The 41698-nt window shown below is 40.3% G+C and carries 41 protein-coding genes, 2 tRNA genes and 1 other RNA gene; 9 read left to right on the top strand and 35 right to left on the bottom strand.

Annotation, left to right across the window (positions count from 1 at the left end; translation table 11 throughout):
* From tuf to MKL62_RS02345, 5 genes are all read right to left on the bottom strand, one after another.
* The gene (tuf, locus tag MKL62_RS02365; RefSeq protein ID WP_001029610.1) at positions 1-1191 is read right to left on the bottom strand and encodes an elongation factor Tu; all 1191 of its coding nucleotides are present in this window, start codon (positions 1189-1191) and stop codon (positions 1-3) included.
* 94 nt (positions 1192-1285) lie between these two features.
* Positions 1286-3424 carry an elongation factor G gene (gene fusA / locus MKL62_RS02360; protein WP_000113824.1) on the bottom strand — a complete coding sequence of 713 codons (2139 nt, stop codon included), beginning with the start codon at positions 3422-3424 and terminating at the stop codon, positions 1286-1288.
* A gap of 178 nt (positions 3425-3602) precedes the next feature.
* On the bottom strand, positions 3603-4073 hold the full coding sequence (gene rpsG, locus MKL62_RS02355; protein ID WP_001138055.1) for a 30S ribosomal protein S7: 471 nt from the start codon (positions 4071-4073) through the stop codon (positions 3603-3605).
* Between the two features lie 159 nt (positions 4074-4232).
* Entirely contained in the window at positions 4233-4607 is a 375-nt protein-coding gene (gene rpsL, locus MKL62_RS02350) for a 30S ribosomal protein S12 (protein ID WP_000246374.1), read from the bottom strand.
* A 200-nt stretch (positions 4608-4807) separates the two neighbouring features.
* Complete coding sequence (locus MKL62_RS02345; protein ID WP_000160012.1) at positions 4808-6133, bottom strand: EcsC family protein; 1326 nt, start codon at positions 6131-6133, stop codon at positions 4808-4810.
* Between the two features lie 296 nt (positions 6134-6429).
* Here MKL62_RS02345 and MKL62_RS02340 point away from each other — a divergent pair, with 296 nt between their 5' ends.
* The 6 genes from MKL62_RS02340 to MKL62_RS02315 all read left to right on the top strand — a co-directional run bounded on the left by MKL62_RS02340 (position 6430) and on the right by MKL62_RS02315 (position 12843).
* Positions 6430-7659, top strand: coding sequence for a beta-ketoacyl-ACP synthase II (locus tag MKL62_RS02340; RefSeq protein WP_000832709.1), 1230 nt, complete (start codon positions 6430-6432; stop codon positions 7657-7659).
* 18 nt (positions 7660-7677) lie between these two features.
* Positions 7678-8130: a protoporphyrinogen oxidase HemJ gene (gene hemJ, locus MKL62_RS02335; protein WP_000339888.1), complete on the top strand. Its 453-nt coding sequence runs from the start codon at positions 7678-7680 to the stop codon at positions 8128-8130.
* Between the two features lie 170 nt (positions 8131-8300).
* Entirely contained in the window at positions 8301-9161 is an 861-nt protein-coding gene (locus MKL62_RS02330) for a pirin family protein (protein WP_000838088.1), read from the top strand.
* A 90-nt stretch (positions 9162-9251) separates the two neighbouring features.
* Entirely contained in the window at positions 9252-9812 is a 561-nt protein-coding gene (locus MKL62_RS02325) for a hypothetical protein (protein ID WP_001048354.1), read from the top strand.
* 384 nt (positions 9813-10196) lie between these two features.
* Complete coding sequence (locus MKL62_RS02320) at positions 10197-11822, top strand: NAD+ synthase (RefSeq protein ID WP_000834616.1); 1626 nt, start codon at positions 10197-10199, stop codon at positions 11820-11822.
* Positions 11815-12843 (top strand): hypothetical protein, encoded by a 1029-nt coding sequence (locus tag MKL62_RS02315; RefSeq protein ID WP_005129456.1) that lies wholly within the window; start codon positions 11815-11817, stop codon positions 12841-12843. Before MKL62_RS02320 ends, MKL62_RS02315 begins: the two co-directional genes overlap by 8 nt.
* A 43-nt stretch (positions 12844-12886) precedes the next feature.
* Here the strand turns inward: MKL62_RS02315 and MKL62_RS02310 are convergent.
* From MKL62_RS02310 to MKL62_RS02280, 7 genes are all read right to left on the bottom strand, one after another.
* Positions 12887-12963: transfer RNA gene (locus MKL62_RS02310), tRNA-Met, on the bottom strand.
* Between the two features lie 157 nt (positions 12964-13120).
* A complete protein-coding gene (gene cntB, locus MKL62_RS02305) occupies positions 13121-14077 on the bottom strand; it encodes a carnitine monooxygenase, reductase subunit CntB (protein ID WP_000146428.1) in 957 nt (318 codons plus the stop codon).
* A 47-nt stretch (positions 14078-14124) separates the two neighbouring features.
* Complete coding sequence (locus MKL62_RS02300; RefSeq protein WP_005129457.1) at positions 14125-15576, bottom strand: NAD-dependent succinate-semialdehyde dehydrogenase; 1452 nt, start codon at positions 15574-15576, stop codon at positions 14125-14127.
* A gap of 64 nt (positions 15577-15640) precedes the next feature.
* Positions 15641-16756, bottom strand: coding sequence for a carnitine monooxygenase subunit alpha (gene cntA / locus MKL62_RS02295; RefSeq protein ID WP_001277084.1), 1116 nt, complete (start codon positions 16754-16756; stop codon positions 15641-15643).
* 42 nt (positions 16757-16798) lie between these two features.
* Positions 16799-17773 (bottom strand): alpha/beta hydrolase, encoded by a 975-nt coding sequence (locus tag MKL62_RS02290; protein ID WP_005129459.1) that lies wholly within the window; start codon positions 17771-17773, stop codon positions 16799-16801.
* Positions 17774-17784: 11 nt separating this feature from the next.
* Entirely contained in the window at positions 17785-19437 is a 1653-nt protein-coding gene (locus MKL62_RS02285; protein WP_086222352.1) for a BCCT family carnitine transporter, read from the bottom strand.
* Between the two features lie 20 nt (positions 19438-19457).
* Complete coding sequence (locus MKL62_RS02280; protein WP_005129460.1) at positions 19458-20570, bottom strand: tartrate dehydrogenase; 1113 nt, start codon at positions 20568-20570, stop codon at positions 19458-19460.
* 103 nt (positions 20571-20673) lie between these two features.
* Here MKL62_RS02280 and MKL62_RS02275 point away from each other — a divergent pair, with 103 nt between their 5' ends.
* Positions 20674-21654, top strand: coding sequence for a LysR family transcriptional regulator (locus MKL62_RS02275; protein WP_001061606.1), 981 nt, complete (start codon positions 20674-20676; stop codon positions 21652-21654).
* Positions 21655-21706: 52 nt separating this feature from the next.
* Here the strand turns inward: MKL62_RS02275 and MKL62_RS02270 are convergent, their stop codons facing one another.
* The 5 genes from MKL62_RS02270 to coaD form a co-directional block, all read right to left on the bottom strand.
* Positions 21707-22891, bottom strand: a complete 1185-nt coding sequence (locus MKL62_RS02270) for a porin (protein ID WP_005129461.1) — start codon at positions 22889-22891, stop codon at positions 21707-21709.
* A 149-nt stretch (positions 22892-23040) separates the two neighbouring features.
* Positions 23041-23117, bottom strand: a tRNA-Met gene (locus tag MKL62_RS02265).
* A 64-nt stretch (positions 23118-23181) separates the two neighbouring features.
* Positions 23182-23536, bottom strand: an RNA gene (gene rnpB / locus MKL62_RS02260) — RNase P RNA component class A.
* A gap of 27 nt (positions 23537-23563) precedes the next feature.
* Positions 23564-23827 (bottom strand): YfhL family 4Fe-4S dicluster ferredoxin, encoded by a 264-nt coding sequence (locus tag MKL62_RS02255; protein ID WP_001979799.1) that lies wholly within the window; start codon positions 23825-23827, stop codon positions 23564-23566.
* 1 nt (position 23828) lies between these two features.
* The gene (gene coaD / locus MKL62_RS02250) at positions 23829-24320 is read right to left on the bottom strand and encodes a pantetheine-phosphate adenylyltransferase (protein WP_000047853.1); all 492 of its coding nucleotides are present in this window, start codon (positions 24318-24320) and stop codon (positions 23829-23831) included.
* Positions 24321-24641: 321 nt separating this feature from the next.
* Here coaD and MKL62_RS02245 point away from each other — a divergent pair, with 321 nt between their 5' ends.
* Positions 24642-25856 carry a tyrosine-type recombinase/integrase gene (locus tag MKL62_RS02245; protein WP_096877472.1) on the top strand — a complete coding sequence of 405 codons (1215 nt, stop codon included), beginning with the start codon at positions 24642-24644 and terminating at the stop codon, positions 25854-25856.
* On the opposite strand, the gene MKL62_RS02240 is transcribed toward MKL62_RS02245, so the two are convergent.
* The 18 genes from MKL62_RS02240 to MKL62_RS02155 form a co-directional block, all read right to left on the bottom strand.
* Positions 25853-26047 carry a hypothetical protein gene (locus tag MKL62_RS02240; protein ID WP_000084537.1) on the bottom strand — a complete coding sequence of 65 codons (195 nt, stop codon included), beginning with the start codon at positions 26045-26047 and terminating at the stop codon, positions 25853-25855. The genes MKL62_RS02245 and MKL62_RS02240 overlap by 4 nt on opposite strands.
* A gap of 124 nt (positions 26048-26171) precedes the next feature.
* Positions 26172-26726: a lysozyme gene (locus tag MKL62_RS02235; RefSeq protein ID WP_270899749.1), complete on the bottom strand. Its 555-nt coding sequence runs from the start codon at positions 26724-26726 to the stop codon at positions 26172-26174.
* Positions 26716-26934 carry a hypothetical protein gene (locus MKL62_RS02230; RefSeq protein WP_001083663.1) on the bottom strand — a complete coding sequence of 73 codons (219 nt, stop codon included), beginning with the start codon at positions 26932-26934 and terminating at the stop codon, positions 26716-26718. The genes MKL62_RS02235 and MKL62_RS02230 overlap by 11 nt, the downstream gene beginning before the upstream one ends.
* The gene (locus MKL62_RS02225) at positions 26931-27287 is read right to left on the bottom strand and encodes a hypothetical protein (protein ID WP_000138206.1); all 357 of its coding nucleotides are present in this window, start codon (positions 27285-27287) and stop codon (positions 26931-26933) included. Before MKL62_RS02225 ends, MKL62_RS02230 begins: the two co-directional genes overlap by 4 nt.
* Positions 27288-27362: 75 nt before the next feature.
* Positions 27363-29624, bottom strand: a complete 2262-nt coding sequence (locus tag MKL62_RS02220; RefSeq protein ID WP_270899748.1) for a putative phage tail protein — start codon at positions 29622-29624, stop codon at positions 27363-27365.
* Between the two features lie 58 nt (positions 29625-29682).
* Positions 29683-31902 (bottom strand): hypothetical protein, encoded by a 2220-nt coding sequence (locus tag MKL62_RS02215; RefSeq protein ID WP_270899747.1) that lies wholly within the window; start codon positions 31900-31902, stop codon positions 29683-29685.
* 1 nt (position 31903) lies between these two features.
* Entirely contained in the window at positions 31904-32530 is a 627-nt protein-coding gene (locus tag MKL62_RS02210) for a glycoside hydrolase family 24 protein (RefSeq protein ID WP_270899746.1), read from the bottom strand.
* A gap of 149 nt (positions 32531-32679) precedes the next feature.
* On the bottom strand, positions 32680-32838 hold the full coding sequence (locus MKL62_RS02205; RefSeq protein WP_004888418.1) for a hypothetical protein: 159 nt from the start codon (positions 32836-32838) through the stop codon (positions 32680-32682).
* A 142-nt stretch (positions 32839-32980) separates the two neighbouring features.
* The gene (locus MKL62_RS02200) at positions 32981-33232 is read right to left on the bottom strand and encodes a kynureninase (protein WP_125510146.1); all 252 of its coding nucleotides are present in this window, start codon (positions 33230-33232) and stop codon (positions 32981-32983) included.
* Between the two features lie 37 nt (positions 33233-33269).
* Positions 33270-34589: a hypothetical protein gene (locus MKL62_RS02195; RefSeq protein ID WP_270899745.1), complete on the bottom strand. Its 1320-nt coding sequence runs from the start codon at positions 34587-34589 to the stop codon at positions 33270-33272.
* A 10-nt stretch (positions 34590-34599) separates the two neighbouring features.
* Complete coding sequence (locus MKL62_RS02190; protein ID WP_223028455.1) at positions 34600-35250, bottom strand: P22-gp17 family phage DNA ejection protein; 651 nt, start codon at positions 35248-35250, stop codon at positions 34600-34602.
* The gene (locus MKL62_RS02185; protein ID WP_086249678.1) at positions 35247-35693 is read right to left on the bottom strand and encodes a GNAT family N-acetyltransferase; all 447 of its coding nucleotides are present in this window, start codon (positions 35691-35693) and stop codon (positions 35247-35249) included. The genes MKL62_RS02190 and MKL62_RS02185 overlap by 4 nt, the downstream gene beginning before the upstream one ends.
* Positions 35690-36022, bottom strand: a complete 333-nt coding sequence (locus tag MKL62_RS02180) for a hypothetical protein (protein WP_050676828.1) — start codon at positions 36020-36022, stop codon at positions 35690-35692. The genes MKL62_RS02185 and MKL62_RS02180 overlap by 4 nt, the downstream gene beginning before the upstream one ends.
* The gene (locus MKL62_RS02175; protein ID WP_270899744.1) at positions 36009-36407 is read right to left on the bottom strand and encodes a hypothetical protein; all 399 of its coding nucleotides are present in this window, start codon (positions 36405-36407) and stop codon (positions 36009-36011) included. Before MKL62_RS02175 ends, MKL62_RS02180 begins: the two co-directional genes overlap by 14 nt.
* Before the next feature lie 2 nt (positions 36408-36409).
* Complete coding sequence (locus MKL62_RS02170; RefSeq protein WP_270899743.1) at positions 36410-37825, bottom strand: packaged DNA stabilization protein; 1416 nt, start codon at positions 37823-37825, stop codon at positions 36410-36412.
* Entirely contained in the window at positions 37788-38423 is a 636-nt protein-coding gene (locus MKL62_RS02165) for a hypothetical protein (protein ID WP_270899742.1), read from the bottom strand. The genes MKL62_RS02170 and MKL62_RS02165 overlap by 38 nt, the downstream gene beginning before the upstream one ends.
* A gap of 3 nt (positions 38424-38426) precedes the next feature.
* The gene (locus tag MKL62_RS02160) at positions 38427-38915 is read right to left on the bottom strand and encodes a hypothetical protein (RefSeq protein WP_270899741.1); all 489 of its coding nucleotides are present in this window, start codon (positions 38913-38915) and stop codon (positions 38427-38429) included.
* Positions 38916-38954: 39 nt separating this feature from the next.
* The gene (locus tag MKL62_RS02155; protein WP_250176160.1) at positions 38955-40187 is read right to left on the bottom strand and encodes a P22 phage major capsid protein family protein; all 1233 of its coding nucleotides are present in this window, start codon (positions 40185-40187) and stop codon (positions 38955-38957) included.
* 268 nt (positions 40188-40455) lie between these two features.
* On the opposite strand from MKL62_RS02155, the gene MKL62_RS02150 reads away from it, so the two are divergent.
* Positions 40456-41664 carry an IS256-like element ISAba26 family transposase gene (locus MKL62_RS02150; protein ID WP_000343018.1) on the top strand — a complete coding sequence of 403 codons (1209 nt, stop codon included), beginning with the start codon at positions 40456-40458 and terminating at the stop codon, positions 41662-41664.
* Positions 41665-41698: the final 34 nt, after the last annotated feature.

Below are 41698 nucleotides of genomic sequence, written 5' to 3'. Positions count from 1 at the left end.
TTATGCAGTTACTTTAGCAACAACACCAGCACCTACAGTACGACCACCTTCACGGATCGCAAAACGTAGACCTGGGTCCATTGCGATTGGGTGGATTAATTCTACTGACATTTCAACGTTGTCACCTGGCATTACCATTTCAACGCCTTCTTTCAACTGGATCGCACCAGTTACGTCAGTTGTACGGAAGTAGAACTGTGGACGGTAACCATTTAAGAATGGAGTGTGACGACCACCTTCTTCTTTAGAAAGTACGTATACTTCTGCGTCGAATTTAGTGTGCGGCTTGATTGTACCTGGTTTAGCAAGTACTTGACCACGTTGTACTTCTTCACGCTTAGTACCACGAAGTAAGATACCACAGTTCTCACCTGCACGGCCTTCGTCAAGAAGTTTACGGAACATTTCTACGCCAGTTACAGTTGTTTTAACTGTATCTTTAATACCAACGATCTCTACTTCTTCACCAACTTTGATGATACCAGCTTCAACACGGCCTGTTACTACTGTACCACGACCAGAAATTGAGAATACGTCTTCGATTGGCATCAAGAATGCTTTGTCGATTGCACGCTCTGGCTCTGGGATGTAAGAGTCAAGTGCTGCTACAAGAGCAAGAACTGATTCTTCACCGTAAGGACCAGCTTCACCGTTAAGCGCTGCAAGAGCTGAACCACGGATTACTGGAGTGTCATCACCTGGGAAGTCATAAGTAGAAAGAAGTTCACGTACTTCCATTTCTACTAATTCAAGTAATTCTTCGTCATCAACAAGGTCGCATTTGTTTAAGAATACGATGATGTAAGGTACACCTACCTGACGAGAAAGAAGGATGTGCTCACGAGTTTGTGGCATTGGACCGTCAGTTGCAGCACATACAAGGATCGCGCCGTCCATCTGAGCAGCACCAGTGATCATGTTTTTAACGTAGTCGGCGTGGCCTGGGCAGTCAACGTGTGCGTAGTGACGAGTTGGAGAATCGTATTCTACGTGTGATGTATTAATTGTAATACCACGTGCTTTTTCTTCAGGTGCTGAGTCGATTTGTGAGTAATCTTTCGCTTCACCGCCGTAAGTTTTTGCACAAATTGTTGCAATCGCAGCAGTTAAAGTTGTTTTACCATGGTCAACGTGACCGATTGTACCCACGTTTACGTGTGGTTTATTACGTTCAAACTTGGCTTTAGCCATGATGATCTTCCTTTATTAACTACTCATGGAGGGTCGCTCCATGAGCACTTGGTTTTTAACTAAGAATTAGTTAGGGCTTATAGTAATCGAAAGATTACTCGTCGTCACCTTTTTTACCGCCAGCTTGGAATTTAGCGATGATGCCTTCAGCCACGTTACGTGGAGTTTCAGCATATTTAGCAAATTCCATTGAGTATGTCGCACGACCTTGAGACATAGAACGCATTTGAGTCGCGTAACCAAACATCTCAGCAAGTGGAACTTCTGCTTTAATTGCTTTTGTTCCACCAGGAAGATCGTCCATACCTTGAACCATACCACGACGACGGTTTAAGTCACCCATGATATCGCCCATGTAGTCTTCTGGAGTCTCAACTTCAACTTTCATGATAGGTTCAAGAAGAACAGGATCTGCTTTCATGAAACCATCACGGAATGCGTAAGAACCAGCCATTTTGAACGACAATTCGTCAGAGTCGACATCGTGGTAAGAACCGTCAAAAAGAACAGCTTTAACGCCTACAACTGGGTAACCAGCCAAGACACCATTCTTCATACGTTCTTGAATACCTTTGTCAACTGCACCGAAGAATTCTTTAGGTACTACACCACCCACAACTTCTTCAGCGAATTCGTATTCTTTACCAGCAGCTTCAACGTCAAGCGGTTCTAAACGAACATATACGTGACCGAATTTACCTTTACCACCTGTTTGACGTACGAATTTACCTTCTTGCTCAACAGTTTTCTTAATCGTTTCACGATAAGCAACCATTGGTTTACCGATATTCGCTTCAACACCGAATTCACGCTTCATACGGTCAACGATGATGTCAAGGTGAAGCTCACCCATACCAGCAATAATTGTCTGACCAGATTCTTCATCAGTGTGAACACGGAATGAAGGGTCTTCTTTAGCCAAACGGCCTAAAGCGATAGACATTTTTTCTTGGTCAGCTTTAGTTTTTGGTTCAACCGCTAACTGAATTACTGGATCTGGGAATTCCATACGTTCAAGTGTAATGATGTTTTTCTCATCACATAATGTATCACCAGTAGTAACGTCTTTAAGACCTACACACGCTGCGATATCACCTGCACGGATTTCATCAATATCTTGACGTTCGTTTGCGTGCATTTGCACGATACGACCGATACGTTCACGCTTAGATTTAACTGGGTTATAAACAGCATCACCTTGTTTAAGAACACCAGAGTAAACACGTACGAATGTTAAGTTACCTACGAATTTGTCGTTCATGATTTTGAACGCAAGCGCAGAGAACGGAGCTTCGTCAGATGCTTCACGAGACGCTTTAGTTTCGTCTTTATCGTCAAGGATACCTTCGATCGCTTTAACTTCTGTAGGTGATGGTAAGAATTCAATTACAGCGTCCAACATACGTTGAACACCTTTGTTCTTGAATGCAGAACCACAAAGCATTACTTGGATTTCAGAAGCTAATGTACGAGCACGTAAACCTGCGATGATGTCTTCTTTAGAAAGATCACCCTCTTCAAGGTATTTGTCCATTAACTCTTCAGAAGCTTCAGCAGCAGCTTCAACCATGTTTGTACGCCATTCTTGAGCAGTATCAACTAGGTCAGCTGGAATCTCGCCGTATTCAAACTTCATACCTTGAGAAGCTTCATCCCAGATAATTGCCTTCATTTCGATAAGGTCAACTACACCAGTGAATGTGTCTTCAGCACCGATTGGCACAACGATTGGCACAGGATTCGCACCAAGACGTGTTTTCATTTGTTCAACAACACGGAAGAAGTTTGCACCAGTACGGTCCATCTTGTTCACGAATGCTAAACGAGGCACTTTATATTTGTTAGCCTGACGCCATACAGTTTCAGACTGAGGCTGTACACCACCAACTGCACAGTAAACCATGCAAGCACCGTCAAGAACACGCATAGAACGCTCAACTTCGATTGTGAAGTCAACGTGTCCCGGTGTATCAATTACGTTGATACGGTGTTGTGGGAATTGGTTACCCATACCAGACCAGAAACAAGTTGTTGCAGCAGAGGTAATTGTAATACCACGCTCTTGCTCTTGTTCCATCCAGTCCATTGTTGCTGCACCGTCGTGTACTTCACCAATTTTGTGAGATACACCTGTGTAGAACAAAATACGTTCAGTTGTAGTTGTTTTACCTGCGTCGATGTGCGCAGAGATACCGATGTTACGGTAACGAGTAATTGGGGTTTGGCGAGCCATGATGTCTACATTCCTAAATGTTATCTTTAAAACAGGGCGCACCAATTAAATTGATGCGCACGAATACTCAAGCGGGGCAACTTAAATACCCGCAAAGCCCCCACTTTGGTAGAGAGCAATGTTGAATCTAGCTACTGTATGCATGAGTATTCTCCTGATTAGGGACTGTTTTATCCGCTTAGAAACGGTAGTGAGAGAAGGCTTTGTTAGCTTCTGCCATACGGTGCACGTCTTCACGTTTTTTGATCGCAGCACCTTTGCCTTCAGCTGCATCAAGCAACTCGCCAGCAAGACGTAAAGCCATAGTTTTTTCAGAACGCTTAGCAGCAGCATCTACTAACCAACGCATTGCTAAGGCAGTACGACGGGATGGGCGTACTTCCATAGGTACTTGATAAGTAGCACCACCAACACGGCGTGCTTTTACTTCGACCATAGGACGAACTTTTTCAAGAGTAGTCTCGAAAAATTCAACTGGGTCTACTTTGTTTTTTTCTTGAACGCGTTCTAAAGCACCGTAAACGATACTTTCAGCAATAGATTTTTTACCATCTTGCATTACGTGGTTCATGAATTTAGCGATTGTTTGGCTGCTAAATTTAGGATCTGGAAGGATCTCACGAGCAGCGACTACGCGACGTCTTGGCATTTTAATACACCTAATAATATGACACTTCAGGATGATCCAGCAGTTTGTACAAGTGTCATGTACACGACGCTGGCCTTACTATACGTCGCTTGAATTACAAATCTATGAAGAATTCAAACAAGCGAAACGCTAAAGGGCTTTTGGACTAGTTTCCCAGAATTACTTCTTAGGACGTTTAGCACCGTATTTAGAACGTGATTGGTTACGATCTTTAACACCAGCACAGTCTAAAGAACCACGAACGGTATGGTAACGTACACCTGGTAAGTCTTTAACACGACCACCACGGATAAGAACAACACTGTGCTCTTGTAAGTTATGGCCTTCACCACCGATGTAGCTAGATACTTCAAAACCTGAAGTTAAGCGAACACGGCAAACCTTACGCATAGCTGAGTTAGGTTTTTTAGGTGTAGTTGTATAAACACGTGTACAAACACCACGACGTTGTGGACAAGCCTTCAACGCAGGAACTTTGGATTTTTCAACCAAAGTCGTACGACCCTTACGGATCAACTGATTCGTTGTTGCCATATGGCAATTCTCCCGTTATTAAAAAACCTTAAAAAGAAAACACCTCTTTTTAAGGGCACATAATTGTAAGCCAAGATGCAAAAATGGTCAACATGGCAGCAGTTGCCAAATGTTGACCATATCAATGATTGACAGGATTATTTACAAATTTAAATAGGGGTGAAATTTAGTTTTCAAACCCTACCTTTGTAATTGTATTGTTAAGAGTACTTTTGCCCCTCTATAACGTCATCATTTTCTTCACTTTCAGGCTCTAATGCTGGCTTTTGTTCACTATGTTCATGTTCAACTACATGTTTCTCTGCAAGATGCTCAATTCCTTGGTGAACATTTTCTTGAACTTTTTCTTCGCTTTTTTCAGAAGTATTTGATTTGACCACAACAGATACTTTTGAAATTACATCATGATTTTCAATTTTATGATGCTGCGCAACATGGACACTACCATTTTCACCCACATTTAAAAGACGTGGGCTCGCTTTTTGAATTAGAGTTACCGCCGCGTAGTATGCCTGTAATGGTGATAAATGCTCATTTGGATGTTCATTTAAATAATGTCTTGCTGCACCGAAAATAGCTTGTGCCTTATGGCCTACATCTTCTTGTAACTTCCAACTATAAACAGCACTAAGCACTGCACCAGCTACTGGAGTAAACTTGCCTACCACAGCAAGTTGCGGAACTTTATTTAACCAGTTCCATTTAAACTCACCATTTTCATCAACTAACCAGCTTTTTAAGGTTTCAATATCATTTGAAGAGCCAAGTACTTGCTGGAACTGTTGAATGTCTTGAGTCTCCAACATATTTCGTAAGGCTTTCAGTGCCAAGAGTAAAGTCTGCTTTTCCGCAATTAAGCTGATATCAACTTCTTTAAAAATAAATTCAACAACGTCTTGGTCAGTTGCTTCGGTTAAATCAAAGCCGTGTGATCTACCTGTTTGGTAAATTGTTCTCAAAACTAGGACTAATGAAACTGGAATATCTACGGCTGCTCCAACCATTCCAGATACGCCCGTAATTGCACCTTGAATACTGGCAATCAATTTATTTTGTTCAATAAGTGCCTGACTTAAACGTTGGGAGCGTGAGGTATCTTTTGTAAGCTCAAATAAGTCTTTAGCCCCCGCTTCTTCTAAAATTTTTTCAGTTAACGTACTTTTCGAACTAAAGTCATTCAACCAATCAAATAAATAGCTTGATATTTTTTCATTCCAGTCAGGTGAAATAAATGTAGCGATACCATTGACCTTTCTAAAATGGCGTCCAAATACCTGACGAGTAACTTTAGGTAAATGTTCACGTAACATTTGTTGTGGGCTTTCATACTGCTCCACTTCAAACGGACTTTTATTTCTGGCACTACCTTCTACTGTTTTGCCATTTGAAAGTGGCTCAACCAATTTACTTACCTCACCAATTTGACTTTGCTGCAAGATGTTTAAACCAGTAGAACTGAGCTTTTTAGCCACTCCGAAGACCTGAGAAAACAAATTGTCAGATTGATTATTATTAAATTTTGTCATCCAGTACCTCGATTTTTTAATTTATCTAATTAGAGATAAATACTAGGTGGAATGTGGATTTATCTCAACTTGAATGTGTGTATTTTAGTTAACCCTAAATGCAACATACTGTGTATTTGGTTATTTTTTTTAAATGCAAAATTGACATAAAGATTTGCCATAAGAAATAAAAAACCTTTCTGCTATCATGGTAGCAACGAAAACATGGGTCTACTGTTCTTACAGCTATATTCTCCTATCATTTAATAGCTGCTCATGATCATAGACTTTAAATATCACCATAAAGGGACCTGTAGATGAAACGTGTTGTAATCACTGGTATGGGTATTAACTCATGTATCGGTAACTCTTTAGAAGAAGTTACTCATTCACTTAAAAATGGAATCTCCGGGACACGTTTTAACCCAACTTATGCTGAACTCAATTTTAAAAGTCATGTCAGCGCTGCGGCAGAACAAGATTTTGACAATATTGATCGTAAATTAAAACGGTTCATGGGCGTATGTGCAATGTACGCTTATAACTCTGCTGTTGCAGCCGTTGAACATGCTGGCTTAAAAGCAGAAGATTTAGCAGATAATCCACGTTATGGTATTGCCGGTGGTTCAGGCGGTGGTTCAACTGCTTCTGTTGTAGAAATGACTGAGCTTTTAGAAACTAAAGGTGCTCGTAAAGTTGGACCTTTCTTTGTTCCACGTAACATGACAAATACAATCACTGCAAACGTGGGTGTAGCATTTAAACTTCAAGGTATTGCTCACTCAATTGCAAGTGCTTGTGCAACTTCTGCAGACGCAATTGGTTATGCATATAACCTTATCGCTCTAGGCAAACAAGATCTTATGCTTGCTGGTGGTGGTGAAGAAGATCACTGGTCTCAAAGCCTATTGTTTGATGCAATGGGGGCTTTGTGTTCTAAATACAACGACACACCTGAAACAGCGTCTCGTCCATATTCTAAAGACCGTGACGGTTTCGTTATTGCTGGCGGTGGCGGTTTCGTTGTTCTTGAATCTCTTGAACATGCTCAAGCACGTGGTGCAAATATTCTTGCTGAAGTTGTTGCTTATGCTGCAAACAGTGACGGTGCTGACATGGTCGCTCCAAGTGGTGAAGGTGCAACTCGCTGTATCTTGATGGCTCTTGAAGAAGCGAAACAACACGGCGTAGATAAAATTGACTATGTAAATACACATGGTACTTCTACACCAGCAGGTGACGTGACTGAGCTTAAAGCAATGGAACGTGCTTTCGGTGAAGGTAAAGTTCCACCTCTTAGTTCAACTAAATCTATGACTGGTCACAGCTTGGGTGCTGCTGGTGTTCATGAGGCAATTTACTCTGTATTAATGCTTCAAAATGACTTTATTGCTCCAAACATTAACGTGACTGAGCTTGATGAAGGTACTGAAGGCTTTGATATTGTGCTTGAAAAACGTGATGCAAAATTGAATACTGTAATGAGTAACAGTTTTGGCTTTGGCGGTGTAAACGCTTGCCTAATTTTCAAGAAGTGGGATGCATAATCCCACCTAGGATTAATAATGGATGCACCTTCTGATGCTTTTTTGTGGGTAAAAGCATTACATATTATTGCTGTGGTTTGTTGGTTCGCTGCTTTGTTCTACTTACCACGTCTTTATGTTTACCATGCAATGAGTGATGATGCGGCAAGTCATCAACGCTTTGAAGTGATGGAACGTAAGTTGTATCGAGGTATTATGTGGCCGTCTATGATTGCCACATTAATTACCGCACACTTTCTTGTAGAGTGGGGCGATGCAACTCGACATTACCATGAAGCCACTTGGTTTTATCTAAAAGTTGGATTAGTGGCTTTATTAGTGATCTACCATTTAGTTTGTGGTTACTATCGCAAAAAGCTTATTGGAAATGCTCACTACAAATCACATAAGTTCTGGCGTTTCTTCAATGAAATGCCAACCTTAATTTTATTTGCTGTTGTGATTTTAGTTGTTGTAAAACCTCAGTTTTAACTGGGGTTTTTTATTATCTAGGACTCTCATCTCATTCTCTTATACATTTTACTGACTCAACCTATTCATAATTTATTATTCAGAGCAAAAGACTTTTATACCAGTCTTAATACATTCTTATAAAAACATCTCATCTTTTTTATAAATTCAATCAACAGAAAGGATAAAGCATGAAAAGTCTGGCTTTTATTCATCGTAACGATACTCGCTTTGCGGTCGGTGATTTTTATCCAGTTCTTTCTGTTTTTTCCTACCATGAGTTAGGCAATACCCTCTCACCCTTCTTACTACTCGACCATTTAGGTCCCGGAAAAATTGCACCTTCTATGAAACGTAGAGGAGTTAATGATCATCCCCATCGTGGATTCGAAACGGTAACACTTGTTTATGCAGGTGAACTGGAACACAAAGATTCTTCTGGTGGAGGTGGATTTATAAGTGCTGGTGATGTGCAATGGATGACCGCAGCCTCTGGTGTGATTCATCGGGAATTGTTTAGTGAAGAGTATTCTCGATCTGGTGGTCCCTTTGAAATGATTCAACTTTGGGTCAATTTACCAGCAGCAAATAAAATGAATTCTCCGCGCTATCAAAGTTTAAAGAAAGCTGAAATACCGATAGTGAAACTGGAAAATGAAGCTGGATTTGTACGTATTATTGCAGGGCAGTTTAAGCATGTTATAGGCCCTGCACTCACTCACACTCCTATTACCGTATTAGATGTAGAGCTTCAGGCAGGTCAACAAACTGCCTTCCCTGCTCAATCTGGTGAAACAGCTTTAGTTTATTTACGTTCAGGTCGGGCACAATTTCAAAAAGATGAAGACGTTTTAGAGGAACAAGGCCTAGCAGTCATGTCAAACCAAGGAGAGCATTTCTCTATTACTGCCCTGCAAAGCTGCAAATTACTTATTTTGACTGGACAACCCATCACAGAACCGATTAATGGTCATGGTCCATTTGTAATGAATACTTATGATGAAATTTTACAAGCCTATGATGATATTAAAAATGGAAGATTTGCCAAGTAAAACAGGCCAACTGCCGCATGAGAAATAAATGACAGTTATTTGAGTCTGTCTTTCAACATAGTTGATGTATGTTATGCTACAAACCAATAGATGAACTTATTTACTAGCAAAACTATGTTCACTCTCAACGCTTTTAAACTTGTCATATATCGACAATTTATTATTTTCACCCTTTTTATATTTCGTCACTTAAAAAGCTATCCGATTCGATTTCTTACACCTGAAGAAAAAGCTTTAGCACAAAGGGTGTTTGGGAGTTTGCTAGATTGTGAACGTCCTAAAATTATTGCTACTCGTTACTTACCGTGGCAAGCGCATGGAATTTTAATGGCTCCAAATGGGAATATATACGTCAATCTTTCTGACTACAGCAGTAATTACGCGCTAGAGTCTAAATTCATACAAGGGATTTTTATTCATGAGCTAGCTCATGTTATGCAATACCAACGAGGTATTCATGTATTACTAAAAGGTGCGTTACTACAATCCGCCTACTATCTGAGCTTTAAATATTACAATCCTTATAAATATACTTATCATCCTCAGAAAGCATTTAGTTCTTACAATATTGAGCAGCAAGGAGAAATTGCTAGAGATATCTGTTCAGGTAAACTGCCAAATATCATTTGTTTACCTCAACTTGATTTGTAACCAAATAATCCAGTTTGTTTTCAACGTAACTTTTTTGCTAACTTATCAATAGAAATTTGATAAACAAAAAACATAAAAATAAAATTGAGATCTGAATTTATTAATGTCAAATTATTGAAAATAAGTATAAAAACTTATTTCAAATTTTTGAGCGATAAGGCAGTATACAAACAATAAAAATAATGAAGCTTGTTTCTATTGTATACAGAAAATCTCGTTATTTTTACGCAGAAAATATGTGATTGGTATATATTATTGATCTTGACATTTTTGTTTACTATTTTACGTGTTTATTATCGTGCTATACACATCGTTGAAAAATTATATCCATAAAAATCAACACTATGTGTATTTATATTCGTTATGATCTAGGATTAGGTTTGAATGAAAAGTTTTAAAGTTGCCCTTGCTCAGTTTTCTCCGCATATTGGCAATATTGACTCAAACACCCAAAAGATGATTGAGCAAGCAAATCAGGCGAAAAAACAAGACGCTGACCTGATTATTTTTCCTGAGCTTTCTGTGATTGGTTATCCAGCTGAAGACTTATTGTTACGTCCAAATTTAAATAAGCGGATGCAAAAGGCTTTTGCTCAACTTAGTGAAGTTAAAGATATTGTGATGGTTTTCGGCTTCGTAAACCAGACAGAAGATGGCCAACGTTATAATTCAGCTGCTGTCATGAAAGACGGTCAGGTGTTAGGTGTCTTTAATAAACATAACTTGCCAAACTATGGCGTTTTTGATGAAAAACGTTATTTCCAAAAAGGCCATCAGCACTTGGTGTTTGAGTACTTAGGCCATAAGTTTGGTGTACTCATTTGTGAAGATATCTGGTCAATCAATACAGTAAAACAATTAAGCCAATTAAATGTTGATACTGTACTTGTGCTTAATTCATCGCCATATGAAGTGGGTAAACCACAGCATCGTAAACAGACATTAAGTGAGCTTGCAAAGCAGCTTCATTTAAATATTGTTTATGTTAACCAAGTTGGTGGACAAGATGATTTAATTTTTGATGGTACAAGTTTTGTCAGCAATCAAAATGGTGAAATTGCTTTACAAGCACCTAGCTTTAAAGAAGATCTCTATATTGCTGAATTTGACCGCGATACAAAATTATATAAAGTTGTCGAGTCTGCTCCTGCACTAGAAACTTTTGCAGAGATCTATCAAGGTCTAGTCATGGCAACACGTGACTATGTAGAACGCTCAGGTTTTCCTGGAGTAATTTTAGGTCTTTCTGGTGGTATTGACTCTGCCCTTACGCTTGCTATCGCAGTTGATGCAATCGGTGCAGAGAGAGTTCAAGCTGTGATGATGCCATATACTTACACTTCTCAAATTAGTGTAGAAGATGCAGCGGAACAAGCTCGCCGTATGGGCGTGACTTTCGGTATTGCCGAAATTCATTCAATCGTAAATAGCTTCATGCAAACTTTGTATCCGTTCTTTGGTAATTCACCAGCCGATGCGACTGAAGAAAATTTACAAGCGCGTGCTCGTGGCACATTGCTTATGGGCTTATCTAACAAGTTTGGTAATTTAGTCCTTTCTACAGGTAATAAATCTGAACTTTCAGTTGGCTATTGCACACTTTACGGTGACATGGTGGGTGGCTTTGCTGTTCTCAAAGATGTTTATAAAACAATCGTGTTTGAATTAGCAAAATACCGTAATAGCTTAAGTGAAACTCCGGTTATTCCTGAGCGTGTAATTACTCGCCCACCTTCAGCAGAACTGCGTCCAGATCAAAAAGACCAAGACTCTTTACCAGCGTATGATGTATTGGATGCTATCCTTTATGCATACATTGAGGAAGATTTAGGTCAGGCAGACATTATTGCCAAAGGTTTTGATAAAGAAGTTGTTGAAAAAGTCATCCGTTTAGTTGATCGTAATGAATATAAACGTCGTCAAGGTGCGATTGGCCCGAGAATTACTTCTCGTGCATTTAGTCGCGAACGACGTTATCCGATTGTCAACGGTTGGACAGCGAATGACTGAGCAGAAAAACTCATCAAAAACTACAGCACTTGCTCAAGCACTTTTGCTTGAGCAGGTGGAATTTTTCAAAAAACAATTATCTATAGAAAACTCACCTATTTATTTCCGGCAATTTATTCAGCTTTTTATGCAACATGCCGACGAAATTAAACTTTATGAAGTTGTGGATTTAGAGCAATTACAAGCCGTTGTGAAACGCTATGCTTTTGAAATGCAGCTCGGTGCAGGCTTGCTTGAGTTTATTGGGGAAATTGCACAGCGTATTTATTTATCTGCCATGAAATCTCCAGTTCAGCTACAAGACTTGGTATCCGATCACCAGTTTGAAATGTGGCTTTCCAAGTTTTTGGAAATGGAGCATATTCCACATTATTTCAATCAGTTTTTAAGAACTAGCCCATCTGTCCAACAGCTTTGCCAATATATTGCTACTTCAACCTTAGAACAAAAATTACCAAAATTTCTAACGGCATCTAGAGTGGATGACTACCATTTTGAATGGCAACATAAACTCAAAAAATTCTCTTTTTTACAGCAACAACGTCTTGAGCATAAGCTTGAAACGTGGATTGCCAGCTTTATTCATGAACAACTGACAGAATTAAGCCTTTTATCGGCTGAAGATTTAGAAAGCTTAGTACGTCATATCTGGGAAGATATTAGACATAAAAAAATCTATGAGTTTATGAAACAGCTCACTCCTCTCGATGTTGAGGAGTTCTTTGTTTTAATTTATGAATACTGGAAAGAATTACGACAGTCACAATTTATGCAAGGTCTTATTTTGTATGGTGTCGAAGTTTTTTATGATTTTTATAAAGACCAAAGTTTATTTGAAGTATTAAGTGCAATTGGTTTATCCGAAACTGACTTACAAACTGAAGCTTTACGTTTTTATCCAAAAGTTATGGATGCCTTTAATGAACACGGTATTTTGGAACCATTACTTCAAGCGCTCTTAGCTCCTTTTTATCAAAGCTCAAAAACACTCGATATAATTGAAAAACATTTTAGTGAGTAAAAAATAGATAAAAAGAAACCACGCAGGAGCGTGGTTTTTAAAATGGTGGCTATGACGAGACTTGAACTTGTGACCCCCGCATTATGAGTGCGGTGCTCTAACCAACTGAGCTACATAGCCGTAAACTGTGTGCGCATTATCTATAGTTCTGTATAGCAGGTCAATACTTCAAAACTCTTTATGCCCACCAAATGAACAAATATGATTCAGATCACCATTATTTGTTCATTTTTTAGCAAATTCTTACTTTAAGCAATTGATCGGCCACAGAAATATATTAAAGATCTAATACCAATTTTTTACCTTTTGCTCGTGATACACAAATCATCATGCTCTTTTGTGAAGCTTTTTCGGCATCACTTAAGTATTGATCGAAGTGTTCTGCTTCACCTTCTAAGATAGCGGTTTCACATGTACCACAAACCCCTTCTCGGCATAGACATTCCACATCAATATTTAATGTCTCGATGGCTTGTAAAATAGTCTGGTTACTTTGTACTTCAATTTCCTGATTAGATTTGGCAAGTACCACCGTAAATGCTTCACCATCTTCAGGAACTGTTGAGGCAAATTGTTCCCAATGAATGTATTCATCGCGGTAACGGTGCTTGTTACAACAATCAATCACCGCATCAATCATAGGTTTAGGTCCACATACATATACATGTGTGCCTTTTGGTTGCGATGAAATTAATTCGTCTAAATTAAGCATGCTGCCTTCTGAGTCAACATAACTAAATACATGCCCTGCATGTTTCTGTGTTAGCTCATCAAGTAAAGCTGCATGTTCAGGTGAACGGTAAGCATAGTGCAGCTCATACTCTGCTCCACGTGCTGCCAGCTCATCCATTTGAGGTAAGAATGGTGTAATACCAATACCACCAGCTATCAAGATATGTTTATTGCCTGTTTCAGCTAATGGAAATAAATTTTTTGGTTCTGAAATCTGGATTTCACAGCCTTCATTGCACTGATCATGCATGAAAACTGATCCGCCCTTACCTTCCACATCCTTACGAACGCAGACTTGGTAAGTTGATAAATCTTGCGTACAGCTCATCAATGAGTAGGCATTGGAAAGTTGTTCATTCATTTTGACAATAATATGGCTTCCCCCACTAAATCGAGGAAAGTTCTGCCCATCTTGACGTTTGAACGTAAACCGTTTGATTAAAGGGGTTAGCTGTTCCACACGAGTAACAACCGCTGGGAACATTTCATAATGACTCGCCATATTAGAATCCTTCTTTTACCGCATATTTTTGTTGTTAGGGCTTATCCTTAAAGCCCTAAACACATGTATTTAATGGTCATGAATTCTTCAAGACCATATTTTGAGCCTTCACGCCCAACACCTGATTGTTTCACACCGCCAAATGGTACAACTTCATTTGAAATTGCAGTGGCATTCATACCGACCATTCCATATTCAAGCTGTTCTGACACTCGCCATAAACGTGAAATATTTTCGCTATAAACATACGCAGCCAAACCGAAGATAGTGTCATTTGCTTGAGCAACCACATCTGTTTCATCTGTAAAGCGAATGAGCGGCGCAACTGGACCAAAAATTTCTTCTTGGACAATTTCCATTGTACGGTCAACGTTAGTTAAAACTGATGGTTCATAAAAGGTTTGTCCTAAAGCATGCTGCTTACCACCACAGGCAATCTTAGCGCCTTTGCTCACTGCATCATCAATTAACTGCTGTGCTTTCAAAACTGCTTTTTCATTAATTAATGGACCAATTTGTACGCCATCTTCCAAACCATTACCGACTTTAAACTTTTGTACTTCTTGTACAAACTTCTCGGCAAAAGCTTGATAAATATTGTCATGTACATAAATGCGGTTAGCACAAACACAGGTCTGGCCTGCATTACGGAACTTGGCAAAAATCGCGCCTTGTACAGCTTTATCTAAATCGGCATCATCAAACACAATCAGAGGAGCATTTCCGCCCAACTCAAGCGCCAATTTTTTAATGGTGCTTGAACACTGCTGCATCAGTAAACGGCCCACTGGTGTTGAACCAGTGAAAGTCAACTTCTTCACTTTTTCATGTGAAGTAAATACCGAGCCAATTTCTTGAGATTTACCAGTAACAATATTAATCACACCAGCTGGTATACCTGCCTTTTCTGCAAGCTTTGCAATCGCTAATGCACAGTAAGGTGTTTCATTGGCTGGCTTAATCACGACAGTACAACCCGCTGCTAAAGCTGGCGCTGCTTTACGGGTAATCATGGCAATTGGGAAATTCCACGGCGTAATCGCAGCCACCACACCTACAGGTTCTTTACTGATAATAAAGCGCTGCTGGTTATTTACCGTTGGAATCACATCACCATAAATACGCTTGCCTTCTTCGGCAAACCATTGAATAAATGATGCAGCATAGCGAACCTCACCTTTTGCTTCTGCTAAAGGCTTGCCTTGCTCAATGGTCATGATTAAAGCAAGTTCATCGGTATGATCGAGAACCAGTTTATGCCAAGCCAATAAGATATCAGCACGGTTTTGGGCCGTTAAAGCTTTCCAACTTTGTAAAGCCGTATAGGCAGCTTCAACTGCTTGGGTTGCCTCCGCTGCTCCCATATTAGGAATTGTGCCAATTTCTTCGCCTGTAGCTGGGTTACTCACTGGAACCGTGGCATTTGACTGTGCAGCTAGCCATTGCCCATTAATATAGGCTTGTTGCTGAAATAGTTCAATACTTTGTAAACTCGACATATCGTCTTCCTAACTGAAGAATCAGGTGTAAGTCATGTTTACACCTGAATAAATCCCTTTGTTTTTATTGATGGTACTGCGCCACAAGATGTTGGAAGTAAGCAATACCATGCTCACTGATACCAGAACGTTGCTTGTCAGTCATGATACGGCCTTGACCACGATAACCACGTGATTTCAATCCACGTTGTACGCTCTCTACCAAGTTCAAATCTTCCGGGCGGAATACATTGCGATACCATTCAATCAAATCTTTTTGATCTTGAGTCAGTTCTTCGTTCGTAAAGTAAATATCGTAATGCTGCAAAGTTGTTTCCGCATCAACAGGGAATTCATAAATAACTGTCATGAAGTTGCTGCCTGGTGGTACGTTGAACATGGTACAAGGCCAAGTCCAGAAACCATGAAATTCAGGATCTGTTACTGATGGATCAAGTTTGAATGACTTCTCAGATGAACGCGCAAAACCATATTGCAATGTCCAGTTTTGATGCGTTGTGTGCCAGTATTTATCGACTTGTACAGAGTCAGCAAAGCCTGGATGTGCAGGTCCACAGTGGTAGCATTCCATGTAGTTATCAACAATCACTTTCCAGTTTGCTGGTGTTTCTGTCACAAAGCGTGCTGCCAATTTTAAATCTTTAATCACACCACATGCTTGATTTAAACGCTCAGCAAAGCCCGGGAGCTGGTCTTCTACACAAGTCGCATTTTCATCCATATTAATAAATACGAAACCTGCATATTCTTCGACTTTTAAAGGCACCATGCTTGAGTTTTCTTTATCGAAAGATTCAACATGGTCACAGTTACGTGCCAAAGCTAAGCTACCGTCTAGCTTAAACGTCCATGCATGATATGGGCAGGTAATTACATTTTTTGCTTTACCACTACCGCTTAAAAGTTCATGACCACGGTGCGGACACACATTATAAAATGCGCGTAGAACACTATCTTTACCACGAATGATGACAATATTTTCACCAATCACTTTACGGGTAATATAGTCATTTGGCTGAGCCAACTCACTACCATGTGCAACGCAGATCCAGCTTTTAGCAAAGATTGCCTCTTTCTCGTGCTCGAAAACTTGAGATGAAGTATAGAAAACTTTAGGGAAAGTCCATGCAACATCTGGGTTTGCGCAAAAATCTTCAGGTAATTTTTCAACTGCACTCATGTTTTTACTCCATTAAATTCTTTTCGTCCAAATGACTCGATATTACATTGATGTCTTTTCGGCACTGCTCAACATGCGATGTATTGCACTTAGCATGTTTTGATATAAATGTTGAACTTCCGGACAGTCACGCATCAGACGTAGACTGCCATGTAATAAACCTTTACCTAAATGAAACTCGTTAGGGATGCCTGCTTGTTCCAGTTTTTGGGTAAAGAGATAACCGTCATCACTTAAAGGGTCATATTCAGCAACGGCTACAAAACTTGTAGGCATATCTGAAAAATCAGTTGCCAATAAAGGGGCTAGACGTAAATCCTGCCAATCTTGTGAGTCCGGAGCATATTCCTTTAAATAAAAATGCATATCTTCTGTCGTTAACAACGGCGCATGGGCGTGCTTTTGTGCGGATGGGGTATCAAATGCTGTCGTTAAACATGGATAAACCAATGCCAGCCCTTGAGCTTGTAAACCACTATGTTGTAGTTCCACTGCAAGGGCAGCTGCTAAATTACCGCCCGCGCTATCGCCTGCTAGAACGATATTTTCACTATCGATTTGCCAAGCTGAACCATGTTGTTTAAGCCATTGATAAACTGCTAAACAATCTTCAAAAGCTGCCGGAAAGCGATGCTCTGGTGCCAAGCGGTAATCCACACTAATAACAACCGCATTTAAGTCCTTACACAAATAACTGGTAATAAACTCATGTGAATCGAGTCCACCCACCATCCAACCACCGCCGTGTAGATACAACACACATGGCCAACCAGACTCAGGTCGATTTGTTTTTGGTAAATACACACGAACAGGCACAGGATGCTTTTCATTTGCAATCACTCGATCTTCTACATCTAACTTGTCATCACGTGGCAAAGTGTAGTGTCGGCACATGGCATCATATGCTGCACGGACTGAGTCAATATCTGCATCTGCTGGTGAATAAATGCTGCTCCAATACACAAGGCTTTGCATTTCTTCACTTAAGGCATAAGTAGCCTGTTCATATGTCGTCATTACCGTTCCTTCTAGCTGGTTTTTCTATCCAGTTTGATTGAGCTTGCAAGCTCAAGCTGCATCCGTTTTGCATGTTCATCTTGAGTCTGGTTTAAACCAATTTCCGCATCATCATAACCTTGTTGCTCAATCAAATGTGATGGGACTTTGGCATAATCCTGTATGAGCCATTTCACTAAGCCATAAGTCTGAATCAGAATAATCACGATGAATGGTAAAGCCGTCACAATAGTTGCCGTTTTCATGGTGTCTAATGGTGCTTTACTAAAGATCATGGCAATTGGAACCAAAGTCAGCATGACACACCAGAACAGACGTGCATTTGGCGATGGATCTTGCCCTTCACTTAAACCGCGTGTACATGTTGCCGAAACCGCATACCCTACTGCATCCATGTGTGCTGCCAAGAACACCACCATAATGCCGAGGAAAATCCACATCATGAGTTTTCCGGCAGGTAACAGGCTAAGCAATTGACCAATTGCAACCTCACCACCTTGTTGGCTCAAGATTTGTGGCACATTTACAGCCCCATGAATAAAGCTATAAACGCTATAGTTTTCAAACACACCAAAGATGAACCAAAGACCAACACTGCCACCAATGACCATGGCAAAGATCACTTCTTTAATAGTACGGCCTTTAGAAACACGCGTTACAAAGAGTGCCACACCCGGTGCATATGAAATCCACCATAACCAGTAGAAAACAGTCCATTCACGAGTAAACTTGCCGTCACCCATTGGGTCGGTAAACAAACTCATATCGACAAAGTTGGTTGCCATTAACCCGAAACTCATTAATGAATTATTCAAAATGAATTGAGTCGGACCAAAGCAAAGTACATAAATTGCAAATAACACTACACCCAAGCACACCATATGGCTTAAACGCTGCATGCCCTTGTCCATACCTACATATGAACTGAGTGCGAACAGAACTGAAACTGCCAAAATAATGATGACCTTGGTCATAAAGGTATTTGGAATACCTGTGAGCTGAGACAAAATATTGGTAAATGTCACGGCAGTGAGTACCAATGAAATCGTCAATGCACCGAACATGCAAAGCAAGAACATTAAGTCGACTAAACGACCAACCACGCCGGTTGATTTAAAGCCTGTCACAGCCTCAATCACTGAAGCTAAACTTAAACCCTTGTTTTTTCTCACATGATAGCTGTAGCACAAAGAAATTGATGCCAAAGCATAAATTGCCCATGCACTTAAACCTGAGTGAAAAAATGAATAAGCCACGCTATATTTCAATGCTTCTGCTGACTCAGGCGGTAAGCTCAAACCCGGGGTTTGATAATAGTAGGCCCAGTCCAAAAAGCCCCAGTACAATGTAGAAGACCCAATACCCGACAAGATGAACATAAAAATCCATGACATTGTGCTGTATTGAGGTTTTCCTTCTCCAAGCTTAATTTTTCCGTATTTACTAAAGGCAAGACCAAAAGTAAAAATAATGGCTAAAAAAGCAAACAGTAATACTGGGGTTGTAAATACCGATGTCGTCCACTGCATCCATGTTGCAGCAATCTTTATCGATTCTTGCGAATAAATCGCCAAACCAGCAACTGAAATAAATACAAACAGTAAGCTGGTTACGGCAAGAAATTTATCCGTATAAATTTTTGTGTTTTGATTATCCATATCCATACATCCATTTTTGGATGGCGTTATTCCATAGCGAATACGTCCATTTTAGTTTGGGCTACACATGATGCAATTGCATCTCCTACCTCATAAGTCTTTGCTTGACCGCCGATATCGGCTGTTTTTGGGCCATTAATTAATACATTCTCAATCGCCTGCATAATATCTTGACCCACTTGGATACAGCGCTCGTCTTCTTCACCAAAGAATTCGAACATCATGGCACCCGACCAGATCGCAGCGATTGGGTTGGCAATTTGTTTACCGTAAATATCTGGTGCTGAACCATGGACAGGTTCAAACAGTGATGGAAATTTTCTTTCTGGGTTTAAATTTGCCGATGCCGCTAAACCAATGGTTCCCGTACATGCAGGACCTAAATCGGAAAGAATATCGCCAAATAAATTCGATGCCACAACCACATCAAAACGTTCAGGTTGTAAAACAAAACGAGCCGCTAAAATATCAACATGCTGTTTATCAGCTTGAATTTGTGGATACTGTTTTGCCATCGCATCAACGCGCTCATCCCAGTACGGCATGCTCACTGCAATACCATTTGACTTGGTCGCTGCGGTAATTTTTTTCGCATCTCGCTGATTTGCAAACTCAAATGCATAACGCAAAATTCGGTCTACGCCATGACGTGTAAATACGGCTTCTTGTAAAACAAACTCGCGGTCTGTTCCTTCAAAAGCTTTACCGCCAATCGCTGAGTATTCACCTTCACTATTTTCACGAACCACGTAGAAGTCGATATCGCCCGGTTTTTTACCTACCAATGGACATTTCACACCCGGCATTAAGCGCACTGGACGTAAATTCACATATTGGTCAAAACCACGACGGAACTGGAGCAGCGAACCCCAAAGCGAAATATGGTCAGGCACTTTATCTGGCCAGCCTACAGCACCAAAATAAATTGCATCGTAGCCCTGCAAAGTTTCAAACCAGTCATCTGGCATCATTTTGCCGTGCTCAAGGTAGTAATCACAGCTTGCCCAATCGAAAGCATCTAACTGAAGATCAATGCCGTACTTCTCTGCTGCTGCCTTTACAACCTTAATACCTTCTGGTAGAACTTCTAAACCAATGCCATCGCCTGCAATCGTGGCAACTTTATATCTTTTTGCCATAAGCTTCCTTCACACCTTCGACTAATATCCTTGTATGGCTTAAACATGATGTTTTAAGCAAAAATGATCAACAACAGAACTATCACTCCAATGAACACGGATCGTGAATAATCTACCTAACCTATCGGATTTAAAGGTTTTTTGCACAGTCGCCAAACTAAAAAGTTTTGTCGAATCTGCTGAGGAACTCGGGACATCGCCAGCTTTTATTAGCAAGCGAATTAATATTTTAGAAAACATGTTGAGCTGCAAACTTTTTCACCGCAGTACACGTCACGTTAGCCTGACAGAAGATGGCAAACTCATACTTGAGAGAGTTTCAAATATTCTTGAAGAATTTGATGAAGTCTGCGAACTGGTCAATAACCCGCTCAGTACGCCTACTGGTCGTATGGATATTATTAGTAGCTTTGGTTTTGGCAGAAAACATGTCGCACCAATTTTGTCTAAATTAATGATGCTGTATCCAAAACTACAGATTCATTTTGATACCATCGACAATACCAAAGACCTGATTCAACACAGTATTGATTTAGACATTAGAATTGGTAATGAAATTGCACCCAATATGATTGCGAAGAAGCTGGCTTCTAATTTTCGTATTTTGTGCGCGTCACCGAGTTATTTACTTAAACACGGCGTACCTGACAGTATTGAAGATTTACAAACACATGACTGTTTAACAATTAGTGAACGCGACCAATCCTCGGTTTTATGGAAATTTAGGCATGCTTCCGAAGATGTCTCAGTGCATATCAAACCCCGCTTTGTTTCAAATAACGGCGAAATTATTCATCAACTTGCCATAGAAGGTCACGGTATTATTTTCCGTTCGATTTGGGATGTTGCAGATGAATTGATTACCGGCCAACTTCAGCATATTTTGCCTGAGTACTGGCAAGATGCAGATGTCTGGGCAGTTTATCCATCACGACTCAAAAGCTCCTCCAAACTGCAAACCTGTATTTTGTTTATTCAAAATGAATTGCTCAATCGTTTACAGCATGTGCAAAACCTAAGCCGTGGTCAACTCATTTCACCAGCGGTCAAACGAGAACCACCGCCTGAAAAAGTCTTTCTATAAAAAAAGCCCTAAGTGGGCCTGTTCACTTAGGGCAATAGTTTACTTTTAACTTTTAGAAATAATATCCAATTGAAAGATAAAACAGTTTATCCCAATCATTACTGCTACCTTGTGCAAGGCCATTCGCCCCACCACCTACCATTGGATCATTTTTACTCATAATATATTCACCCTGAATACCAATGGCTTTGTAATTAAAATAAACGCCTGCAATTAAACGCTCAGAGTCTTTATATCCATCCTCATCTTTGAAAAAGCGGCTATGAGAGATATAGGGCTTAATATTTTCAATTTTGTGGAATGGCTGAGCAAAGGTATAGTTAATTTCATTGACTAGATATTTGCCTTTGTTAGCAACTTGATACGGATAATCAAATGCTCCAATGGTTGAGCTATTTGGCAATAAATTATCGCCATTAGTGACATCTTGCTTACCTGCTAAGAACATCCATTGCCATGCTTGATATTGCGTTTGAGCAAATACATTCCATGATTTGCGGTGTCCATCTTCATCTGTTCTTTTATTTTCTAAATCTGAATACCAAACTGAACCACCTAACTCGGTCGAAAATTTTTGAGCTTTATCAAGCTCAAATTTTCTAGAAGCTCGAGCAATCCACATATTTTTTTCTTCAATATTGGTTCCTGTAGTTAAATCATCAGCTTCAACGAAATTACCACTATATCGGCTTGAGTCTTTTGATGTCCCCTTATAATTTCCTCCATCAGTTGGATAGAATCCTAAGGTTAAATTGTATTTGTCATCTGCAAATTTATATTTAATCCCCAGATTATCAATATCTTCTAAACCAACGGTATTTAAAAGCGTTTCGTAATAACTACTTCCCCAAAATTCACCAAAGCCAAAATCAACAGGCTGCAAACCTGCCGTGACTCTTTGTTGGTCAGATAACTTATACCCTACCCAAGCTTTTTTTAGAAAAATCGCATCACACAAGCGATCATATTGATAACAGCGAGCATCTGCTCCTGCAATCCAGTTTGGGTTTTCATAACCCAACACTAATTTAATATCAGTAAGTCGCCAGTCATCATTTTGGGAACCTTCATTCGCCCCGACCACATAATCTTTATGTAAATAACGAGAACGTATTGCACCAGACACTTTAAATTGACCCGAATCTAAAGTTGGATCACCCCAACTCAAATCAGCTGCAGAGACTTGTGCTCCAACAGTTAAACTTAGAATTCCTAAAAATAATAATGACCTTTTCATGTCTTCAACATCCTTGTTAAGTGTTATAAGAACATGAAGAAATTGGCTTAGACAAACAATGCCAGAAGTATGAAGTCGGTCTTTACAAACTGTGTTTAATCAAAAAAACAAGCATAAAAAAAGACCACGCAGGAGCGTGGTCTGTAAAATGGTGGCTATGACGAGACTTGAACTTGTGACCCCCGCATTATGAGTGCGGTGCTCTAACCAACTGAGCTACATAGCCGTAAACTGTGCGCGCATTATCTTAGCTTCTTAACCGCGCGTCAAGAAAAATTTTCAATAAAATGAGGTGAAGTGAGCCTATAAGCCGGGTTCTGTCGAGGATGGTCATTCCTCTAGGCGTACAATCACTCATACGCTCAAGCGACCTACCCGAATCCAGTACGGGCCGCACCTAGGATTCCTATTTGGTCTTGCTTCTGGTGGGGTTTGCCATGCCGTGAACTGTTACCAGACACGCGGTGCGCTCTTACCGCACCCTTTCACCCTTACCTCACGAATGAGGCGGTCTACTCTCTGCTGCACTTTCCGTCGGCTTTCACCGCCCAGGCGTTACCTGGCACCCTGCCCTATGAAGCCCGGACTTTCCTCTCCTGCTTCAGTCACGGAGACCTCCACAGCAGCGACCATCCGGCTCACTTCGAGGGCGCATATTAACAAATTTATTGACTAATTGCTTGTGCTTTTTTGAGCAATTAGTCTTTTATATTTGTCGAGTAACTGTTCTTCCGTTTCCTCATGCTGCGGATCTTTTGGAATACAGTCTACTGGACAAAATAATTGGCACTGTGGCTGGTCATGGTGACCAACGCACTCTGTACATAAATCCGGATTGATTTCATAAATCACTTCGCCCATAAAGATCGCTTCATTGGGACAAACTGGTTCACAAACATCGCAGTTTATGCATTCATCAGTGATATATAACGACACGTTACCAACCTTGTTGATGTTTACGTTCAAAGGCTTCAACCACAGCTTGCGGAACAAACTTGGTTACATCTCCTTTTAAACGAGCAATTTCTCGAATTAATGTCGAAGAAATAAAAGAATACTGTTCAGAAGGTGTTAAAAACACCGCCTCGAAATGTGGATCAAGCTGACGGTTCATATTGGCCAGTTGAAATTCATATTCAAAGTCAGAAACTGCTCTTAAACCACGAAGTACTGCTGTGGCCTTTTGTTCTTTAAAAAAGTTAACCAACAAACCATCAAAACCTACAAACTCAACATTTGATAGATGGCCTAATGATGATTGCGCCAGTGCAACTCTTTCTTCTAAGCTGAACAAAGGGTTTTTATGATGTCCAATTGCAATCGCTACTACAACTTCATCAAACATTCTTGATGCTCTAGTAACTAAATCAACGTGCCCATTCGTGATAGGGTCAAATGTTCCAGGATAAATTACACGCGTTTTAGACATCCGCTAGTACTCTAATTGTATTGTGCGCCTATTTTAGCAAAAGTTATACATGAGACGAAATATTGATATGTGGGAAAAAACTTCACCTTGGCATCAGTTTACGGCACAATAGGGACAATTGTGGAAGTTTGAATTATGGCGAAAGCAACAGTAGTAAAGAATAATAAGTGTCGATGTTTATTTTAATTCTCTATAGTTCCTTTTTTAAAGCTAAGTTATTGAATTATAAAAGTTGCTGTTCTTATTAGTTCCTTATAGTTTGTTTACATCCTCCAAAAAAACGGGTAATAATGCGGGTAACGAACTAATTACTCTTACCTCATGGCCTCTGTAAAACTTTCCGACCTAAAGATTAAAGCACTGAAACCTAAAGAAAAAGTCTACAGAATATTGGATGCAGATAGACTTTACATAGAAGTTCGTCCTTCAGGAGCTAAAGTTTGGCGGTTTAAGTTTGTTTTTAATGGTAAAGAATCTTCTATGAGTCTTGGCGAATACCCGGCTATTACTTTGGCAGACGCTAGAATCTTAAAGGATGAAATGCGAGTAAAATTAGCCAAAGGTATTCACCCAGTAGAAGATAGACAAAATAATAAGGCCAAGGCATTAGAAGAAGGAAAAAATACATTCAACGCTATTGCAGCCGAATTTAAAGAAAAACGTATGACGTTGAAGTCTGAAATTTATCAAGAGAAGTTCGATACTGCTTTAGAAAAAGATATATGCCCAGTTATTGGCAAAAAAAATATTAAAGATGTGACTGCGGCTGACGTATTGAAGATTTTAAATAATACGATTAATCGTGTTACTAAAGAAACCAATGGAAAAATGACGGGTGAATCTGCTGCTTTACAAAATCGAAGATTCATTGGTGCTGTAACTCGTTATGCAATTGCTACTTTAAGGCTTGAGAACGACCCTACTTATGCTGTACGTGATGTGATCAAGCGCCCTCGTGTAAAACATGCAAGAGCCTTAACTAAAGAAGAAAGAAAAAAGGCAAGAACTCAATTGCCTAAATACAATGGAACAGAGACTGTTAAGAATGCTGGCTTCATTCTCTTATATACAATGCTTCGGGCAATTGAAATTAGAAAGATGCAATGGAAATGGGTCGAGTTTGATACACGACTTATTAGATTTCCAGAAGAGGCAATGAAAAAATCCAGAATCCATATTCTCCCTATATCTGACCAAGTATATGAAGTACTTAAGCGTCAATATACAATCTCTGGTGATAGCGAATTAGTTTTCCCTGCTATTTTCAGTAAGAAAAATGATGGCATGTTAGCTAAAGAAACGCTTAACAGTATGCTTGAATATATTGGCTTAAAAGGCGTGACCACTCATGATTTTAGGGCTACAGCTTCTACCCTACTATATGAAAAGGGCTATGAGGAAGCTTGGGTAGAAAAACAGCTTGCTCATGCTGAATCTAACAAGACAAAAGCATCTTATGACCATTCACAGCACTTAGAGGCTAGACGGAAAATGATGCAAGACTGGGCTGATATTGTAGATAGCTGGAAAGACTAAAAGTTTTGCTTCTTATCAAAGGTCCATCTTTTGCCGTTGTAAGTCACAGTTCCATCCAAATTAATCGGCAACTCTTTTAATGAGTAGTCATAGATTTTAAGAACATTCCCGTTCTTATCTAAATCAGCGGGTAGATTGCAAGTATTCTCCATTCTTCCCGCTTCCGAAACCATGATCATGACTTGCGACATCACAAAGCCCTTACACAAATCGAGACATTCACATTACTATTAATAGTGTGAGCTGTGCAACCTGAGAAGATTAAACACAGCAATGTGATGATTGTTGCAACTTTGGTACGTTTGCACATATAAGTTACTTCTTTAAAAAGAGTGCTCGTTCTGCTTCTCGTCGACGAACTAGACCTTTCATAACTTTACCGCCTGCTTTGTTCCAGACAAGGAATTGGTCAGCAGCGCCTTGATAATCACCTTTGTTGAGTTTCTTTAACAAAGTCGAATTCTTAAATGCACCTGAACCAATGTTGTATGTCAGCGACACCAACGCATCAAACTGATTTTGATTTAGGGGCACAGTTACAGATTCATTAACTGTCTTTTCAAATTTCGCTAAGTCATGCTTAAAGTAAGTCTTAGCTTGCTCAGGTGTGCAAATGTCACCTTGCTTAACCTTCACGCCATTTGGATAAACTGTGGTGCCAGTGCCAATGGTCCAGACTCCAACACCATCGTCATAAGAAGTGGTGCGTGTGCCTTCAAATCCTGAGATTAGATCTACACCAACATCACTTGTAGTTTTTCCACCTGGTGCAAGTTTTTCGACCACTTTATTTAGATCGTCTACTTGCGCCTGTGTAAGCTTGCCGCCTGCAATTACTCGGGCAGCATCGAAGAATGGTTTAGTTGTCATTGGATTCACCTTTCTTTTTCTCTAATTCAGAGCTACCAAAATAAAATCCGCATGCAGTTGTCATAGCCCCTGCAATAAAACCCAATGCCGTATTAATCAGATTGCTATTTTCACGTGGCATATCCACAAAAAATAAAGCAATCACTAAAACAAACATCAGTCCCACTAATGCGAAAGCTAGATAAGCTCTTGTATTTTCACTGTTCATCGTCCTGCTTTCTCCAATCGTGATACTTTCTCTTTAATTAAAGACTGGTCTTGGCTTAATTGAATAATTGAAGAACCAACCCAAGCACATAAAGAAAATACGATGCCTGCAAATATTCCCAGCAATACACGCAGCACAGAAATTCCACCATCTTGCGCTGCTGTGCGGTTTTCTAAATTGGCGACTTTGATATCCAATGTATCGATATCTTTTTTGTTCTGTTCGCTAGTCTCTTTGTGCGCTTCATTAATGAAAGTCAGTCGAGTAACATGATCTGACAACATGCGGATATCACTCTGAATGGAGTCGATTTTCTTTTCAAATCTCAACCCATATGATTCATTTTCAGTCATGCCTTCCCCCTAATTCCGGCAATAAAAAAGCCCTAAGCTATTGAAGCAAAGGGCTTGTGGTGGTTTGTTGTGCGTTTAGTTGATAAATACTTGGTCTGCAAATGAGTTCAAGTTTAAAAGTAAGTTTGGATCGAAATTGACAGCTGATCCTGTATTGTTCCGCACTTTGAAAACAATTTGATTTGACTTACATGAAACCAAAAAGCTCAAGTCATAACCCAAATCTAAAATACCATGTACAGACATCGAAGCAGTCCAACCCTCTTTTACACCTGCAATGTTTTTGGTGTACGTTGTACTTCCATTTGCTGGAACATTAATGTTCTGGCTAAAGTTCATCTGGCGCTGGGTTAAACCATTTTCAAATGCATAACATGCAATATTTGCTGCCTCTCCAAGTGCAAAGATATGGCCACCATTACCAGACTGGATGTTACCACCAGTAATACGACCAGTTTTACCTTCACCACCGTTGTTATAGATTACATCGCCACTGTCTACGTAAAACTCATTATTCACCAAATATGGCAAGATTCCTCCTGTCATTTGTCGATCAATATATAGAGCATAGTTTGATGGGTTTGCAAAACGGTTCTTTGATACCGCACCACCACCATTATTGCGCCCTAAGAACAAGCTGCCATTACAGTTGTTATTCGCAACGGTGTAATCTTCTGTTCCCGTTATTGAAATAGCCGCAAGGTTTGCATTGGTGATGATCAAGTTATCTTCAATGTGAATTGCCTTTAATGCGCGAACACCTCCAAATTGGCTTGTGGTTATACCAACTCTAACGCCATTCACCGTACAGTTCTTAATTGCAATATCCGCAACGTTTCCCCAGTAAGTATTGGCATTGTCTTTATAGTTTGGCTGCAAATCTACAAAAGTAGCAACACTGTTAGCGTTGGTACATTTAGCAACAACACCATCGATTGTGACTTGCGAGCTAGACTCGATATAAACACCCTTCTTAGCAAAGTCTTTCCAGCGTCCACCAACAATATTGATGTCGTAACAGTTCTGCCCGATGTATAACGCTAGCATATCTGGATGTGCGGTACCTGCAATAGTATCTAGAACAACTTGCTCATTTGTATTCACATAATCGGCACAATTAAGCGTAAAGCCCTTATTGTACATATCAATGTGATAACCAAGTGGTGAATCAATCTTGCCACCTTCAATGTAAACATCACCGCAGGCAATAAATCTGAATGGACTTGAATACTCTTTATTAGTGTAACCGCCATACCATTTTGAATCCTTGATTAGGATGTTTTTACAACGCCCATTAATCGGATCTACAAGATTGTATGAAGTAGGAGTATCATTAATTAATGTTGTACCATTCCAACCACCAACAAACTTAAACAGATTGTGAATATTCCAGTTTCCAGTACAGTTAATAAACTGTAGTCCATCAAACTTGTAGAATATTCCCGCAAAACTATCAGCTTTAAAGTTAATGTTTACGAACTTTATGTTTTTTGCTTCAGCTAATGCTAAATAATTGGCTTGTACCTCATAATCAACACCAGCTGCGTTCCGGTTAGTATTTTTAAGCATCAAGGCAGCACGACCGTATGTGTTTTGCCATACACTTGAAGTTACATCTATGCTCCCATTAAATAAGTGCATATTGTCTGGAATATCCAACTGAGTCACTTTCACAGTTTTACCGCGAAGATTGACTGACAGGTTTAACGTCGTTGCAGCATCTACTAATGCTTGAAAGCGGGCAGTTACATCAGTTTCAGATCCATCAATTCCTGCATCATATATATCGGGACTTTTCCAGTTATAGCGAAGCCATCTCCCCCCAATTCCCATAATTACACTAACATTATTAGCAGGTGTAGTATCTCCTGCTTTAAAGACAAATTTCCCACCACCCTCTCTATTAGCAGAATTATATGATTTCGCAATCACAATCTGCCCATCCTTACGAGCCTTAAAAGTCTCAAGTTGAGAAACGGTATTTACGAACTGAACCGTTTTATCATTAATTTGTTTTTGTGTTTCTGTGCCATCTACAACAAAATCTACAGGCAATCCTAACTTTGAGAAGAAGCTTTGTACAAACGGGTTGTCCTCAATAACTACGCCATAGCTATCTTCAACCCGAATTCGGTAATTACCATCCAGATACACATAAGCCGTCCCCTCCATATCAAGTAGTACGGGGTTCGTATTTGGTATAGTTAAATCTGTATCAGACCAAGTAAGCTTTGGATCAGTAGAATTAGCCTCATAGGTATACACCTTCCCGCCAGCAAGAGGCTTGTTGCTTTTGTCAAAAAAGCGGGTTCGTACGGCAGAAAGTAGTGATGCCATATTTCTTTCTCGCAATAAAAAAGCCACCTTTTTAGGTGGCAATGTATTGATGTTTGGTTTATTGGGTAGTAGCAGAAGCTCCACTAATTAATCCAGCCTGTACTAGCCGATCAATTAGCGATTGTTTTTGCGGGGATGGTGGCGTAGGGGCAATTGGTGCGCCAGTAATATCTGGACGTAGTGCCTTGTTAACAGACCGATTGTCCGCAATATCTTTTACAGGAGCTAAAAGAACGCGAACACCCGGTTTATTTATAAGTCCGCCAAAATAGTTCATTAATGCTGCTGATGTATTTGAGTTATTCACATAAGAATGAGGTGGTTGAGTAACTAAATACTGCCCAGCTTTTCCAATATCCTTAAGGTTCTTAAGTTCATCAGGCGAGAACATTGTAGCTAGTCGTCGATCACCGATAGCATCTAAAGCGCGCTTCATTCCTGCTGGGCTAAATTGACCATTCTGGTTAATTGCTTTACCCGAAATGAATTGAACTACTTGCTGCTTAATATCATTAACAGCTTGAGGATTAACATTGTTGAGTAGCTCAATTGTTCTATCAAGCTCATTAACATTTCCATTTAAGATGTGTTTATTGAACAGCTTGTCTGGCTCACCCCCCTTTCGCACATCTTGCAGTAAAGGCATTCCTTCAATCTGATTTGCATTGAATTGATTTGCTTGCCTTGCAAACTGATAGGCTTGTGCCGCATCATTGCCAGTTGTTAATAACCCTTCCATTGCTTCAGCTTGGCGCTTGTTCAAGGCATCACGGACTAGCCCAATTGAATATGTTGAACTTGTCGGTTGCCCCATCTGCAACGATGACTTGTATTCACGATTCAGGATTTTAATCAGTTCTTCTGATTTACCTAAAGTGAATTTATCTGGGTTGTCTGCCACGTCTTTTATGATCTTTTGAACACTTGCTGGCAGACTTGAGAGGGCATAATTTTGATCCAGAGCAGTGAAAGCATCATTTGCAAATCCACGCCCATCAATCACTACATCGTTACCTGCTGCTTTTCTTGCAGCGTCATATGCGGCACCTATGAATTGCTTGTTTTGATTAAGTTGAGAATTCAAAGAGCTAATAGCACTTTGCATTGCTCCAAATTGATCTGTGGCATTACCACCTGTACGCTCGGCAGCCTGATTTAATAGATTTTGGAGTTGCAGATTGTCATCAATTAACTTGCCTCTAAGCTGGTCACCAGCTCCTGAAAGTTTTGCAAGTTCAGCCTGTTTTTGCCAATCTATTGCATTTCCTGTAACTTGAGCCTTAGTCCCCTTTAAACCTAAATGATCTAAAACAGCTTTTCGAGCAACTGCTTCAGGATTTAGGTTCTTTCCTGCTTTTAATGCATCGCGTGCTTCTTTGCGCAAACCGTTTACAACATCATCCGACAAATCCCCTAGTGACATACCCTGCTGACGTAGAGCATCGTCAAGATTCTTATCAATGGCTTGTGCTGTTTGTTGAGCAGCTCGTGAACCTGTATTTTTTACTGATCTTGCGACCTTAGAAATACCCTGCCCAACCTTTTCACCAATAGCTGCACCTGCTGCGCCACCGATACCACCTAATGCTGCATTTTCTAGACGCTGCTTGCCATTCTCAGCAAAACCTGCACCTCCAATAGCTGCACCTACCGCCGCATTCTGTGCTGCAACACCTGCACCAGCTTTTGAGAGAATCCCTGCACCTTGATAACCTCGACCAAGTGCACCTAATGGAGCAGTAGCAGCAATCTGACCGCCTAATCGTGCAACATCATAACCTTGCCCAGCCTGTTGTCGTCTTGCTTGGTGAAAGTCTTGAATGTCCTTACGTTGATTTGTGAACCGATCATAAGCGCTGGTATCGAAGTTTGTGCCTAATGCAGCGTTTAGGCCTTGCCCTAACTTATCACCTGCATAAGCAAAACCTTGCACTACCCCAGCACCAAGATCAGAAGCACCAAGCAATGCAGATTCCCATAACTTTGTAGGCCCTGCGGCTTTAGCTTGTTCTTGCATGGACTTCTGTTGTGCTGCTTGCCAATCAAAAGGTTGTCGAGTTGCAGACACTTTAATAGGCTGTTGAACACCTAGATCTTTTTGAAGATTAAGCCCAAGAGTTTTAGCTATATCACTATCAGAATAGCCCTCTTTTTTTGCCATCGTAATTCGTTTACCAAAGCCAGCATTAGAAGCTAGGCTTGAGTAAATTTGCTCATCTGTGAAGCCTTCTTTTTTTGCAGTCGCAATACGGGCTGAAATATCATTTTGACTAGCCATTTTAAACACCTATTCCAACTGACTTTAAATCCACAAATTCAGGCTGAAAATCAGATTTTGTCCCAATTCCAACGCTAGCAAGATCAACCATTTTCGGTTGGAAGTTTTGCCCTATTCCAACTTTTTTTAAATCTATAAACTCTGGTTCAAATGATTGCGGTCTGGTTGTAGTTGAACCAAGTTGCTTATCAATAAAATCCCAAGAGCGTTTATTTTGCGCATATGGTGACGTTGGAAGAGATGCCCAAGTACTACCTGATTTCCTTATAGCAGTATTGAAATCACCTTTTAAGACATAAGGTAATGCGCCATTTTGTGCCAGTAAGGCTAGTGCTCCAAAGTCCTGAGATTGAGGGGAAAAATCCTTAATTCCATATTGTCTTGCTAGACCATCCCAAGTGTCCTTTAAAAACTGATACCGACCTGCGGCAGTTGTATACTTGACCTGCCCATCCGTTTGCTTAAATGGCTTCTTAATATTTGGATGTGCAGACAAATTATCTATACGCTGATTACCAAACAGGGTGTTATAGCCATACTTCACACCCTCTGCTGCTGCAATCAAATCAAGCATTTTTCTTGCATTAGGATTGTTCATTAATTGCATAAGTTGCTGTGATGTAGCCATATCTTTCCCTCAGGCAATAAAAAACCGACCATTTGTAGGTTGGCTTTAGGTTTTAATCGCTGCAATGATTTCTGGAAGCTTCCAGATTAATATTGGTATGGAAATTATGAAAGATGACTTAAATATATCCCACCAATAATATTTTTCTTTCATCGAATGACCTCAATCAATTTTGCAGTTGCATTAAGAATGTTTGAAAACTGCCATATCAAAATGCCTAGTAAGACAGATCCTGTTACCTTCCAGTAGCCATGTTCTTTCATAATTACCTCTACTTTTTGCAGAATTACTGCTATAATTTCAGGCATAGATTGTATTTCTCCTTAATCTTGCTCTGGTTAAGTTGTAAAAAAACCCCGATGCGTCAACATCGGGGTTTTGTTTTGGGTATTAAAAAACTGCCTTTAGGCAGTCTGTTTAAAAATTAAGTGCGTTTGCAGCTGAAAAAGTTTAATTGTATTCCCATGAGTATCCATTTTCCCCACAATTACGGTCTAATGAACTCATTACTCCATCAATACTGATCATCTGGTCAACATAGTCTTCTTGAGATGCTCTAATTTTTCTATACTCTTCAATGTTAGCCTTAACAATGGCGCGACAGTTTTTTGGAAGACCAGTGTCTCCATAAACAGGTTTACTATTTGGCTTACTACAAGCAGACAACATAACAACAAATATAATTAGAAGAATATTTTTCATAAAGACCCCCACCTTGATGAGGGAATTTATAGCACACTTATCGGCCAAACAGAATATTGTTCAATTTTGCTTGGTTTTGCGGCTGTGTGTTGCCTGATCCATCATTTCGATAAGGCACAGTAGCTGCCTTTTGGGTGTTCATCTCAGCATACTTGTTATTCAAGCTGCGAATAGTCTCTAATGCCGCCTGTCTAACCTGCAGTGGAATGGTTGGATCATCTAACTGACCAGCCATTTGCTTGTACATTGCAACGTCCTTATCAGATTGAGGGCCTGACATTTTCGGCATAAGAGCTACTAATTGACCGCCTAATGTTCCAAGCTTACCAGTTGCTACATCACCCGGAGTTGCTAAGCCAACTCCACGCGCTAACAGATCAATACCTCGACCTGCATAGCTCGCTGTAGCTTGCGGCAAGATTCCTTGAATCTCATCGAGCACAGCATTAACTCTGCTAATCCGTTGCTTTTCCTCATTCTGAGAAGCAACAGTACTATTAGCCCCTTTTGGCTGTGCTTGAATAGGGGTTCCTCTCTCATCTGATATTCTTACGCCTTTACCACCCGGATAAATGGCATACATATAACCATCGTTCCCCATCTCTGTTCCAATAGGCTTGTTCTTCGCCAGCCATTCATCCAGTTGCTGCTTCTGACTGAACTGTTGAGCATCTTGAGTACGGTTTTTATCTGCCGTAGCTGCTGCAGTATCAGTCGCATAACGTGACGCATCAGTTGTGCGGATATTGTTAGCAACGGATGTAGCATTGTCTGCTTCATTGTTTTTGGTTTGGTACAAGAATGGAGCTGTATCTTTATTTGTAAGGGCAATACCCATTGCAAACTTTTTCACCTCTTCTGGTGACATTGCTTGGACAATGGCAGAATTATGTTTATAGTCATCAGGAGTAATCATTCCTGTCCTATTTAATGCATCAAAACCAAGTAATAATTGACCTTTATCTCCCGTCAATGCTGCTTGTTGAAATACCCCCTGAATAGCTCCAAACTTCTTCTGCGAATTATCTAAAGTGTAGCCACCAGCTTGAGCATTATTTTTAGTTGCTTCACTGTTAGTTTTGCCTATTTCCGCTTGGGCCTTAAGTAAATCAATAGCATTTTTTTGTGCTGTTACTTGATCACTCTTAAGAACCTGATTTAACTGAGGGGAAAAGATAGAATTATTGGCAAAAGCTTTTTGCTCATCAGGGGTCCCAAGTTGTCGCATTTGATTAATTCGACGGCCTAGAACCATTTGCCCTAATGCCCCACCAAGATTGCCAAGCATTTCCATATTTTGCTGTTGTTGCAGTTGAGCACGTTCAGCTCCGCGCGTAATGATACTTGGATCAATCATAATGCACTCCTTAGATCATCCCGCCCGTATAAAACTTAGCGGCTGTATTGGCAAGCCCCAATAGGGTCTGGAAGTTATTGGCATTCTTGTTACCTGCTGCTATTGTTCCGGCAGCTTGAGCATTAGCCCCAGCCATAGTGTTGTTTGCTATCGCTTGGCTTGTCTGCATACCAGCATTACCAACACCTGCGGCAGCACTTTGCCCTAAACCTACAAGATTAGATAAGCGATTATATTGGTTGGTCTGGTCAGCATTAAATCGGTTGTAGGCGTTTTGATATTCTTGACTAGCAAAGTCTTGGGCATAGTTATTAAGTGCTTTTTGAGTTGCACCACTTAATAAACCACCTTGTGCAGCGGCTCCACTCTGTACAGCATCTAACCCCTGATTCAAGCGAAATTTATAGCTTGGATCATTGTAAATATCCTGACCGTTGAATGTCTGCATAAAGCGCCCATCAGCACCCATTCCGCCCATCAACTGCTTGAGTGCATCAGAACCTGCCTGCATATATGGCTGTTGGTCCTTACGCAATTCATCAAACATTTCACGTTGCTGATCAGAAGCATACTTGGTTGCTTCATACTGCTGATTTGCTGCTTGCTGTGCAGCTTTTGCCTGTTTGTTTGATCCGGTGATTGCACCGATAACACCACTCATGTCATCACCTTTATAAAAATAGTTTCTGCTTTCTTAAAGCCTTTGCGTTCCCACAAAAGCCCACGATATTCAGGATCAAGTGTTGCAATTGCCCATGTTGTGCAACCATGGTCTTTTGCATATTTCTCGCTAAACTCAATCAACTTCATTGAGTGTTGACGATGCTCTGGATGTACAAATATTGCATCTGTACCAGCCTGTTTTTTACCTTTGAATCTAGCGAGTTGATACATCACCATCCAATGAAACCCAATAGGACGGCCATTTTCACGCATAACCAGACAGTGAAATTCATCAAAATCTTCTGATTGTTGATATAGCGTTGCATCAAAGTCTAACGGCAATCCATAAATATCCTTTTCAACAAGTTCATGAACCATCTGGCAAAGCGGCATTATCTGATCTATACAATCAATCCACTTTTCGCGCCTTACGGTAATCATAGGACTTGTTCCATGACAGAAACATAAGCATTTAATCCTTCCCCACTGATATAAAGCTTGTCACCAGCTTTAAGCACATGGTTAATAATTTCAGGATTTAAATAAGAACTTCCTGCAGGAATATTCTTCTGTGCGACTTGATGTTGTGCACCTAAGGTTGCACCACTAGGAACCACTGAAACTTTGAGGGTAATTGGTGATGCTGATTTATTGTAAAATGTTGCAGCGCGAACCTGTGTGACAGTTTTTGTTGGCACTGTATATGCCTCAAAATCACCTGCTGGCAATGTTTGAGGAATTACAGCTTGAGTGTAGTTAATCATTGCCATTGATAATTACCTGCATGTCATTAGTGATCTGTACCGTTGGCAAGGGATAAATCTTGTCATCACAACAGATTGATGATGTTGGGAAAATGGTTTCTTGCTCGAAATAAAAAACCGATGCAGGTGGCATCGGTTGAATATCTTCATTTTGGACAGTTGGACTTATAGGAAAACTCCGCTGCAAGTCATCAATATCAGATAGAATTCCATTTGTTATTGTTATTGCAGGCAATTGGCTAGATAGTTGGAGTAGTTGACCTGTATCAATTTCCTCTCCTTTGCTTGCATTTAGACTTAGTGCATTGAAAAACATGTACCAAGCTTGATCCATAACACCATTATTGAACATAGGTGTATTTGGAATTTGAATTGATCTGGTTATATCCATAGCTATCTCACTTTAGCCTGAGCGCCAGTAATTATAAGTCGGCTTGAATCCGTTACCCGCAAGCGAAAAACTCTATTAAAAGCCTGACCTAAACGCCGAAAGATAACTCTCTTTTTCCACTCCCCGACCTTACCAAGTGTCTCTTGTTGATCAAAAGACCATGTTTGCCCTTGATCATCTGACCAATCCAGCATCACTATCGGCTCACGGTTTACATGCTGTCCAGTCTGAATAAAGATTTCAAGCGCATCAAAGATGAGGCGTTGTCCCTTTGGATTTATTACTGGTGTAGTTCTCTCACGCATGATCATGTGGCCATTATCTGTTTCAGCATCCAAACTTAGCTCATAGATAATCCCATTAGTGTGATCGCCTACGTAATGTTTCCCTTTGTAAAAACAATGAACCTGTGAACGATGACGCTCATGTTGTGAATTTAAGTTGTAGTAGCTTCGCTCATGCCACATTCCCGTCGAACCATCAAAACACCATGTTTTATTAGCTGTAGGGAATGAAAGCATATAAAAGGAGTGACCTTCCTGCTGATAGGAGTATCCTACTGCATCATCAAGTCGTTCATAACTAGCGAACTCTTGTTCCATTGCATGGTTTGAAATCCGCTTAACTTGATAACCTTCAGTTAGAACAACTTGACCATCTCCAACATCAGTTTGTGAAAGCCAAATCAAGCTTGTCCCGAACTGAGCCAGAGAGTTTTTTGCAATACAACCACAGTTGATATATGCGCCAGATACCCTTAAGAATGGTTGATCAGCGCTGCCAGTACTGTGCCAAATTTCAGTAGTTCTTTCCCCTACTAACCATAACTGACCGTTCTGTGCGAAAATGCGTACCAACTTGTCAGAGCTTGCTTCTGCTGTAGCGTAACCTAGAGCTGAAAACTCAGTATTCAATAGCCCTGACCATTGGATTTGATCCGATTCGGGATTCAATACAATGAAACGAGAATCTAAGAAAGTGACATCTGTAGCACCAAGAAAACCACCACCTGCAATTATCCTTAGTTCTTTACTGCTTTGCTTAAATGCATAAGTTACGGGTTCACCGATAATTAATACGTCGATCCTATTATCAGCAAAACTAACTATATTTTCACCAGCAATTTCGCCTATTTGCTCAGCCGTTTCACCTAATAAAAATAATTGTGTTCCTACAACAGCTAAAATCCCTATGCTAATGGGGTATAGCCCACGAACTGTTCCATTCAACTCATATTTTGCAATTAAGCCGGGGGTTGGTAGTAATGCTGAAACTTGTGGAGCGTTGCCACTTTCAACAGATTGAGGGTAAAGGTTTAAAGTTCGTTGGCAGTCAACTGACCAATCTTTTAAATGATATGACTGACCGACGAATGGAACATCAATAATATTCGCCATAACAGTATTGAACTCCCACACCAACAGGTAAATCGTTTTTTACATACAATGGCGTAACGTTGCTGTTCTTGAGCATATTGAATGCTTCAGTCTGCTTGAGCTGTAAGCTCGGTAGAGGCTCAACACCAAACATTGGACAGATTTCAACTGCAAGTGTGAGCTTTAAAGCTCGCTCGTACACTGGCGGAATGTTTAATTCATCGTGAGGTCTTAGTTCAAAGGGCATAGTAAATGCTTTGAAGCATAGAACACCTTTTCCACTAAACTCCCATAATTGCCCTAAAACCTTGTATGTAACTTGTGGATAATCAGCACTGATATTTAGATCTCTCACAATCTCAACAGGCCGATTGTCTAGCGTCCCCATTTGGGGAATACGTGATATTGCTGCTAATAGGTCCGGACTATCTAATGGATCTGGTGAAACTTTAAAGATCCCATTGAGATTCAGGGTTAAATCTTCGACCTTGTAAACTAGAAGATTATCTGTTGCCCACTGTGCTAAAAGATCTTTTAGAGCATCAATTCCGTCTGCAAGATCCTGTGCCGATGCATTTTCACCTGTAGCTAAAATGCTTGCACGTTTCATTGCTCCGGTCACAATCTCACTGACGTTCATAGATTACTCCTGCTCAGATTTTAGGACGAGTTGAACCAATTCAGGCTTTGAGTCACGGGCACCAAATGTCACGCCACGCTCATTCAGGATTGCCTTAAGTTCATCTGCTGATTGGCCTTCTAACTCTTTTGTACGTAGTTGGCGACGCAATTCGATATTTTCGGCTGAACCTTTTTCAATTACTGATTTGAGCTCGTTAATCTCAGTTTGTTTTTCATTAACCTGACGAATATATTCGGCTTTTGCAGTAGCAAGTTGTTCTTCTGTTTTAGCTAGCTTTTCTGCTAAAGAATCAAATTGCTCAACTGGAACAAAGCTTTCATCTGTCCCCACTTCTGCATGCTTAATTTCACTCACAGCTTCTGGTTCACCAAGCTCTGAATGCTCGATCCAACCTACCGCTTTCAATTCTTCTTCATGTTCTTCTGAAACTGCTGTGGTGAATTCAAATTTAATTAAGTCACCCTTGTAGAGCATCTTTGGATAATTCATTTTTTACTCCAAAAGAAGGGGCCGAAGCCCCCCTGTCTATTACTGAACAATACCCACACGGCCAGCATGATTGCCACGAACCGTTTTAAACCCATACAATACATCTAGACGTGTATCTGTGTCTAAGTTGGTAATGTTGCCACCTGTTTGGATTGTTAAAGCGAAGTTGTCTGCTTTGAACATATAGCCTTCGGCACTTGGAATTACACCAATCGGTACGAATGCAGCAGCAAATGCATGTGGGTCAAAACATAAAGCTTGATCTACAACTGCACCTGCAGCACCAACGAATGTTAAAGCTGCTGAATTATCTGGACGATCAGTTACGTTGGCGTTTGCCGCTAAGACTGAACCAATCATGTTTGGTTTAATTTCAGGGTAAATTTTGATTGCCCCAGTAGCACCAGCCGCAGTGAAGTCTTCAAGGACAACAAATTGCATTGGCTTCCCATAGGTTTGACGAGTAAGTGGATGAATCATATTTACACCAGCAATTGTAAATACCTGACCTGCTTTAATAGTATCCCCAGCAGTAAGCCCACCAATTGCCAACAGGCCACCTGATTGCCCGGCACCATTAACAGTAATACCCGTTACTTTGCTACCATTGGTTAAGGTCCAGATATGTTCTGATTCAAAGAAATCAAAGCCACGAGCACGACCTACATAGCCTTCTTTATACTGTTTAGCAATTTCAGCATTTGGATTAAATAAAGTCCCGCTGTTATCTACAAGAGTATTTGTGAAGTCGCTTGACAGTAAAGCTTTGCGGTCAGTATCTGGCGATAACGCTCGGTTCATCATACCGCGCACACGGCCAAATGCAGCTAAAGGATGTGGTTCTGAATTTGTCTGAAGCGTAAAGTTGTTAACAGTGTTAATAGCTCGCTTAAGAATGTCTGCATCAACCACTGATGCTAACGAGTTTACTGCTGGCTTTAAGAAGCGTTCTTTATAGTCAGCAATGTCAAGCTCACGCTCATAAACACCGAACTTTAAGCCGACATGCTTATGAGTATCTACAGTAAGAACTACTTCTTCTTCCTGCGCGTTAATGCTTTGATGATCTGGATTTAAGACATTGCCATCAGTTACCACAGGCACTGGTGGAATTTTAATTTTTACTGAGTTACCAATTTTGTAACCATCGAGTTCTTTTGCAAATTCTTTTTCGCGGCTACGACTGATAGAACGGATAAAGATAGACTTTTCCAATAGCATTGCAGCAGCTTCTTTGGCAATCTTTGCATGCGTTAAAATGTTGTTTGACATAAATTATAAACCCCGTGATTTAAGGAATTCGTTATCTGACATCTTGTCCATGTCACGTTTGACAGGCGCATTAGCAGACGTAGGATTAATTGGTTTTGGAGCATTAGGAACTTTTGGAGCCTTTGGTGCAGGTTTTTGAGAACCAATGATTTGCCCGATTTTCATTGCAGCTTGATAAGGGTTCATACGAGTTGGGACTGTTCTAAATTTTGTGTAAGTACTTAATTTTCATTTATCCTTCAGAGGATAATTACAAAAGGTACTTCACATGGATGAAGCAACAATCAAAAGTATGGCTGCCGAATTGGCTAAAGGTCTAAAAACACCAGAAGACTTAAACCAAATGACAGCAGTCTTTAAAAAATTCATGATTGAAACTGCACTCAATACTGAACTTTCAGACCATCTCGGTTATGAAAAGCATCAGCCCAAGAAAGGCTCAAATAGCCGTAATGGGTTTAGTTCTAAAACCATTACAACTCAAGATGGACAACTGGCTTTAGATATTCCCCGTGATCGAGAAGGTTCATTTGAGCCACAAATTATCAAAAAGCACCAAACACGCATCACCAGTATGGATGACCAAATCCTCTCACTGTATGCAAAAGGAATGACTAATAGGGAAATTGTAGCCTTCTTCAAAGAAATGTACGATGCCGATGTGTCAGCATCTCTCATCAGCAAAGTTACCGATGCTGTGATTGAGCAAGTGACTGAGTGGCAAAATAGAGCCTTAGATAGCCTTTATCCTGTTGTCTATCTTGACTGTATTGTTGTCAAAGTCCGTCAGCACTCCAATGTGATTAACAAGTCCGTATACCTTGCTTTAGGCATCAATATGGATGGGCAAAAAGAATTACTGGGTATGTGGATTGCTCAGACAGAAGGTGCCAAATTCTGGCTGTCAGTCATGACAGAGCTAAAAAATCGAGGAGTACAGGACATTCTTGTTGCCTGTGTAGATGGATTAAAAGGCTTCCCTGACGCGATAGCCTCTGTTTACCCTCATACTGATATTCAACTGTGTATCGTGCATGTTGTACGCAATAGCCTGAGATTTGTAAGCTGGAAAGACTACAAAGCTGTTACGTCGGGTCTGAAAGCGATTTATCAGGCAAGTACAGAGGAAAATGCTTTAAAATCCCTAGACATCTTCTGTGATCAATGGAATCACCAGTATCCCAAAATTGGAGAATCCTGGCGGGCCAATTGGGAAAATATCCGAACGATCTTTAGCTATCCAGCCGAAATACGTCATGCAATTTATACAACAAATGCGATTGAGTCGTTGAATAGCGTAATACGCCATTCAACGAAGAAAAGGAAAATCTTTTCATCTGATGACTCAGTAAAGAAGGTCATTTACTTAGCAACATCAAATGCTGCGAAGAAATGGACGATGCCAATTCAAAATTGGCGTTTAGCAATGAATTGGTTTACGATTCAGTTCGATGATCGATTAAAAGATCATTTATAAAAAATGGAACTTACACAAAATAATTTACAGGCTC

The organism is Acinetobacter sp. AOR01_HL, from assembly GCF_027855455.1.
GTDB classification, from domain to species: domain Bacteria; phylum Pseudomonadota; class Gammaproteobacteria; order Pseudomonadales; family Moraxellaceae; genus Acinetobacter; species Acinetobacter baumannii.
This window is presented reverse-complemented; position numbering and strand designations above follow the sequence as displayed.

What these genes read in the sequence shown, in the direction of transcription:
- tuf (WP_001029610.1), bottom strand. Translation starts at nt 1,191, where the DNA reads ATGGCTAAAGCCAAGTTTGAACGTAATAAACCACACGTAAACGTGGGT.
- fusA (WP_000113824.1), bottom strand. Translation starts at nt 3,424, where the DNA reads ATGGCTCGCCAAACCCCAATTACTCGTTACCGTAACATCGGTATCTCT.
- rpsG (WP_001138055.1), bottom strand. Translation starts at nt 4,073, where the DNA reads ATGCCAAGACGTCGCGTAGTCGCTGCTCGTGAGATCCTTCCAGATCCT.
- rpsL (WP_000246374.1), bottom strand. Translation starts at nt 4,607, where the DNA reads ATGGCAACAACGAATCAGTTGATCCGTAAGGGTCGTACGACTTTGGTT.
- MKL62_RS02345 (WP_000160012.1), bottom strand. Translation starts at nt 6,133, where the DNA reads ATGACAAAATTTAATAATAATCAATCTGACAATTTGTTTTCTCAGGTC.
- MKL62_RS02340 (WP_000832709.1), top strand. Translation starts at nt 6,430, where the DNA reads ATGAAACGTGTTGTAATCACTGGTATGGGTATTAACTCATGTATCGGT.
- hemJ (WP_000339888.1), top strand. Translation starts at nt 7,678, where the DNA reads ATGGATGCACCTTCTGATGCTTTTTTGTGGGTAAAAGCATTACATATT.
- MKL62_RS02330 (WP_000838088.1), top strand. Translation starts at nt 8,301, where the DNA reads ATGAAAAGTCTGGCTTTTATTCATCGTAACGATACTCGCTTTGCGGTC.
- MKL62_RS02325 (WP_001048354.1), top strand. Translation starts at nt 9,252, where the DNA reads ATGAACTTATTTACTAGCAAAACTATGTTCACTCTCAACGCTTTTAAA.
- MKL62_RS02320 (WP_000834616.1), top strand. Translation starts at nt 10,197, where the DNA reads ATGAAAAGTTTTAAAGTTGCCCTTGCTCAGTTTTCTCCGCATATTGGC.
- MKL62_RS02315 (WP_005129456.1), top strand. Translation starts at nt 11,815, where the DNA reads ATGACTGAGCAGAAAAACTCATCAAAAACTACAGCACTTGCTCAAGCA.
- cntB (WP_000146428.1), bottom strand. Translation starts at nt 14,077, where the DNA reads ATGGCGAGTCATTATGAAATGTTCCCAGCGGTTGTTACTCGTGTGGAA.
- MKL62_RS02300 (WP_005129457.1), bottom strand. Translation starts at nt 15,576, where the DNA reads ATGTCGAGTTTACAAAGTATTGAACTATTTCAGCAACAAGCCTATATT.
- cntA (WP_001277084.1), bottom strand. Translation starts at nt 16,756, where the DNA reads ATGAGTGCAGTTGAAAAATTACCTGAAGATTTTTGCGCAAACCCAGAT.
- MKL62_RS02290 (WP_005129459.1), bottom strand. Translation starts at nt 17,773, where the DNA reads ATGACGACATATGAACAGGCTACTTATGCCTTAAGTGAAGAAATGCAA.
- MKL62_RS02285 (WP_086222352.1), bottom strand. Translation starts at nt 19,437, where the DNA reads ATGGATATGGATAATCAAAACACAAAAATTTATACGGATAAATTTCTT.
- MKL62_RS02280 (WP_005129460.1), bottom strand. Translation starts at nt 20,570, where the DNA reads ATGGCAAAAAGATATAAAGTTGCCACGATTGCAGGCGATGGCATTGGT.
- MKL62_RS02270 (WP_005129461.1), bottom strand. Translation starts at nt 22,891, where the DNA reads ATGAAAAGGTCATTATTATTTTTAGGAATTCTAAGTTTAACTGTTGGA.
- coaD (WP_000047853.1), bottom strand. Translation starts at nt 24,320, where the DNA reads ATGTCTAAAACGCGTGTAATTTATCCTGGAACATTTGACCCTATCACG.
- MKL62_RS02245 (WP_096877472.1), top strand. Translation starts at nt 24,642, where the DNA reads ATGGCCTCTGTAAAACTTTCCGACCTAAAGATTAAAGCACTGAAACCT.
- MKL62_RS02240 (WP_000084537.1), bottom strand. Translation starts at nt 26,047, where the DNA reads ATGTCGCAAGTCATGATCATGGTTTCGGAAGCGGGAAGAATGGAGAAT.
- MKL62_RS02235 (WP_270899749.1), bottom strand. Translation starts at nt 26,726, where the DNA reads ATGACAACTAAACCATTCTTCGATGCTGCCCGAGTAATTGCAGGCGGC.
- MKL62_RS02230 (WP_001083663.1), bottom strand. Translation starts at nt 26,934, where the DNA reads ATGAACAGTGAAAATACAAGAGCTTATCTAGCTTTCGCATTAGTGGGA.
- MKL62_RS02225 (WP_000138206.1), bottom strand. Translation starts at nt 27,287, where the DNA reads ATGACTGAAAATGAATCATATGGGTTGAGATTTGAAAAGAAAATCGAC.
- MKL62_RS02220 (WP_270899748.1), bottom strand. Translation starts at nt 29,624, where the DNA reads ATGGCATCACTACTTTCTGCCGTACGAACCCGCTTTTTTGACAAAAGC.
- MKL62_RS02215 (WP_270899747.1), bottom strand. Translation starts at nt 31,902, where the DNA reads ATGGCTAGTCAAAATGATATTTCAGCCCGTATTGCGACTGCAAAAAAA.
- MKL62_RS02210 (WP_270899746.1), bottom strand. Translation starts at nt 32,530, where the DNA reads ATGGCTACATCACAGCAACTTATGCAATTAATGAACAATCCTAATGCA.
- MKL62_RS02205 (WP_004888418.1), bottom strand. Translation starts at nt 32,838, where the DNA reads ATGCCTGAAATTATAGCAGTAATTCTGCAAAAAGTAGAGGTAATTATG.
- MKL62_RS02200 (WP_125510146.1), bottom strand. Translation starts at nt 33,232, where the DNA reads ATGAAAAATATTCTTCTAATTATATTTGTTGTTATGTTGTCTGCTTGT.
- MKL62_RS02195 (WP_270899745.1), bottom strand. Translation starts at nt 34,589, where the DNA reads ATGATTGATCCAAGTATCATTACGCGCGGAGCTGAACGTGCTCAACTG.
- MKL62_RS02190 (WP_223028455.1), bottom strand. Translation starts at nt 35,250, where the DNA reads ATGAGTGGTGTTATCGGTGCAATCACCGGATCAAACAAACAGGCAAAA.
- MKL62_RS02185 (WP_086249678.1), bottom strand. Translation starts at nt 35,693, where the DNA reads ATGATTACCGTAAGGCGCGAAAAGTGGATTGATTGTATAGATCAGATA.
- MKL62_RS02180 (WP_050676828.1), bottom strand. Translation starts at nt 36,022, where the DNA reads ATGGCAATGATTAACTACACTCAAGCTGTAATTCCTCAAACATTGCCA.
- MKL62_RS02175 (WP_270899744.1), bottom strand. Translation starts at nt 36,407, where the DNA reads ATGGATATAACCAGATCAATTCAAATTCCAAATACACCTATGTTCAAT.
- MKL62_RS02165 (WP_270899742.1), bottom strand. Translation starts at nt 38,423, where the DNA reads ATGAACGTCAGTGAGATTGTGACCGGAGCAATGAAACGTGCAAGCATT.
- MKL62_RS02160 (WP_270899741.1), bottom strand. Translation starts at nt 38,915, where the DNA reads ATGAATTATCCAAAGATGCTCTACAAGGGTGACTTAATTAAATTTGAA.
- MKL62_RS02155 (WP_250176160.1), bottom strand. Translation starts at nt 40,187, where the DNA reads ATGTCAAACAACATTTTAACGCATGCAAAGATTGCCAAAGAAGCTGCT.
- MKL62_RS02150 (WP_000343018.1), top strand. Translation starts at nt 40,456, where the DNA reads ATGGATGAAGCAACAATCAAAAGTATGGCTGCCGAATTGGCTAAAGGT.